This is a genomic window from Curtobacterium uvaldense, from assembly GCF_028307415.1.
GTDB lineage: Bacteria > Actinomycetota > Actinomycetes > Actinomycetales > Microbacteriaceae > Curtobacterium.
The window spans coordinates 1-49235 of sequence record NZ_JAQMHU010000025.1; the positions used below are offsets into that span (position 1 = coordinate 1).

46 protein-coding genes are annotated in these 49235 nt (G+C 73.1%); 27 read left to right on the forward strand and 19 right to left on the reverse strand.

Annotation, left to right across the window (positions count from 1 at the left end):
- Positions 1-103: 103 nt before the first annotated feature.
- Positions 104-1009, reverse strand: a complete 906-nt coding sequence (locus PIJ49_RS13235; protein WP_271826809.1) for an NAD-dependent epimerase/dehydratase family protein — start codon at positions 1007-1009, stop codon at positions 104-106.
- Positions 1010-1103: 94 nt separating this feature from the next.
- Between PIJ49_RS13235 and PIJ49_RS13240 the strand changes: the two genes are divergently transcribed.
- The 3 genes from PIJ49_RS13240 (at position 1104) to PIJ49_RS13250 (ending at position 4263) form a co-directional block, all read left to right on the forward strand.
- Positions 1104-1676 (forward strand): TetR/AcrR family transcriptional regulator, encoded by a 573-nt coding sequence (locus PIJ49_RS13240; RefSeq protein WP_271826810.1) that lies wholly within the window; start codon positions 1104-1106, stop codon positions 1674-1676.
- Between the two features lie 67 nt (positions 1677-1743).
- Positions 1744-2955 carry an acyltransferase family protein gene (locus PIJ49_RS13245; protein ID WP_271826811.1) on the forward strand — a complete coding sequence of 404 codons (1212 nt, stop codon included), beginning with the start codon at positions 1744-1746 and terminating at the stop codon, positions 2953-2955.
- Between the two features lie 126 nt (positions 2956-3081).
- Positions 3082-4263, forward strand: a complete 1182-nt coding sequence (locus PIJ49_RS13250) for an FAD-dependent oxidoreductase (RefSeq protein WP_271826812.1) — start codon at positions 3082-3084, stop codon at positions 4261-4263.
- 86 nt (positions 4264-4349) lie between these two features.
- On the opposite strand, the gene PIJ49_RS13255 is transcribed toward PIJ49_RS13250, so the two are convergent.
- Positions 4350-5216: a UbiA family prenyltransferase gene (locus PIJ49_RS13255; RefSeq protein ID WP_271826813.1), complete on the reverse strand. Its 867-nt coding sequence runs from the start codon at positions 5214-5216 to the stop codon at positions 4350-4352.
- 94 nt (positions 5217-5310) lie between these two features.
- Complete coding sequence (fdhA, locus tag PIJ49_RS13260; protein ID WP_251154445.1) at positions 5311-6531, reverse strand: formaldehyde dehydrogenase, glutathione-independent; 1221 nt, start codon at positions 6529-6531, stop codon at positions 5311-5313.
- 189 nt (positions 6532-6720) lie between these two features.
- Between fdhA and PIJ49_RS13265 the strand changes: the two genes are divergently transcribed.
- Positions 6721-7569: an aminoglycoside phosphotransferase family protein gene (locus PIJ49_RS13265; RefSeq protein ID WP_251154444.1), complete on the forward strand. Its 849-nt coding sequence runs from the start codon at positions 6721-6723 to the stop codon at positions 7567-7569.
- Between the two features lie 12 nt (positions 7570-7581).
- Here the strand turns inward: PIJ49_RS13265 and PIJ49_RS13270 are convergent, their stop codons facing one another.
- Positions 7582-8067: a GNAT family N-acetyltransferase gene (locus tag PIJ49_RS13270; protein ID WP_271826814.1), complete on the reverse strand. Its 486-nt coding sequence runs from the start codon at positions 8065-8067 to the stop codon at positions 7582-7584.
- 40 nt (positions 8068-8107) lie between these two features.
- Between PIJ49_RS13270 and PIJ49_RS13275 the strand changes: the two genes are divergently transcribed.
- A complete protein-coding gene (locus tag PIJ49_RS13275; RefSeq protein ID WP_271826815.1) occupies positions 8108-8557 on the forward strand; it encodes a bleomycin resistance protein in 450 nt (149 codons plus the stop codon).
- 217 nt (positions 8558-8774) lie between these two features.
- Here the strand turns inward: PIJ49_RS13275 and PIJ49_RS13280 are convergent, their stop codons facing one another.
- The gene (locus PIJ49_RS13280; RefSeq protein WP_271826816.1) at positions 8775-9689 is read right to left on the reverse strand and encodes a DMT family transporter; all 915 of its coding nucleotides are present in this window, start codon (positions 9687-9689) and stop codon (positions 8775-8777) included.
- 71 nt (positions 9690-9760) lie between these two features.
- Between PIJ49_RS13280 and PIJ49_RS13285 the strand changes: the two genes are divergently transcribed.
- The 12 genes from PIJ49_RS13285 to PIJ49_RS13340 all read left to right on the forward strand — a co-directional run bounded on the left by PIJ49_RS13285 (position 9761) and on the right by PIJ49_RS13340 (position 28507).
- On the forward strand, positions 9761-10609 hold the full coding sequence (locus PIJ49_RS13285) for a LysR family transcriptional regulator (protein WP_271826817.1): 849 nt from the start codon (positions 9761-9763) through the stop codon (positions 10607-10609).
- A gap of 71 nt (positions 10610-10680) precedes the next feature.
- On the forward strand, positions 10681-11880 hold the full coding sequence (locus PIJ49_RS13290; RefSeq protein ID WP_271826818.1) for a sensor histidine kinase: 1200 nt from the start codon (positions 10681-10683) through the stop codon (positions 11878-11880).
- A complete protein-coding gene (locus PIJ49_RS13295; RefSeq protein ID WP_251154440.1) occupies positions 11868-12575 on the forward strand; it encodes a response regulator transcription factor in 708 nt (235 codons plus the stop codon). The genes PIJ49_RS13290 and PIJ49_RS13295 overlap by 13 nt, the downstream gene beginning before the upstream one ends.
- Before the next feature lie 33 nt (positions 12576-12608).
- Complete coding sequence (locus PIJ49_RS13300) at positions 12609-13421, forward strand: fructosamine kinase family protein (RefSeq protein ID WP_235426369.1); 813 nt, start codon at positions 12609-12611, stop codon at positions 13419-13421.
- Positions 13422-13476: 55 nt separating this feature from the next.
- A complete protein-coding gene (locus tag PIJ49_RS13305) occupies positions 13477-14229 on the forward strand; it encodes an HAD family hydrolase (RefSeq protein ID WP_271826819.1) in 753 nt (250 codons plus the stop codon).
- Positions 14230-14285: 56 nt separating this feature from the next.
- A complete protein-coding gene (locus PIJ49_RS13310; protein WP_271826820.1) occupies positions 14286-16517 on the forward strand; it encodes an ArnT family glycosyltransferase in 2232 nt (743 codons plus the stop codon).
- A gap of 52 nt (positions 16518-16569) precedes the next feature.
- Entirely contained in the window at positions 16570-17292 is a 723-nt protein-coding gene (locus PIJ49_RS13315) for a response regulator transcription factor (RefSeq protein ID WP_066655996.1), read from the forward strand.
- Positions 17289-18908, forward strand: a complete 1620-nt coding sequence (locus PIJ49_RS13320) for a sensor histidine kinase (protein WP_271826821.1) — start codon at positions 17289-17291, stop codon at positions 18906-18908. Before PIJ49_RS13315 ends, PIJ49_RS13320 begins: the two co-directional genes overlap by 4 nt.
- A gap of 112 nt (positions 18909-19020) precedes the next feature.
- The gene (locus PIJ49_RS13325; RefSeq protein WP_271826822.1) at positions 19021-19371 is read left to right on the forward strand and encodes a hypothetical protein; all 351 of its coding nucleotides are present in this window, start codon (positions 19021-19023) and stop codon (positions 19369-19371) included.
- 76 nt (positions 19372-19447) lie between these two features.
- On the forward strand, positions 19448-20782 hold the full coding sequence (locus tag PIJ49_RS13330) for a glycosyltransferase (RefSeq protein ID WP_271826823.1): 1335 nt from the start codon (positions 19448-19450) through the stop codon (positions 20780-20782).
- 376 nt (positions 20783-21158) lie between these two features.
- The gene (locus PIJ49_RS13335; protein ID WP_271826824.1) at positions 21159-26723 is read left to right on the forward strand and encodes a glutamate synthase-related protein; all 5565 of its coding nucleotides are present in this window, start codon (positions 21159-21161) and stop codon (positions 26721-26723) included.
- Positions 26720-28507, forward strand: coding sequence for a sulfite reductase subunit alpha (locus PIJ49_RS13340; RefSeq protein ID WP_271826825.1), 1788 nt, complete (start codon positions 26720-26722; stop codon positions 28505-28507). The genes PIJ49_RS13335 and PIJ49_RS13340 overlap by 4 nt, the downstream gene beginning before the upstream one ends.
- Before the next feature lie 66 nt (positions 28508-28573).
- Here PIJ49_RS13340 and PIJ49_RS13345 read toward each other — a convergent pair whose 3' ends face one another.
- The 7 genes from PIJ49_RS13345 to mvk all read right to left on the reverse strand — a co-directional run bounded on the left by PIJ49_RS13345 (position 28574) and on the right by mvk (position 34685).
- Entirely contained in the window at positions 28574-28741 is a 168-nt protein-coding gene (locus tag PIJ49_RS13345; RefSeq protein ID WP_271826826.1) for a hypothetical protein, read from the reverse strand.
- Between the two features lie 135 nt (positions 28742-28876).
- Entirely contained in the window at positions 28877-29260 is a 384-nt protein-coding gene (locus PIJ49_RS13350) for a DUF7882 family protein (RefSeq protein WP_066656011.1), read from the reverse strand.
- 104 nt (positions 29261-29364) lie between these two features.
- Entirely contained in the window at positions 29365-30555 is a 1191-nt protein-coding gene (locus tag PIJ49_RS13355) for a hydroxymethylglutaryl-CoA synthase (protein ID WP_209685780.1), read from the reverse strand.
- Positions 30552-31616: a hydroxymethylglutaryl-coenzyme A reductase family protein gene (locus PIJ49_RS13360; RefSeq protein WP_271826827.1), complete on the reverse strand. Its 1065-nt coding sequence runs from the start codon at positions 31614-31616 to the stop codon at positions 30552-30554. The genes PIJ49_RS13355 and PIJ49_RS13360 overlap by 4 nt, the downstream gene beginning before the upstream one ends.
- Positions 31613-32692 carry a phosphomevalonate kinase gene (locus tag PIJ49_RS13365; RefSeq protein WP_209685782.1) on the reverse strand — a complete coding sequence of 360 codons (1080 nt, stop codon included), beginning with the start codon at positions 32690-32692 and terminating at the stop codon, positions 31613-31615. The genes PIJ49_RS13360 and PIJ49_RS13365 overlap by 4 nt, the downstream gene beginning before the upstream one ends.
- Positions 32689-33696, reverse strand: a complete 1008-nt coding sequence (gene mvaD / locus PIJ49_RS13370; protein WP_271826828.1) for a diphosphomevalonate decarboxylase — start codon at positions 33694-33696, stop codon at positions 32689-32691. The genes PIJ49_RS13365 and mvaD overlap by 4 nt, the downstream gene beginning before the upstream one ends.
- Positions 33696-34685, reverse strand: coding sequence for a mevalonate kinase (gene mvk, locus PIJ49_RS13375; protein ID WP_066656025.1), 990 nt, complete (start codon positions 34683-34685; stop codon positions 33696-33698). Before mvk ends, mvaD begins: the two co-directional genes overlap by 1 nt.
- 101 nt (positions 34686-34786) lie before the next feature.
- On the opposite strand from mvk, the gene PIJ49_RS13380 reads away from it, so the two are divergent.
- Genes PIJ49_RS13380 through PIJ49_RS13390 form a run of 3 tightly spaced genes read left to right on the forward strand, consistent with a single transcriptional unit; the run spans position 34787 to position 36713 of the window.
- Positions 34787-35263 carry a MarR family winged helix-turn-helix transcriptional regulator gene (locus tag PIJ49_RS13380; RefSeq protein WP_200884109.1) on the forward strand — a complete coding sequence of 159 codons (477 nt, stop codon included), beginning with the start codon at positions 34787-34789 and terminating at the stop codon, positions 35261-35263.
- Between the two features lie 25 nt (positions 35264-35288).
- The gene (locus PIJ49_RS13385) at positions 35289-35711 is read left to right on the forward strand and encodes an organic hydroperoxide resistance protein (protein WP_066656027.1); all 423 of its coding nucleotides are present in this window, start codon (positions 35289-35291) and stop codon (positions 35709-35711) included.
- Positions 35712-35738: 27 nt separating this feature from the next.
- Positions 35739-36713 (forward strand): zinc-binding dehydrogenase, encoded by a 975-nt coding sequence (locus PIJ49_RS13390; RefSeq protein ID WP_066658646.1) that lies wholly within the window; start codon positions 35739-35741, stop codon positions 36711-36713.
- A gap of 142 nt (positions 36714-36855) precedes the next feature.
- Here PIJ49_RS13390 and PIJ49_RS13395 read toward each other — a convergent pair whose 3' ends face one another.
- From PIJ49_RS13395 to PIJ49_RS13405, 3 genes are all read right to left on the reverse strand, one after another.
- Positions 36856-37560: a DUF4396 domain-containing protein gene (locus PIJ49_RS13395; RefSeq protein WP_209685788.1), complete on the reverse strand. Its 705-nt coding sequence runs from the start codon at positions 37558-37560 to the stop codon at positions 36856-36858.
- 112 nt (positions 37561-37672) lie between these two features.
- Complete coding sequence (locus PIJ49_RS13400) at positions 37673-39130, reverse strand: sugar porter family MFS transporter (RefSeq protein ID WP_271826829.1); 1458 nt, start codon at positions 39128-39130, stop codon at positions 37673-37675.
- 133 nt (positions 39131-39263) lie between these two features.
- Entirely contained in the window at positions 39264-39773 is a 510-nt protein-coding gene (locus PIJ49_RS13405) for a hypothetical protein (protein WP_271826830.1), read from the reverse strand.
- Between the two features lie 110 nt (positions 39774-39883).
- Here PIJ49_RS13405 and PIJ49_RS13410 point away from each other — a divergent pair, with 110 nt between their 5' ends.
- Entirely contained in the window at positions 39884-40789 is a 906-nt protein-coding gene (locus PIJ49_RS13410) for a LysM peptidoglycan-binding domain-containing protein (protein ID WP_271826831.1), read from the forward strand.
- Positions 40790-40977: 188 nt separating this feature from the next.
- On the opposite strand, the gene pgi is transcribed toward PIJ49_RS13410, so the two are convergent.
- Positions 40978-42687 carry a glucose-6-phosphate isomerase gene (pgi, locus tag PIJ49_RS13415; RefSeq protein WP_251154426.1) on the reverse strand — a complete coding sequence of 570 codons (1710 nt, stop codon included), beginning with the start codon at positions 42685-42687 and terminating at the stop codon, positions 40978-40980.
- Between the two features lie 234 nt (positions 42688-42921).
- On the opposite strand from pgi, the gene PIJ49_RS13420 reads away from it, so the two are divergent.
- Positions 42922-43485: a hypothetical protein gene (locus PIJ49_RS13420; RefSeq protein WP_066656053.1), complete on the forward strand. Its 564-nt coding sequence runs from the start codon at positions 42922-42924 to the stop codon at positions 43483-43485.
- Positions 43485-43679 (forward strand): hypothetical protein, encoded by a 195-nt coding sequence (locus PIJ49_RS13425; RefSeq protein ID WP_066656055.1) that lies wholly within the window; start codon positions 43485-43487, stop codon positions 43677-43679. Before PIJ49_RS13420 ends, PIJ49_RS13425 begins: the two co-directional genes overlap by 1 nt.
- Before the next feature lie 65 nt (positions 43680-43744).
- Here the strand turns inward: PIJ49_RS13425 and PIJ49_RS13430 are convergent, their stop codons facing one another.
- The 3 genes from PIJ49_RS13430 to PIJ49_RS13440 are packed head-to-tail and all read right to left on the reverse strand — an operon-like array spanning position 43745 to position 46560.
- Positions 43745-46012 carry a heavy metal translocating P-type ATPase gene (locus PIJ49_RS13430; RefSeq protein ID WP_271826832.1) on the reverse strand — a complete coding sequence of 756 codons (2268 nt, stop codon included), beginning with the start codon at positions 46010-46012 and terminating at the stop codon, positions 43745-43747.
- On the reverse strand, positions 46009-46227 hold the full coding sequence (locus PIJ49_RS13435; protein ID WP_209685798.1) for a heavy-metal-associated domain-containing protein: 219 nt from the start codon (positions 46225-46227) through the stop codon (positions 46009-46011). Before PIJ49_RS13435 ends, PIJ49_RS13430 begins: the two co-directional genes overlap by 4 nt.
- A gap of 30 nt (positions 46228-46257) precedes the next feature.
- Positions 46258-46560: a metal-sensitive transcriptional regulator gene (locus PIJ49_RS13440; RefSeq protein WP_066656058.1), complete on the reverse strand. Its 303-nt coding sequence runs from the start codon at positions 46558-46560 to the stop codon at positions 46258-46260.
- Between the two features lie 284 nt (positions 46561-46844).
- Here PIJ49_RS13440 and PIJ49_RS13445 point away from each other — a divergent pair, with 284 nt between their 5' ends.
- The 4 genes from PIJ49_RS13445 to PIJ49_RS13460 all read left to right on the forward strand — a co-directional run bounded on the left by PIJ49_RS13445 (position 46845) and on the right by PIJ49_RS13460 (position 49180).
- Entirely contained in the window at positions 46845-48038 is a 1194-nt protein-coding gene (locus tag PIJ49_RS13445; RefSeq protein WP_271826833.1) for a helix-turn-helix domain-containing protein, read from the forward strand.
- 164 nt (positions 48039-48202) lie between these two features.
- A complete protein-coding gene (locus PIJ49_RS13450) occupies positions 48203-48667 on the forward strand; it encodes an Asp23/Gls24 family envelope stress response protein (protein WP_251154422.1) in 465 nt (154 codons plus the stop codon).
- Positions 48660-48851, forward strand: coding sequence for a DUF2273 domain-containing protein (locus PIJ49_RS13455; protein WP_066656066.1), 192 nt, complete (start codon positions 48660-48662; stop codon positions 48849-48851). The genes PIJ49_RS13450 and PIJ49_RS13455 overlap by 8 nt, the downstream gene beginning before the upstream one ends.
- A complete protein-coding gene (locus PIJ49_RS13460) occupies positions 48848-49180 on the forward strand; it encodes a hypothetical protein (protein ID WP_066656068.1) in 333 nt (110 codons plus the stop codon). The genes PIJ49_RS13455 and PIJ49_RS13460 overlap by 4 nt, the downstream gene beginning before the upstream one ends.
- Positions 49181-49235 lie beyond the last annotated feature (55 nt).

A 49235-nucleotide genomic window follows, 5' to 3' on the forward strand; every position in this document is an offset into this window, starting at 1 on the left:
GCCGAGACTCGGCCATGCGGACAGATTCGCGGCGGTTGCGTCGCGAAACTGTCCGCTGTGCCGAGTCTCGCCACCGTGGTGACGAGCGCGGCGGACGCGGCCGTCAGCGCGCGGCGGCGTGTGCGTACGCCCCCGCGGCGATGTCCTCGAGCAGGGACGGCCCGACGGGCTCCCACCCGAGCAACTCCTGCGTCGCGGTCGACGACGCCGACATCTCCGCGCCGAAGAACCCGCCGATGAACCCGAAGTGCGCCGACGCGTCCGACGGGTCGATGCTCGTGACCGGCAGCCCGAGCGCGTCGCCGATCGCTGCGGCGATGTCCCGCGTGGGGATCCCCTCCTCGGCGACGGCGTGCAACCGTGCGCCCGCGGGGGCCTGCTCGAGACCGAGCCGCACCATGCGGGCGGCGTCGGTCACGTGCACGGCCGCCCAGCGGTTGCTGCCGTCACCGATGTAGCCGGACACCCCGCGCTCGAGCGCGACCCCGGCCAGGTACGCGACGAAACCGTGGTCGCCGACGCCGTGCGTCGTCGGGCTGAACCGCGCGGCGATCGTGCGGACCCCCTGGTCGACGAAGTCGAGCGCCCGGTTCTCGCTGCCGCCGCGGGGGCTGTCCACGCCGGTGAAGGGAGACGGGTCCCGCTCCTCGGCGGGACGACCCGGAGCCAGCGCCGCGACCCCGGATGCCACCACGAACGGTCGGTCCGTGCCGACGAGGGCGCTCGCGAGGGTCTCGACGGCGGCGCGCTCGGTGGCGTTCGTCGCAGCCTGGTCGGACCAGTCGTGCTTGTTCGCGAGGTGCAGGACCCCCTCGGCACCGGCCGCACCACGGGCGAGCGCCCCGAGGTCGTCGAGGTCGCCGCGCAGGACCGTGACGCCCTTCGTCTCGAGCGCCGCCGCCGCCGCGTCGGAGCGTGCGAGGCCGGTGACGTCGTGCCCAGCGGCGAGCAGGTCGTCGACGGTGTGGGAGCCGATCCATCCGGAGGCCCCGGTGACGAACACGTGCATGAGTGGTCCCTTCGTGGGTGCCCGCAGCCTGATGTCACGGACTGACATCACCGTAGCACTCGATGTCAGCGACTGTCATCAGTAGGATCGTCCCATGGCACGATGGCGATCGGGCACCCGGGAACGACTGCAGGCGACCGCGCTGCAGCGCTTCGCCGAGCACGGCTACGACGAGACGACCGTCGCCGAGATCGCCGCGGCGGCCGAGGTCACCGAACGCACCTTCTACCGGCACTTCGCCGACAAGCGCGAGGTGCTGTTCGCCGGGCAGGACGACTTCACCGGCATGTTCACCGACCCGATCGCCCAGGCGCCCGTGGGGACACCCGCCCTCGCCCTGGTCGGCCGCGCGCTCGACTCCGCGGCCGCGTTCTTCCCCGACGACCGTCGCGCGTGGTCCCGGGCACGGCAGCAGGTCATCGACGCCGTCCCCGCACTGGGCGAGCGGGAGCTCGGCAAGCTCGCGACCCTGAAGGTCCACCTGGGCGGCGCACTGCGCGCACACGGGATCGACGAGCCGGCGGCCACGATCGCCGCGGAGACGGCGGTCACGGTGTTCCACCTGTCCTTCACGCAGTGGATCACGGACGGCGAGGACCGCGACTTCGCGGCGATCGTGCACGAGCGGCTGGACGCACTGACCAGGATCCTGCACCCCGGATCTTGAGCGTCCTCTTACCCGGACAGGGCAAGCTCGTCGTCATCCGTTCGAACGATCCTCACAGGGAGGAAGCGTGGCGACGAACACCCTCGCCCCCGAGCACGCCCGCTCGGTCGACCGCAGCACACCGGTCGGCCGTGGGACCCGTGCTGCCCGGCCGACGCCGCCACCGCCGCTGACCCGCCGCGCTCCGGCCCTCGACGGGCTCCGGACGATCGCCATCGCCATGGTGATCCTGTACCACCTGCACGTGCCGCAGTTCGAGGGCGGCTTCATCGGCGTCACCGTGTTCTTCGCCCTCTCCGGGTTCCTCATCACGACGCTGCTGCTCGGTGAGCACCGGAAGACCGGACGCATCCGTCTCGGGACCTTCTGGCTGAAGCGTCTGCTCCGGCTCTACCCGGCCCTCGTCGCACTCGTCGTGGTCGGGCTGGTCCTGTGGAACTGGGTCGGTGACTACAAGGGCGCCTCGTTCAGCCCCGGCGAGGCCGCGTTCATCGCACTGACCTACACCGGCAACCTCTTCCGCTCCTTCTGGGACACCACGCAGGGCGTCTTCGCGCACACGTGGTCGCTGTCGATGGAGGAGCAGTTCTACCTGGTCTGGCCGCCCGTCCTGGTGCTGCTCTTCCTGGTCCGCTCCCGTCGACGCTGGCTCATCGTCGGGCTCGGCGCGGTGATCGTGGTGTGCTCGGTCGTCGCCGGCCTGGTCTACGCGAAGCCGAACAGCGGCGCGACGCCCGACGTCTACTTCTCCCCCGTGCTCGGGGTCGTCCCGCTGGCGACCGGGTGCCTGCTCGCACTGCTGCTCGACGACGAGCGCATCCGCACGTGGGCCGCCGGGATCGCCGGGCACGTCGCGACCTGGGCCGGGATCGTCCTGCTCGCCGGGACCATGCTGTGGATCGGCGACGACTGGGCACAGCACGCCTGGACCTTCAGCGTCGTGCTGCCGCTCACGGGTGTCGTCTCCGCGGTGCTCATCGGCGGGCTCGTGTCGGTGCGGTCGCCGCTGTCGGCCGCACTCGCCTGGTCGCCGGTCTCGTGGTTCGGTCGGCGTGTGTCGTACGCCGCGTACCTCTGGCACCCGCTCGTCATCGCGCTCCTCGACCCCTTCGCCGTCGGGCCGTGGGGCAAGGTGCTCATGATCGCGGTCGCCGTCGTCGTGGCGGTCGGCGCCGCGTACGCCGTCGAGGTCCCCGTCGAGAAGGCACAGAAGCGCTTCCGCGAGGCCCGTCGACTCGCCGCCGAGGACCGCGCCGAACGCGCACGCGTCACCACCTGACGAGGTCGGCGAGCGTCCGCCGACGTGACGCACCGTCGGACGGGAGGCCCGTGGCGCGCCCGCCACGCGCCTCCCGTCCGGCGACGCCTGGGTGGGTCGTCGTGACCGTTCCGTAGGCTCGCCTCCGTGACCACGGAACGCGTCGACGTGCTCGTCGTCGGGGGCGGGCCCGTCGGCCTGTTCGCCGCTGCACTCCTCGAGCGGCTGGGCGTCACGGTCGCCGTCTGGGAGCGGCGCGACACCGAGCCGACGGGCTCGCGCGCGATCGGGATCCACCCGCCGTCGCTCGACGCCTTCGCCGCGATCGGCCTGGACACCGCGGTGCTCGCCGAGGCGGTGCTCGTCCGCACGGGCGTGGCCCGGAGTCGCGGACGGGAACTCGGGACGCTGTCGTTCGACCGTGCCTCCGCGACGCACCCGTACGTCGCGACGCTCGACCAGCACCGCACCGAGGCGCTGCTGCGCGACCGGCTCGCGTCCGGGACGCTGCGGACGGGCACGACGGTGACCGCCCTGTCCCGCCGCGTCGGGGACGTCGTGGCGCACGGTGTCGGACCCGACGGTGCCCCGGTCGTCGTCGAGGCGGCCTTCATCGTCGGCGCGGACGGCGCCCGGAGCGCGGTGCGGGACCTGGTCGGCATCGCGACCTCGGGCCGCGACTACCGCGACCGGTACGTGATGGGCGACTTCGCCGACCCCGAACCCGAGCAGGCCCGGTCGTCAGCACTGGTCGACGTCGGACCGGAGGGCGTCGTCGAGTCGTTCCCGCTGCCGGGTGGCAGGCGGCGGTACGTCGCCCTCGTGCCGGACGACCGCACCGCACCGGCCGGTGGCGCACCGGACCCGGACGCCGCCACCCGTCTCGCCGCGATCGTCGCCGGGCGCACCGGTGCACGGCCCGACCCGGCGACGTGCACGATGACGAGCGGCTTCCGCGTGCGGCGGCGAGAGGCGTCGCGCGTCGGCGTCGGACGGGTGGTGCTCGTCGGGGACGCCGCGCACGAGATCAGTCCGATCGGCGGCCAGGGCATGAACCTCGGCTGGCTCGACGCCGCCGCGCTCGCGCCACTGCTCGCCGAAGCCGTCCGTTCCGGCACGGGCGGACCGTGGCAGGAGTCCGCGAACGGGTACGCCGTCGGGCGGCAGGCCGCGGCGCGGCGGGCTGCTCGGCAGGCGGAACTGAACATGGCGCTCGGGCGTCCCACGGGCGTGCTCGGGTCGGTGGGGCGGGAGGCGCTGCTCCGCACCGTGCTCGCGCTGCCGAGCGCCGACGGGCTCGCCGGGGTGTACGCGATGCGGTGGGCCTGAGTCAGCCGGTGCCGGTGCCAGTGCCCGTGCCGGTGCCAGTGCCCGTGCCCGTGCCAGTGCCAGTACCGGTGCCGCTTCCGGTGCCGTCAGGCGACGAGTCGGGCGCCGGCGACGCCGAGCTCGACGACGAGCACGAGCGAGGACGCGATGACGAGGCGGAACAGTGCCCGCGTCGGACGACCGGCGAACACGAGGCGGATCCCGACCACCGCGAGCACGACGACCACGAGGGCTCCGACGACCGCCAGGACCGTCCCGGCCGTGCCGACGCCTCCGCCGGCGACCTGGCCGCCGAGCACCAGCGCCGCCGCGACGACGAGCGACCCGAACGCCAGCGTCCCCGCGCCCCGGAGCCCCAGCCGGTGGGGGAACCCACGGACGCCGGTCGCCTCGTCGTCGAGCAGGTCCGGCAGCACGTTGGTGCAGTGGATCGCGACGCCGAAGACCGCTCCGGTGGCGATCGCCCACCACGCCGGCCACGAACCGTCGCCCCCGGCAGCGACGGACACGACCGGCAGCAGCCCGAACGCCACCACGAACGGCACGACGGACCAGACCGTCCGCTTCAGTCCGGCGTCGTAGGCCCAGCCGGCCGCGACGAGGACGACGTGGGCGACAGCGGCGACCGGCCCCAGGGCGAGCGACAGGAGCACGGCGACACTCGCGGTCGTGACGGCCGCGGTCCGGACGGTCCCGACGGCGATCAGTCCGCGGGCGACGGGCTTGTCACTGCGGCCGACGGCCCGGTCGCGGTCGACGTCGATCCAGTCGTTGGCGAGGCCGATCGACAGCTGCCCGGCCACGACGGCGAGCGCCACGAGCACGACGAGCCACCACGGGTGCCCGACGGCCGCGGCGATCACCGCGGCGAGGACCGTCACCGTGACCGTCGGTCCGGGGTGTGACGACGCGAACAGCAGGCGGACGGTCGAGGGCCGGCGGGTGTCGCTCACACCGGCGAGCGTACGGACCGGTGGCTGCGCGAGTGCGACGACGGCCACGGTCCGCGCCGCACCGGGTGTCGATGCGACGCGGACCGTGCGGTGGTCAGGCCGCCGGGATCAGGCCGTTCGGGTTCAGCACGTACTTCGTCGCGGCACCCTTGTCGAACTCCTCGTACCCGCGAGGGGCCTCGTCGAGTCCGATCGGCTTCGCGTTGACGTTCTTCGCGATGCTCGTGCGGTCGTGCAGGATCGCCATCATCAGCTGCCGGTTGTACTTCATGACCGGGCACTGCCCCGTCGTGAAGGACAGCGACTTGGCCCACCCGGTGCCGAGGCTGAGCGACAGGGCGCCCTTCTTCGCGGCCTCGTCGACGCCGCCCGGGTCACCCGTGACGTAGAGCCCGGGGATGCCGAGTGCGCCGCCGGCGGCCGTGACGTCCATCAGGGAGTTGAGCACGGTGGCCGGGGCCTCGTGTCCGGCACCGGAGCCGTGCCCCTTCGCCTCGAAGCCCACGGCGTCGATGCCGCAGTCCACGAGGGGTTCACCGAGGATCTGGTCGATCTGGTCGGCCGGGTCGCCCTTCGTCAGGTCGACCGTCTCGCACCCGAAGCTGCGCGCCTGCGCCAGCCGGTCGGCGTTCATGTCCCCGACGATCACCACGCTCGCACCGAGCAGGAACGCGCCCGTCGCGGCGGCGAGACCCACCGGCCCGGCGCCGGCGACGTAGACCGTCGAGCCGACCTCGACCCCGGCGGTCACCGCACCGTGGAAGCCGGTCGGGAAGATGTCGGAGAGCATCGCGAGGTCGAGGACCTTCTCGAGGGCCTGGTCGCGGTCCGGGAACTTCAGCAGGTTCCAGTCGGCGTAGGGCACGAGCACGTACTCGGCCTGGCCGCCGACCCAGCCGCCCATGTCGACGTAGCCGTAGGCGCTGCCCGGGCGGTCCGGGTTCACGTTGAGGCAGATGCCGGTCTTCCGCTCCTTGCAGTTCCGGCACCGCCCGCAGGCGATGTTGAACGGCACGGAGACGATGTCCCCCACCTTGATGAACTCGACGTCCGGACCGACCTCGACGACCTCGCCGGTGATCTCGTGCCCGAGCACGAGGTCCGTCGGAGCGGTCGTGCGGCCGCGGACCATGTGCTGGTCGCTGCCGCAGATGTTCGTCGCCACGGTGCGCAGGATCGCGCCGTGGTTCACCTTGCGTCCGACGTTCGCCGGGTTCACCCCGGGTCCGTCCTTGAGCTCGAACGTCGGGTAGTCGGTGTCGATGACCTCGACCTTCCCGGGTCCCTTGTACGCGACTGCGTGGTTGCTCGCCATGTGATCCTCCTCGACCGGTCGGCGGCGGCACGTGCGGGGAGCGCGCAGCACTGCGGTGCGCTCCTCGTCCCGTCGAGGGGCCGTCTCCGTCGACGGGTGATCCGGACTGTACCGCCCGTGTCCGAGGGCGACAAGGACGGTGCGCGACTACCGGATGACCACTCGTCGCGCACGTGCCAGGATGGCGCCGTGGGGTGGGACGACAGCGGGCTGAGCCCGGCGCAGGCGGCGTTCGTCGCGCAGGTGCTCCCCGGGGCGTCGATGGTGGCGGACGAGTCGTGGGGCCTCCTCGACACCCGGGTGCTCCACGTCCGGAACGGTGCCGGGGAGCACACCGTGAAGGCGTCCGGACCGGAGAACACGCACTTCCCACGGGAGCTGACGGCGCACCGGCAGTGGACCGGGGCGCTCCTCCGTGGTGACGACACGGGCCGTCTGGTCGCCGCGGACGCCGAGAGCCGTGTGCTCGTGCTGGAGCGGGTCCCCGGGCACCTCGCGCTCGGGACCCCCGACGAGACCGCTGCGACCGTGCACCGACAGGCAGGCACGATCCTCCGACGGCTCCACGACCAGGCGGCCCGCACCGATGCGGAGTACCTGACGGCCGAGACCGCGAAGGCACTCCGCTCCCTCGACGCCCCGCACCGCATCGATCCGCAGCTCGAGGACCGCGCGCGGACGCTGCTCCGGTCGTCGACCCCGCACGCCGCGACCCTGGTGCCGACGCACGGCGACTGGCACCCCCGGAACTGGATCGTGCAGGACGGCCGACTGCGTGCGATCGACTTCGGTCGCTTCGGGTTCCGCCCGGCCGCAGCGGACCTCACCCGCCTGGCGGTCCTGCACTGGGAGGACTCCCCCGAGCTCGAGCACGCGTTCTTCGCGGGCTACGGGTCCGATCCTCGTGACACCGACGACTGGCGCTGGCTCCAGCTGCGTGAGGCGGTCGGGACGGCCGTGTGGGCCTTCGCGGTGCACGACGAGCGCTTCGAACGACAGGGGCACCGGATGCTCGAGAACGCCCTCGCCGCCTTCTGACCCGCCGGAGGTTCAGGCGGACGTTCCAGCGAGGCACCTCCGGTACCAGCGGTCGGAGTACGGCTCGTCGTTGAACGGCTCGACCCGTTGGTAGCCGAGCCGCTCGTACAACGCGCAGGCCTCGGCGAGCTCCCCGCGGGTGTCGAGCTGGACCGTGTCGACGCCCCGCTCCGCGCACACCCGCTCGACGGCGCGGACCATGAGTCTCCCGACGCCCCGTCCGCGGGCCTCGCCCAGGGTGAACACCTTGGTCAGTTCGGCGACGTCCCCGCGGAAGCGCGCGCCGGCACACGCGACCGGTACCCCGTCGTCGAGGGCGACGAGGAGCACGCCGGTCGTGCCCGTGAGGTCGTCGGAGGGCTCGTCGTGGAGTGCCTGGTCGACCTCGTCCTCCGTCGCGGGCCGGCCGTACCACCGCGAGGCGACCTCGGACGTGTACCGGCGGAGGATGCTCGCGGCGGCGGGCGCACCGGGGAGCACGGTCTCGATCGTCAGCACGGGGCGAGCGTACTGCCGCGGACGGTGCCACGATGGTCCCGTGCCGGACACCCTCGACCCTGCCCTCGTCCCGGAGCTGCTGGTCGAGGACCTCGACCGGAGTCTCGCCTTCTGGTGCGGAGCGTGCGGGTTTACCGTCGCCTACGACCGTCCCGACGAGCGCTTCGCCTACCTCGTGCTCGGGTCTGCGCACGTGATGCTCGAACAGGTCGGGATCGGCCGCAACTGGGTGACGGGTCCGCTCGATCGACCGTTCGGCCGGGGCATCAACCTCCAGGTCACCGTGCCCGACAGTGCTGCGATCGCCGACCGCCTCGACGCCGCCGGCGTCCGGCTCTTCATGCGGCCCGAGACGAAGTGGTACGACCTCGGCGCCGAGGAGGCGGGGGTCCAGCAGTTCCTCGTGCAGGACCCGGACGGCTACCTGCTGCGCTTCCAGTCCTCGGTCGGCAGACGCCCGACCGCACGCCGCTCGGACCGGAACAGCTGAGCGAGCCCGGGGCTGATCGGTCCTGGTGCGCCTGGCCGTTCTGGGCGTACCTGGTCGATCCGGGCGTACCCGGCCGTTCCGGGCGTACCTGGTCGATCCGGGCGTACCTGGTCGTCCGTTCCCACCAGGTACGCCCGGTTCCACCTTCCATCGCAGCCGCTTTGGGAAAGAACGGGCAGCGCCCCGCCCCGCCCCGCCCCGCCCCGCCCGAGCGACGTCAGGCGGCGGCTGCAGCCCGCGGGGCGCTCCGCCGCCGCCCGCGCAGCACCCCGGACGCCAACGCGATCCCGAGCAGCACCACCACCCCACCCACGGGCTCGTTCCACCGCAGCGGCTCCCCGAGCACGAGGACCCCGAGCGCCACCCCGACCACCGGCGTCAGGTAGGTCACGGTCGAGGCACGCCCCGCGCCCCACGCGCCGACCAGGCGCGTGTTCCACGCGTAGGCCAGCCCCGTGCCCACCGCACCGAGCGCCACCATCGCGGCCACGATCCTCCAGTCCAGGTCCACCGGCCCGGTCGCGATGACCGGCGCGACGAGCAGCATGAGCAGCGCCGCCAGGGTGAGCTGCACCGTCGCGACCGTCGTCGGGTCCTGCCCGCTGCCGACGCCGAAGCGCCGGAGCCACGCCAGTCCGATGCCGTAGGACGCGGTCATGCCGAGCAGTGCGACCTGGCCGGGGACGGTGGCGAGCACGGCGGGGTCGCCGACCAGGTCCCACGGACCGACGAGCACGAGGACACCCACGATCCCCAGCACGACGCCGCCGAGCTGGCGGCGGCTGAGCCGTTCGGACGGCACCAGCACCGCGAGTGCGAGGAGCGTCATGATCGGAGTCGTGGCGTTGTAGATGCTCGCCAGACCCGACGGCACGGTCTGCTCGGCCCACGCCATGAGCGAGGACGGGACGGCGTTGAGGAACACCGCGACGACGAACAGGTGCCCCCAGACGCGCCGCTCGCGCGGCCACCGTCGACGGGTCGCGAGCAGCACCACGACGAGCGTGAGGGCTCCGAGGACCGTGCGGACGGTGGCGACCTGCTGCGGGGCGAGCCCCTCGAGCCCGATCTTCGCGAAGAAGAAGCTCGAGCCCCAGGTGAGGGCGACCAGGACGTAGAGGAGGGCGTTCACGAGCGCTAGCATCGGCCTTGAACGGCACATGTGTCGAACGACTGACCTGCATGACGGCATGAAGGACACGCATGACCCTCTCGATCCCGCAGCTCCGCGCCTTCGTCGCCACCGTGGACGCCGGCTCCTTCACGGGCGCGGCCACCACCCTCGGCGTCGGCCAGTCCGCCGTCTCGCACGCCGTCGCAGGGCTCGAACGCGAGGTCGGCGGGCCCGTGGTCCGGCGCGGCGGCGCAGCGGTCGCCACCCCGCTCGGCGACCGCATGCTGGCCCACGCCCGCAGCGTGCTCGCCTCGGTCGACGCCCTGGAGGCCGTGGTGCGGCCCGCCACGATCCGCGGCACCGTGCGCCTCGCCGCCGTCCCGACCGTCTGCCAGGGCCTGCTACCGCGGCTCCGCGAGCTGTGGGCAGTGACGCTGCCGGACGTCGACGTGCAGGTCTACGAGGGTGACGACGACGAGATGGCCGAGTGGCTCGAGGGCGGCACCGTGGACGCCGCCGTGCTCGTCGACCCGGTGCCGGCACCCGACGGGAGCGTGGTCGTCGCGCGGGACGAGATGGGCGCGGTCGTCCGGCGCGACCACCCGCTCGCGTCGAGTACTGCGCTGACGCTCGACGACCTGCACGAGGACGGGCTGGTCGCCGGCGGCGGAGGCTGCGAGCACCAGATCCAGCGGATGCACGAGCTCGCCGGGCAACCGTTCCGCTGGGCACACCGCGTGCGGGAGATGAGCACGATGTTCGGGATGATCCAGCGGGGCGAGGGGGTGTCGATCGTCCCGACGCTCGGGCGGGTGATGCTGCCGGACGACCTGGTGATGCTGCCCGTGGAGCCGCGGTACGTGCGGACACTCGTGCTCAGCGGACCGGACTCGCGGCCGTGGCACCCGTTGGCCCGGGCCCTCGTCGACGCGGTGTGACCCCGGCCGCCGCCGTTTCTCCGACCTTCGGCCGATCCCGCGCGGGTGCCGGGGTTCCTAGGCTCGGAGCCGTGACCTCGACCGTGCTCCGTCCCGTGCCCCTCGGCCGACGCGTGTGGGCGCAGTCGTGGCGACTCGTGCTCGCGGCACTCGTCGGGCTCACCGCGTTCAGCGCGATCTGGTCGACCCTCGACACCACACGGTGGAGCGAGGCCCGGCTCGGTGCGGCGTTGCTCGTCGACCTCGCGGTCGGGCTCACCGCGCTCGTCCTGGTCCCCTTCCGGCACCGGGCGCCACTGCTCGTCGGCGTGCTCGTCATCGCCGGCAGCACCGTGTCCACCTTCGCGGTCGGCGCGGCCGTCCTCGCGCTGGTCTCGCTCGTCACCCGGCGGCGCCCGGCCGAGATCGCGATCGGGAGTGCGGCGTTCGTGGCCGCCTCGATGTTCAGTGAGGGGCTGTACCCGGTCGAGGACGCCACGCCACTGTGGCAGGTGCTCGTCGCGGCCGTCGTGCTCACCGCCCTGCTCGTCGCGATCGGCATCGCGATCGGGCAGCGGCGGGCCCTGCTCGACGGGTTGCGCGAACGGGCCACCCTGCTCGAACGCGACCAGCAGCTCCGCGAGGACCGCGCCCGGGAGCAGGAGCGGGCGCACCTGGCCCGCGAGATGCACGACGTGCTCGGACACCGGTTGTCGCTCGTCGCCCTGCACGCCGGGGCGCTCGAGTACCGCGGCCGATCGCTGTCACCCGACGAGACGGTCGAGGCCGCCGGGGTCGTCCGGGCCGAGGCGCACGCCGCACTCACCGAGCTCCGCGACGTGCTCGGCGTGCTGCGGGAACCCGGGGACACCGCCGCGCTCGCCGGAGCCGCTCCTCCGCAGCCGACCCTGCGCGACCTCCCCGCGCTGCTCGACGAGGCGCGGTCCTCGGGCGCCGTGGTGTCGGCGACCGTCGACGAGGCCGTCACCGCCGCGCCGGACACCGTCGGGCGGCACGCCTACCGGGTGGTGCAGGAGGCGCTGACGAACGCCCGCCGACACGCTCCGGGGCAGCCCGTCACCGTCACGGTCGACGTGCTCCACGGCCCGGCGCTGCGCGTGCTGGTGGGCAACCCGGCGGTGGGACCCGCGAGCACCGGCGACGGCGCTCCCGGCGGTCACGGCCTGCGGGGCCTGGCGGAACGGGCCCGGCTCGTCGGTGGGACCTTCACGGCCGGTCGCGACGACGACGGCACCCACGTGGTCGAGGCGGTGCTCCCGTGGACGGCGTGAGCGCACCGATCCGGGTCGTCCTCGTCGACGACGACCACCTCGTCCGGGCCGGGCTCCGACTGCTCCTGAGCGGCGACGACGGCATCGAGGTCGTCGGCGAGGCCGGCGACGGACTCGAGGCCGAGGGCGTGATCGCCTCCGCAGCACCCGACGTCGTGCTCATGGACATCCGGATGCCCCGCTGCGACGGCCTCGTCGCCACCGAACGGGAGCTCCGGAAGCAGCCGGAGCTGGCCGTGCTCGTCCTGACCACCTTCCAGGACGACGACCTCGTGCTCGGAGCGCTGCAGCGGGGCGCCCGGGGCTTCCTGCTCAAGGACACCCCGCCGCACGACCTCGTCCACGCGGTCCGGACGGTCGCCGCCGGGCGGTCGATCCTGTCGCCGTCGGTGCTCGACCGCGTCATCGCCGTCGCGGCGAGCGCCTCGACCGGGACGGAAGGTGGGACGGCCGCCGTCGCGACCGCCGCGGCCGACGGGGCCACCGAGCGCGCGCTCCTGGCCACCCTGACCGACCGCGAGACCGAGGTCGCCCTCGCCGTGGCCGCCGGAGCCTCGAACGCACAGATCGCCGCGGACCTGTTCGTGAGCCTGGCCACCGTGAAGACCCACGTGGGGCACGTGTACGAGAAGTTCGGCGTCGACAACCGGGTGCAGCTCGCCCTGGTCGTGCACGCCGCCCGCCGCGGAGCCTGAACACCCGTCGGGCACCGTCGGCAGGATGGACCGGTGCCCGAGATCCACGTGAAGACGTTCCGCGACCCCGACGAGGCGACCGCCGAGGCCGCCGGACTGGCCTGGCTCGCCGAGGCCGAGGAGACCGGCGGCACCCGGATCGCCCGCGTGCTCGACCACCCGGAGCCGACCGTGCTCCACCTCGAGCAGATCCGCGACGGCAGCCCGACGCGTGCACAGGCCGAGCGCTTCGGTCGCTCGCTCGCACGCACCCACGCCGCCGGTGCCGACCACTGGGGTGCACCCTCGCCCGGGTTCCCGACCCGCGGCGGCCTGCGGATGGGTCGGTCGCGGACGCCGTTCACGAGCGCCGCCGACGCGCCGGCCACCTGGGGCGCGTTCTTCGCCGAGTACCGCATCCGGGACTTCGTGCAGCGCATCGTCGACCGCGGTGGCTTCGACGCTGCCGAGGCCGCGGTGTTCGAGCGCGTGGCCGACCGGCTCGAGGACGGCACGCTCGGCTCCCCGCAGCCCCGGCTCGTCGGCGACGCTCCGGCGCGCATCCACGGCGACCTCTGGGCGGGGAACGTCCTGTGGCACACGGACTCCTCGGAACCGACCGGTGCGGTGCTCATCGACGCAACGCCGCACGGCGGGCACGCGGAGACCGACCTGGCACTGCTGGCGCTGTTCGGACTCCCCCGGCTCGAGTCGGTGCTCGCCGGGTACGACGCCGAGTCCCGCTTGGCGGACGGCTGGCAGGAGCGTGTCGAGCTCCACCAGCTCGCGCCGCTGCTCCTGCACGTGTACCTGTTCGGCGGCTCGTACACCGACCACGCCCTGCGCGCCGCCCGCCGCTACGCCTGACGCCGCGGGGCGTCCACAGCGGCGGGGACGCAGGTGTGTCACCTACGCTGGCGCGATGGCGGTGGAGCAGACGGGTGGCCCGGTCCTCGCGTTGTTCGACGTGGACAACACGCTCGTGCACGGCGCGAGCGCCTTCCACCTGGTCCGTGGCCTCCGGGCCGCCGGACTGATCACCCTGCGCGACATCGTCAGCGCCGGGTGGAAGCACGCGCGGTTCAAGGTGCGCGGGGAGGACGACCGGCACCTCGCCGCGGCGCAGACCCGCGGGCTCGAGGTCATCACCGGCATCACCGTCACCGACATGGCCCGGTTGGCCGACGACGTGTGGGAGCGCCACACGGAACCGAGCGTCTGGCCGGAGACCGCCGCGCTCGCGCGGGAGCACCTCGCGAAGGGCCACCAGGTCTGGCTCGTCACCGCGACGCCGACGTTCCTCGCCGACGTGATCGCGCGGAGCCTCGGCCTGACCGGTGCCCTGGGCAGCGTGTTCGAGGTGCAGGACGGCGTGTACACGGGCCGCCTCGACGGCGCGTTCCTGCACGGCGAGCAGAAGGCCGTCGCCGCCCGGGCGCTCCTGGCGAGGACCGGTGCCGACCCCGCGATCTGCTGGGCCTACTCGGACTCGCGGCACGACATCCCGCTCCTCTCGCTCGTCGGGAACCCCGTCGTGGTGAACCCGGACCAACAGCTCGCGACACACGCGCGCACCGCTGGGTGGCCGTCGATGCGGCTGCAGCGCGCGAGCATCCGCCAGGCCCGCCGACGGGTCCGCCGCGAGGCCGCCTCCGGCACCGTGCAGCGCTCTTAGGGAGCACCGAGGGAACACATCGGATCGGCCGACCCGGACCGGCGATCGTCGTCGACATGACCACCTACCCGACCCCCGCGACCGACCGTCCGGGCCGCGCCCACCCCGGTGGGAGCACCGCCGCCCGGGTCCGTCGACGCCAGCCCCTCGTCCGCCTGTTCGCCGGCGAGCGCGAGGACGCCCGCTGGCTCCGCCCGGCGTTCTGGGCGCTCCTCGTCCTGACCGCCGTCGTGTACCTGTGGGACCTCAGGATCTCCGGGTACGCGAACAGCTTCTACGCCGCCGCCGTGCAGGCCGGCACGAAGTCCTGGGAGGCGTTCTTCTTCGGCTCCCTCGACTCGTCGAACTTCATCACCGTCGACAAGCCCCCGGCCTCGCTGTGGGTGATGGTGCTGTCCGCCCGGGTGTTCGGCTTCTCGTCGACCAGCCTGCTGCTCCCCCAGGCGCTCATGGCCGTCGGCTCCGTCGCCCTGGTGTGGGGCACGGTCCGGCGGACCCTCGCCCGCCTCGGTGCGACGACCGCGAACGTCGGTGCGCTGCTCGCCGGCTTCGTCGTCGCCGCGACCCCGGCCGCCGCGCTGATGTTCCGCTTCGACAACCCGGACGCGCTCCTCGTCCTGCTCATGACCGCGGGCGCGTACTGCACCGTCCGGGCGCTCCCGAGGGGCAGCTGGCGGTGGATCGCCCTCGCCGGTGTCGCCCTCGGCTTCGCGTTCCTGACGAAGATGCTGCAGGGCCTGCTCGTCCTGCCGGCGTTCGGCCTCGTGTACCTGTTCGCCGCACGCACGAGCTGGGGCCGGCGCGCGATCGGCCTCGGCATCGCTGCGGTCTCGCTCGTCGTGTCCGCGGGGTGGTGGGTGGTCGCCGTGGCGCTGTGGCCCGCGGAGTCGCGCCCGTACATCGGTGGGTCGACGGACAACACGGTCCTCGACCTGGTGTTCGGCTACAACGGCCTCGGTCGCATCTTCGGCGGCTCGGGCAACGGCGGCGGCGGGGGCGGCACGGGCGGAGGCGGCACCGCGGGCTCGTCGTTCGGCGGTGCGACCGGGTTGGACCGCCTGTTCTCGTCCGAGATGGGCCTCGAGATCTCCTGGCTCCTGCCCGCCGCGCTCGTCGCGCTCGTCCTCGGCCTGGTGGTCGTCGGTCGTCGGCACCTCGCCGATCCGGCACGCGCCGGTCTGGTGCTGTGGGGCGGCTGGCTGATCGTCACCGGTCTGGTCTTCTCGTTCATGTCCGGCACGATCCACCCGTACTACACGGTCGCGCTCGCCCCGGCGATCGCCGGCCTGGTCGGCACCGGTGGTGCGCTCCTCTGGCACGCCCGCGAGCGTGTCACCGGTCGCCTCGGCCTCGCCGCGATGGTCGGCGGGACGGCGTTCTGGAGCTGGTGCCTGCTGAACGAGGACCCGACCTGGCTGCCCTGGCTCCGATGGGTGGTGCTCGCCGGGGGGCTCCTGTCCGCCGCGGCGATCGTCGTCGGCAGCGTGCCCACCCTCCGGAAGGCCGTCACCGTCGGCGTCCTCGCCGGCACCCTGTTCGGGCTGACCGGCACGACCGCGTACGCGCTCGCCACGACGACCGTCGCGCACTCCGGGTCCATCCCGAGCGTCGGCCCGGCGGGCAGCGGCTCCGGTGGGACGGGCGGCGCAGCAGGATTCCCGGGCGGCGGTGGCGGTGGACAGCCGGGAGGCGCGGGAGGCCCCGGCGGGTCGACTGACGGCACGCAGACGGACGGCTCGCAGGACGGTGGCGGCCCGGGCGGGCAGGGCACGCAGCAGGACGGGACGGACGGCTCCCGGCAGGGCCCGGACAGCGGCGGGCAAGCGCCGACCGGCTCGGCTCCTGCGGGGACGGGCGACGGCGTCCCGACGACGCCGGGCAGTTCCGGCTCCGGCGACGCGATCTCGGAGGACGGTGCCCCGACCGGCGGCGGGATGGGCGGTGGCGGCGCGTCGACGTCGTCGGCACTGACGAAGCTGCTCGCCGCCTCGGACGCGAAGTGGTCGGCCGCGGTGAACGGCTCGCAGTCGGCCGCGCAGCTCGAGCTCGACACCGACACCGCCGTGATGGCCATCGGCGGCTGGTCGAGCGACCCCGCGCCGACCCTGGCCGAGTTCCAGGCCTGGGTCGCGGCCGGTGACGTCGGCTACTACGTGTCCTCGGGCTCCGGCGGCGGGATGGGTGGCGGCTCGTCGACCGCGAGCGCGATCCAGGAGTGGGTCGCCGCGCACTACGAGGCGACCACGGTCGGCGGCCAGACCGTCTACGACCTGAGCGCGTCGAAGTGACGGCATCGACGTGACCGACGACGAGGACACGGCGGTGGCTAGGCTCCGGTGCATGGCGGACCGACCACTCCGACGCACCGACGGCAGCCCCGTCCGGGTCCTCGTCGTCGACGACGAGCACGCCTTGGCCGATGCCGTCGCCCTCGCGTTCGAGGGCGACGGCTGGGCCGTACGGGCGGTGCACCGCGGACGGGACGTGCTCTTCGCGGCGCGGGAGTTCCTGCCCGACGTGGTCGTGCTCGACGTGATGCTGCCGGACATCGACGGCTTCGAGGTGCTCGAGCGGCTCCGGGACGCCCGGGACCCCGTGCGGGTGCTGTTCCTCACCGCCCGGGACGCCCCCGAGGACCGGCTCGCCGGACTCACCGGCGGCGGCGACGACTACCTGACGAAGCCCTTCGGCATCGACGAGCTGCTCGTCCGTGCCCGCATCCTGGCCCGGACCGCACCGCAGGTGGTCGCGGCACCGGGGTCGTCCGCGGTCGTGGTCGGCGACCTCCGGCTCGACGAGGAGGACCGCTCGGTGCTGCGCGACGGCGAGCCGATCGAGCTCACGCCGACCGAGTACGAGCTCCTCCGCCACCTCGCCCGGAACGCGAACCGGGTGCTGTCCCGCGAGCAGATCCTGGCGAGCGTGTGGGGCATGGACTTCGGCACGTCGTCGAACCTCGTCGACATGTACGTCTCGTACCTGCGGCGGAAGCTCGACGCCGGACGCGAGCCGATGCTGCAGACGGTCCGGGGCGCCGGCTACGTGCTGCGGCCGACGCCGTGAGCCGTCCCGACGGGGCGGGGCGTGCCTCCCGACCGGTGCGCACCCCGTCGCTGCGCTGGCGGATCGTCGGAGCCGTGGCGCTGCTGCTCGTCGCGACGAACGTCGTCGTCGGCGCGGTGACCGTGATCGCGTACCGCGAGTACCTGGTCGGACGGCTCGACGCGGAGCTGGCGACGGCGGCGGGCCGGACCCCGGGCGGGCAGCCGCCGTCCGGACCGCCCCCGGAGTCCTCCGGCGGTCAGCAGGACCCGGACAACCGGTTCATCGGGGCGCCGGGGCAGGCGGCCGACACCGTCGTGGCGGTCCTGCGCGACGGTGACGCCGTGCTCGCCGGGTACACGGACGGTGCCGGCGAGCAGCACGGTCTCAGCCGAGCGCAGGAGACCGTGCTCGCGGACGTCGCACCGGATGCGACCCCCACGACGGTCTCGCTGGGGTCGCTCGGGGCGTACCGGGCGCAGGCGGTCACCCGCGGCGGCGACGTCTTCGTGACGGCGCTGCCCCTCGGGGACCTGCGCGCGTCGGTCGTCCGACTCGTCGTCGTCATCGGGAGCACCACGCTGCTCGCACTCCTCGTCGCGGCGTGGGCGCTGACCCTGGCCGTCCGACGATCGCTGCGGCCGCTCGAGCGGGTCGCCTCCGTCGCGTCGAGCGTCACCGCGCTGGACCTCGAACGCGGCGACGCCGACATCGCCGCCCGGGTGCCCTCCGCGGACCTCGTGGTCAGCCGCGAGGTCGGACAGGTCGGCACCGCGCTCAACCGGCTGCTCGGCCACGTCGGCCGCGCGCTGACCGTCCGACGGGACGCCGAGCGGGGCATGCGCACCTTCGTCGCCGACGCCTCGCACGAGCTGCGCACGCCGATCGCGACCGTCCGCGCCTACGCCGAGCTGTCGGCCGGTTCGCAGGACGTCGCAGCGCTGCAGCGGAACGCCGAACGGATCGGCCGCGAGGCGGTGCGGATGGGCGACCTGGTCGAGGAGCTCCTGCTGCTCGCCCGGCTCGACGCCGCGACACACGACGGCGCGGCACCCGACGCGGCGACACACGACGGCGCGGCGCCCGACGGCCCGGTGCCCGACGCCGCGGCCCTCGCCGCCCGGCCCGGGACGGTGCACGAGGAGGTCGACCTCACCGCCACGGTGGTCGAGGCCGTGATGGACGCACGAGCCACCGCACCCGACCACCGGTGGATGCTGCAGCTCGCCGACGACCACCCGCTGACGGTGTCCGGCGACCCGGGGCAGCTGCGGCGCGCCGTCACGAACCTGCTCGCGAACGCGCGGACGCACACCCCGGCGGGGACGACCGTCGTGGTGTCGCTGCAACGGGTCCCGCGCACCGGGGGCGACGAGGCCGCGACGGGTGGGCTCGCACGGCTGGTCGTGGCGAACGACGGACCCCCGATCGACGCCGAGGTCCTGCCGGTGCTGTTCGACCGCTTCACCCGAGGCTCGTCGTCCCGCTCGCGGGAGCACGGGACGAGCGGCCTCGGACTGGCGATCGTCCGCGCGGTCGTGACCGCACACGGTGGGAGCGTCCGGGTCGTGTCGGAGCCGGGACGGACCGCGTTCACGGTCGGCCTGCCGGAGGTCGGCAACCGATCCGACGCCTGACGATCCCGGTGCACGATCACCGCGGACCGCGAACCAGGATCGTCACGCGTACCCGCTCCCGCTTCCTCGTCTGCCACGGGTACGCTGCGGGCACCGGCGGAAGGGGAACGCGATGGACCAGCGACACGGCGACCTGCGGGACGGCGACCTGCGCAGCGGCGACCTGCGGGACGGTGACCCGGGCGGGACGGACCAGCGGTTCACCCGCCTGCCGGAGCGTGCCCGACCCGAGGACCTGGTCGTCGAGGTCCCGGCGTTCGAGGACGACCGACCCCAGCCCGAACCCGAGCCGCCGGCCGCCGCCCCCGAGCTCGTCGCCGCGACCCGCTTCGCGCAGACCTCGCACGCGATGCCGACGATCCGGCGGACGCAGACGCGCGCGGGGCTCTGGATCGCGGGCGTGCCGATCGCGGCGCTCGCCGTCGTCGCGATCGTGCAGATCGTGCTCGGCGTCACCGGCTGAGCCCTCCGACCGCTTCTTAGGGGCACCACAGGGTGCTGCTGCGGTCCGCATCGACGCGCTGCCGAGCCTGGGCGGCATGACGGAAGCAGCCACCCCCCACGACAGCAGCACCCCGCTCGACAGCAGCACCGCGCTCGACATCGACATCGTCGTGCCCTGCCACGACGAGCAGGGCACGCTCGCCGCCCACGTCCGACGTCTGCACCACTTCTGCCGGACGTCGTTGCCGCACACCTGGCGCATCACGATCGCCGACAACGCCTCGACCGACGACACCGGGCGCATCGCCGACGACCTCGCCGCGATGCTGCCCGAGGTGCACGCCGTCCACCTGCCGCTCAAGGGTCGCGGCCGCGCCCTCAAGGCGGTCTGGGCAGCATCCCCGGCCGCCGTGCTCGTCTACGTGGACGAGGACCTGTCGACCGACCTCGCGGCGCTCGAACCGCTCGTCGCACCGCTGCTCTCCGGCCACTCCGACGTGGCGATCGGCACGCGGCTCGCGGGGTCCTCCCGGGTCGTGCGCGGCGGCAAGCGCGAGTTCATCTCCCGCTCGTACAACCTGCTCCTCCGCAGCACGATGGGCGTGTCGTTCTCCGACGCCCAGTGCGGGTTCAAGGCGATCACCCGCCAGGCCGCCGACCACCTGCTGCCCCTCTGCGAGGACGACGCGTGGTTCTTCGACACCGAGCTCCTGGTGCTCGCCGAGCACGCGGGGCTGCGCGTCCACGAGGTCCCGGTCGACTGGGTCGACGACGTGGACTCCTCGGTGCACATCGCGTCGACCGCAGCCGAGGACCTCAAGGGCATGTGGCGGGTCTCCCGGGGGCTCGCGACCGGGCGCATCCCGATCGACCCGGTGTACGACGCCATCGGCCGGCAGCCCTTCACGACACCGCACGTGGGGATCGTCGGTCAGCTCCTGCGCTTCGGGACCATCGGCGTGCTGTCCACGGTCGCCTTCGCGCTGCTCTACGCACTGTTCCGGCCCGCGATCGGTGCGCAGACGGCGGACTTCCTCGCGCTGCTCCTCACCGCGATCGGCAACACCGCTCTGAACCGCCGCTTCACCTTCGGAGTCCGAGGGCGGGCGGGGGCCGGCGTCCACCACGTGCAGGGACTTGTCGTGTTCGGCATCGCCTGGGCGATCACCGCCGGGTCGCTCGTCCTGCTGCACACGACCGTGCCCGGGGCGTCGCACGGCGCCGAGGTCCTGGTGCTCACCGGCGCGAACCTCGTCGCGACCCTGGTGCGCTTCGTCCTCTTCAAGGCGTGGGTGTTCCGTACGAGGCGGCGTCCCGTGCTCGTGCGCCCCGGCGGCCCCACGGCAGCCGTCGCCGACGCTGCCGGCCCGATCGCGACGACGGCGACCGCCGCGGCGGCGGCCCGGCGGGTCGACGAGCCGGCGGCCTGAGCCGCCGCAGCAGGCGGCGCGGCGCTCGCGGCACGGCGCTCGCGGCACAACCGGAAGCACCTCGCGCCACGGGTTCCCGTGGCGCGAGGTGCTTCCGGTTGTGCGCAAGCAGACGGAACCGCGGGAGCAGAACGACACCGGCACCGGCACCGGCACCGGAACCGGCCGCGCACCGGACGGGAGGCGCGTGGCCGGACCGCCCCGCGCCTCCCGTCCGGCCGGTCTGTTGCACCCGCGGTATACCAAGCCGTAGCATCGGCTCACCGCACCACCCCCACACAGGGCCACGACCGCCACCACCGGTCCGCCCGCGGCGAGCGCTCCACCGATGCAGCCCTGGCCGTCCGCTGCCGGCTGAGCCCCACTGGACCCGCACGTGAACCCCTCCCCCTTCGGTCTGTACGACCCTGCCCGCGAGTCGAGCGACTGCGGCGTCGGCTTCATCACCCGCCTCGACGGGGTGCCGACCCACGACGTCATCGTCCGCGGTGACGAAGCGCTCTGCTCGATCCCGCACCGGGGCGGCAAGTCCGCCGAGGGCGTCGGTGACGGCGCCGGCGTGAGCATCGACCTGTCGGTGGAGTTCTTCAGCGCGATCACCGGCGAGGAGCTCGTCGCCGGGCACTTCGGCGTCGCGAACTGCTTCGTGCCGGCCGACCCCGACGAGCGTGCCGCCGCCGTGCAGACCGTGACCGACTCGATCGAGCACGAGGGCTTCGCGCTGCTGCTCGTCCGCGACGTCCCCGTCGACCACTCGGTCGCCCGTCCCGAGGCCGAGCAGTACCAGCTGCCGATCGTGCAGTGGGTGTTCCGCGCGCCCGAGGGGTGGTCCCGCACCGACGTCGACGCCGCGGCGAACCGCGCCCTGCTCGCCGTCGAGCGCGTGTCCTACACGCAGGCGGCCGAGGCCCGTGCCCCGCACGCCGCGCTCTACCCGCTGTCGCTCAGTGCCCGCACGCAGATCCTCAAGGGCCGACTGAACTCGGGCGAGGTGATCTCGTACTTCCGCGACCTCACGGACCCGCGGCACTCGGTGCGCACGCTCTACTTCCACACGCGGTTCTCGACGAACACCGAGCCGCACCCGACCATGGCGCAGCCGTTCCGGTTGATGGCGCACAACGGTGAGCTCAACACCGACCGGAAGAACCGGCTGTCGGACGAGGCACTCGCCGCCGCCCGCACGCGCAGCATCGTCCGGCCTCCCGGACAGTCGGACTCGAGCCGGCTCGACCAGACCCTGCAGAGCCGCGTGTTCGACGACGGGCTCGAGATCGTCGAGGCCGTCGTCACGCTCATGCCGCCGGCGTGGGAGAACGACCGCACCCTGACGGCCGACGTCCGGGACATGCTCGAGTACTTCTCGCTGTACGAGGAGAAGAACGACGGCCCGGCTGCCGTGATCTTCAGCGACGGCGACGTCGTCGGCGCGCGGCTCGACCGACTGGGGCTCCGTCCTCTGCGGACCGTGCAGACGGACGAGTACCTCATGGTGGCGTCCGAGTCCGGCCAGGTGACGTTCCCGGCCGACGAGGTCGTGCACCGCGGTCGCATCGAGGCCGGCGGCATGCTCGTCGTCGACCACCGCACCGGGTCGGTGATGCGCACGGACGAGGTCCTGCGGATGCTCGCCGCCCGTCGCGACTACGGGACGCTGCTCGACGCCGCCCGCGTGCACCTCGACGACCTGCCGGCGCCGGCCTACGACCGCGGCACCAGCACGCTGGGCTACGACGGCGACCTGTCGCTCGCGGGCCGCTACGTGGCGTACTCGCTGAACCAGGAGAGCTTCCGGTTCATGCTCGACCCGATGCTCGCCACCGGCTCGGAGCGCATCTCGGCGATGGGCTACGGCAACGCCATCAACGCGCTGAGCGACACCGAGGGCGGCATGGCGAAGTACTTCTCGCAGCGCTTCGCCCAGGTGACGAACCCGCCGCTCGACTCGATCCGCGAGGCCGACGGCATGTCGATGCGGGTCGCCCTCGGCAGCAAGCCGGACGGTACGGGCAGCGCGTCCGGCACGTCGAGCCGGCAGATCGTCGTGGACTCCCCCGTCCTCGGGCACCTCGACATGGTCCGCCTGCGCGACCAGACGATCGTGCCGCTCGAACGGTTCGACATGCTCTACGTGCCGGTCGTCGACGACGAGCAGGCGAACGCGGACGCCGTGCGTACCGCGACCGAACGGCTCGCCGGTGCCGTCGTGGCCTTCGCCGAGCGCCAGGGCGGGATCGCGGTCCTGACCGACCGCTCGGTGTCGTCGACGCACGCACCCCTCCCCGTGATCCTCGCCGTCGCCGCCGTCAACCAGCGGCTCATCGAGACCGGTCTGCGCCTGCGGGTGTCCGTGGTCGCCGAGTCCGGCCAGCTGCCGTCCTCGCACCACGTGGCCACCGCCCTGGGCTTCGGGGCCTCGGCCGTGTACAGCCTGTCCGCCCGGCTCCGCGCGGAGGAGAAGTACCCCGCCGCCCCCGCACCCGCCGGCCAGCTCACCGAGACGGATGCCGCCCTCAAGCGCTTCCGCAAGGCGGCCGAGAAGGCGCTGGCGAAGACGATGGGCCGCGTCGGCCTGTGCACCGCCGAGAGCTACATCGGCGGCGAGTTCTTCGAGCCGAACTACCTCGACACCGGCGACGACCTGTTCGCCCGGGTCTTCCCGCACATGGCCGCTCCGGTCGGCGGTGTCGGCTTCGCCCGCATCGCCCAGGCGTCCACCGAGTGGCACGAGCGCGCGCGCTCGGTCGCCACCGAGGGCCAGGTCCCCCTGCTCGGCCTGTTCAAGGAGCGGTCGGACGGCGCCGGACACTCGTTCGGCGTCGCGAGCGTCCGCGGCTTCGGCGGCATGACCGAGGAGCGCCCGGCCTTCGAGCGCTCCGGTGACTCCGACGCGCTGCGGCTGCTCACGCTCCGGCAGCTCGACGACTCGTTCGGCATCTCGGACACGGCGTACCGGAACACCGGCTACGACCGGCTGAGCGACGCCGAGATCGACGCGCACCGCATCACGCCGGGCTACGTCACGTTCCTGCAGACCACGCACGACGAGCGTTCCCGCCGCCCGGCGGCCCTGCGCGACGTGCTCGCCCTGCCCGCGGACGTCACCGGCATCGACGAGGCGTCGGACTTCGCGCGCGAGCTCGGCCGCTTCTCGACCACCGGGAACGCGAGCATCACGGTGCGCGGGCTGTCCGGCTCGCGGTCTTCCTCGGAGGACGCCCTGCCGGGAGGCACGACCCGCTTCACCCTTCGGCTCACCTCGACGGGGCCCACGGGCGCACTGCGCCACCGGGCCCTCGCGGACGGGCTCGCCCTGCTGCACCCCGGCACGGTCGACGTCGACGTCGTCGCCGACGACCGGGTGACGCTGCGCGCCACCGGTGCGGCCGCCGACCTGCTCGGCCTGCTGCAGCAGGCACCGGCGAGCGTCGACGTGGCCGAGGTCCAGCCCGCGCACGAGATCACCCGGACCCTGGCGTCCGGTGCGATGAGCCACGGCGCCCTCGTCGCGACCGCGCACGAGGCCGTCGCCCACGGCACGAACATGGTCGGCGGCATGTCGAACTCGGGCGAGGGCGGCGAGCACCACTCCCGCTACGGCACGATCCGCGGCTCGCGCATCAAGCAGTTCGCGTCGGGTCGGTTCGGCATCTGGGCGGGCTACCTGGCCGACCCGATGCTCGAGGAGCTCGAGATCAAGATCGGCCAGGGCGCCAAGCCCGGCGAGGGCGGACAGCTCCCCGCGTCCAAGGTCACGGTGGACATCGCCGCGGCCCGGGGTGGGACGCCCGGCGTCGAGCTCATCTCGCCGCCGCCGCACCACGACACGTACTCGATCGAGGACCTCGCGCAGCTCATCCACGACTGCAAGGCCGCCCGGGTCCGCGTGGTCGTGAAGCTCGTGTCCTCCGAGGGCATCGGCACGATCGCGGTCGGCGTCGCGAAGGCCGGCGCGGACGTCATCAACGTCGCGGGCAACACCGGCGGCACCGGCGCCGCGGCCGTCACGAGCCTGAAGTACGCCGGACGCTCCGCGGAGATCGGCGTGGCCGAGGTGCACCAGGCCCTCGTCGCGAACGGCCTGCGCCAGAAGGTCACGCTCCGCTGCTCCGGTGCGCACCAGACCGGCTCGGACGTCGTCACGAGCGCGCTGCTCGGCGGGGACTCGTTCGAGTTCGGCACGACCGCGCTCATGATGCTCGGTTGCGTGATGGCGAAGAACTGCAACGTGAAGTGCCCGGCGGGCCTGACCACGAACGCCGAGGCCTTCGAGGGCGACCCCCGTGCGCTCGCGCAGTACCTGCTCAACATCGCGCACGACGTCCGGCAGATCCTCGCGCGACTCGGCCTGCAGTCCCTCCGCGAGGCCCGGGGTCGCACCGACCTGCTGCAGCTCCTCGACCACCCGGCGTCCGTCGGCCGGCTGGACGTGCGGAACCTGCTCGCGCAGGTGCCCGAGAAGGTCGTCACCGACCCCGAGTACCTCGAGAAGGACTACCGCACCGACGACGCCCTGATCGACCAGGTGCGGGCCGCGCTCGTCGACGGGCACGAGCACGCCCTGACCGTGGACGGCATCGGCCTGGGCAACGCCGACAAGTCGGTCGGCGGGCAGCTCGGGATCGACGTCGAGCGCCTCCTCAACCACGAGCTGCGGGACGTCGACCTGTCGGGCCACCCGGCGGTCACCACCGACGACCGCGGTCGCCGTCGCCTGGTCGACGGCGCGGTGACGGTCCGCACCCACGGCGCTGCCGGGCAGTCGTACGGCGTCTTCACGAACGACGGCACGACGCTCGAGCACACCGGCACGGCGAACGACGGTGTCGGCAAGAGCCAGTCCGGCGGACGCATCGTCGTCCGTGCCCCGGGCGGCGGGAGCGCCGAGCGCGGCGGCAACGTCCTCGTCGGCAACTTCGCGCTGTTCGGCGCCACCGGCGGACGCACGTTCGTCGAGGGCGAGGCCGGCGACCGGTTCGCCGTCCGGAACTCGGGCGCGACGGCGGTGGTGGAGGGCCTCGGCGACTTCGGCTGCGAGTACATGACCGGCGGCGCCGTGCTCAACCTCGGCGGCCACGGCAAGGGCCTCGGCAACGGCATGTCCGGCGGGTTCCTGTACCAGTACGACCCGTCGGGAGCGGTGGCCGAGCGCGCGAGCACCGACTCGCTCCTCGTCTTCCCCGTCACGGAGACCGAGCGCGGTGCGTTCCACGAGGCCGCGGCGAAGCTGCTGCTCGAGTGGCACCTCGAGGCCACCGGGTCCGCCCTCGCCGAGCGGCTGCTCGCGGACTGGGCGACCACTCGCGAGCACGTGTTCGTCGGGATGCCGCGCGCGCTCCTGCTCAGCCAGGACGCCGACGAGATCCTCGCCGCCGCGACGCGGAACGAGCTCCTCGACGAGCTCGCGACCTCGGTGGCGACGGACAAGCTCCGGGCGTTCAAGGTGGACTACCGCGACCAGCGGACGGTGCTCGACGGCCGCGCTCCGGCGCTGGGTGACCAGGGCGAGGACACGTTCTCGCTGCTGTCGTCGTACACGGTGCTCGGGGTGGCGCAGGACGTCGCGCAGGAACGTGTGCCCGGTGCCGCGCCGAGCGACCCCCGGGTGACCGAGGCGGTGCGGAACCTCGTCCTGACCGAGGACTTCCAGGTGAAGCAGCGCGTCGTGAAGTACCTCCGCGGCACGTTCGACCGGTTCGCCGACGACGAGCTCGCGACCCTCATCGCCGTCAAGCGGCTCGACGACGCCAAGCGTGCCCTCGCACAGCGGAACAACCGCAGCGCGGACATGCCCGGTACCACGGGGTGGATCATGCACCAGAACGCCAAGAACGCCGGCCGTGTCCGCGCCGCCCGCTTCGACGAGCTGCTCGCGACCGCGGCGCTCGAGGACATCGCCGCCCGCGCCCCGCAGGCCCCCGTCGAGGCGGTGTCGGCATGAGCACGCTTCCCCCCACCGGGCAGCTGATCCCGGTCGACGCCCCGTTCTCGGCAGCGCAGGAGTCGTGGCTCGCCGGGTTCATCGCCGGCATCGCGGCCGCGGGCAAGCGTGCCACCGGCGGTGCCCCGACCACGACGGTGGACGTGCTCTTCGGGACGCAGACCGGCAACGCCGAGTTCCTCGCCGACGAGCTCGTCGCCGGCGCGAAGGCGCGCGGGCTCGGCGGACGGGCGACACCGCTCGACGCCGTGACGCCGGAGCAGCTCGCCGGCATGTCGCACGTGCTCGTCGTCACCTCGACGTACGGCGAGGGCGAGATGCCCGACAACGCCGGCCTGTTCTGGGACGCGGTCCAGGCCTCGACGGTCCCCCGGCTCGAGGGGCTGCAGTACGCGGTGCTCGGGCTCGGCGACACGAGCTACGACGAGTTCTGCCAGGCCGGGAAGCTCCTGGACCTGCGGTTCGAGCAGCTCGGCGCGACCCGCATCCACGACCGCGTCGACTGCGACGTCGACTTCGAGGACCCCGCGGCGCTCTGGAGCGCGGCGGTCCTCGACCGGCTGGCGGCCGAGGCCGGAGCGCAGCCCGGGGCGGACGGCCCCGCCGCAGCCGCGTCCACGTCGTCCGCCGCAGCGGGCGCGTCGGAGGCGAGCCGCGCCTCCCGGCCGGGGTCGCAGTGGAACAAGCGCAACCCGTACCGAGCCCCGCTCGTCGTGAACCGGCTGCTCTCCTCGCCGCGCAGCGCGAAGGAGATCCGGCACGTCGAGTTCGACCTCGGCACCTCGGGCATCGAGTACCGCGCGGGCGACGCCCTCGCGGTGGTGCCGCACAACGACCCCGCGCTCGTCGGCCAGCTGCTCGAGCACCTCGGGGCCGACGGGGCCGCCGTGTTCGACGGACGGCCGCTCGCCGAGGTCCTGCGCACCGAGCGTGAGATCCGGACGCCGTCGAAGGACCTCGTGGCCGACCTCGTGCAGCGTGCACCGGCGTCGGAGCTCGCGGCGGTCGTGTCGCACGGGGACAAGCACGAGCTCGACCGGTGGCTCTGGGGCCGCGACGTCCTCGACCTGCTCCGGGACGCCGGTACCGCGGCGCCGTCGATGGAGGAGCTGCTCCCGAACCTCCGCGGGCTGCAGGCGCGGCAGTACTCGATCTCGTCGAGCCCGCTGGCGCACCCGGACCGCATCCACCTGACGATCGCGTCCGTCCGCTACGGCGACGCGCACCGGTCCCACGCCGGCGTCGCGTCGACGTACCTGGCCGACCGGGTGCAGGCCGACGGTGAGGTCGACGTGTACCTCCAGCCGAACGCCGCGTTCGGGGTCCCCGGCGACGGCGACGCCCCGATGGTGATGATCGGCCCCGGCACCGGCATCGCCCCGTTCCGCGGGTTCCTGCACGAGCGGGCAGCGGCCGGTGCGACCGGGCGGAACTGGCTGTTCTTCGGCGACCAGCACCGCGAGACCGACTTCGTGTACGAGGACGAGCTCACCGAGATGCAGGCGTCGGGCGTGCTCACCCGGCTCGACCTGGCGTTCTCGCGCGACCAGGCCGAGAAGGTCTACGTGCAGACGCGGATGCGCGAGCAGGCGGCGGAGCTCTTCCGGTGGCTCGAGGACGGGGCGCACGTGTACGTGTGCGGCGATGCCTCGCGCATGGCGAAGGACGTCGAGCAGGCGCTCCTGGAGGTCATCGCGACCGGTCGGGGCCGCGGGGACGACGACGCGCAGGCGTACCTGGCGGACCTGCGGCGCGCGAAGCGCTACGTCCGCGACGTGTACTGAGCGGCGCGGGCGCCGAGGCGTGCCCCGGCCGCCGAGGGACCGACGGCCGGGGCACCCGAGGGACGGTCACCCGGTGACGGCGACCGACTCCGCATCCCGCTCGACGAAGAAGTCCGAGTACAGCGTGCACCCGTCCGGCTCGACCAGGAGACCCCTGATCCAGATCTCGTGTCGACGCTCCACCTCGACGACCGTCCCGGCGCGGTCGTCGACCGTGTCCTCCGTCGCGGACATGCGGTTCCCTCCGTCCGCGGTCGCAGCCGGCCGGCTCCCTGACACCGGCCGTGGGGACTGTGCGTCCAGCGGCACCCGTACCCTACGGAGGCGCCCGCGACGGCCGGAACCCGTTGACCCGGCTCGGCCGCTGTGCTACTCCGTGTCGCCGGCGGACGCGGACTCCGCCGCCCCCGGGACGACCGCGCGGGACCACGCGGAGTCCGCCGCGGTGCTCGTGTCCGGTGGCTCGGGCACGAGCACGAGCCCGGCGCCGGAGGTCGCCGCCGCGTACAGCTCCTCGAGCCAGCTGCGGTTGATCGCGGGCACCCGGCTGCCCGCGAAGGTGAACCGCAGGCTGACGTTCGGGTGCAGCCAGACGGAGCTGCGCCCGTCGCCGTGGAGCACGTCGTCCTTCCACGAGAACACGAAGCGGTGGTCGCGCCGCAGCATGTTCACGATGACGATCTGCAGGTGCGTGAGCGCGCGGTCGTCGACCCGCAGGTCGAGCACCTCACCGTCGTAGACGATCTGACCCATGAGGATCCTTCTACACCGTGCGGGCGAGCGAGGGACGGGTGCGGGGACGGACGGGAGGCGCGGTGCCGGCCGGCACCGCGCCTCCCGTCCGTCGTGGGGTCGCGTCAGTCCTGCGCGGTCGCCTCGTAGTGCCGCGCACCGCCGCGCACACCCGCGAAGCGGTACGGCGCAGCCGTGACGCGGGGCCGTTCGACGTCCTCGCTCGTGGCGGCACCGGCAGCGTGCAGCTCCCGGTACGCGTCGACCGTCAGCGGGGTGCGCGCCGCGAGCAGTGCGCGGACCCGGCCCTCGCGGCGGTGGGAGCGGTAGTCGGGCCGGACGATCCCGGTGATGAGCTCCCCGACGCTGCCCGAGCCGTAGCTGAACAGGGCGATCCGCTCGCCGCCCAGGTCGTCGTCGAGGTCGAGCAGCGCCGCGAGGCCGATCCAGAGCGACGCCGTGTAGGTGTTGCCGGTCTGCTTGTTGTAGGTGAAGCCGATCGCGAGCTCGGACTCGTCGAAGGGCACCCCGACGTGCTGCGTGAGCTTCCGGTGCGCCTTGAGCGCCATCTTCGTGAACGGCTGGTGGTGGACGAAGCGCACGATGTCCTCGTACGCCGGGCCGCCCTGCGACGCCAGGTCGTCCCACGCCCCGACGAACGCGTCGACGTACGCGCTGACCGACAGCCGGCCGTCGACGAGCGCCGTCGAGCGGTCGTTCGGTCGCCAGAAGTCGTCGACGTCGGCGGTGAAGACGCCCGCGGCGGGCTCGATCTCGATGAGGTCGGGGTCCGCGGACACCAGGATCGCCGCGGCCCCGGCGCCCTGGGTGGGCTCGGCGGCGGTGTCGACGTCGTACCGGGCGACGTCGGCGGCGATGACGAGGACCCGCTCGTGGGGTGCGCGCGCGATGATGCCCAGGGCGAGCTGCACGGCCGCGGTCCCGCCGTAGCAGGCCTGCTTCAGCTCGACCACGCGGACGTTCTGCGGGAGGCCGAGGAGCCCGTGCACGTAGACACCGGCGGCCTTGGACTGGTCGACGCCCGACTCGGTCGCGAACAGCACCGTGCGGATGCCCTCGACGCCGTGGCGGTCGATGACCTCCTTCGCGGCGGCGGCACCCATGGTGACGATGTCCTCGTCGGGCGCGGGCACGCTGAACGCGTCCTGCCCGATGCCGACGTGGTACTTCGCCGGGTCGACGCCGAGCCGTTCGGCCAGGTCGTCGAGCTCGAGCACGTGGTGGCCGGTCGCGATCGCGATGTCGTGGATGCCGACGGACAGCGGTTGCCGTGCGTCGCGCTGCTGGGCGCTCATGCTGCACCTCCTGCGGGCTTCGACCCGCGACGTTCCATGGCGACGTGCGCCGCCATCAGCTCGCCCGGGTTGGTCTGGGCGGCGAGCAGGGACAGCTCACCGCAGAGCACCGTCGCCGCGCACAGGGCGGCCAGGCGGCGGGCGTTGGCACCGGGCTCCCGGTCCTCGCGGCAGCCGAGGCGCACCAGGGCGTCCTCGACGACGGGCAGGTCCCCGCCCTTGCCGTTGCCGACCGTGCCGACGATGAGGTGCGGCAGCGCCGTGGAGAAGTAGAGGTCGTCACCGCGGGCCTCGGCGTAGGTGATGCCCTGCGAGCCCTCGACGATGTTGGCGGCGTCCTGCCCGGTGGCCAGGTAGAAGCCGAGGAGCATGTTCGCGTAGTGCGCGTTCGCGGAGCGCAGGGCCCCGGCGATGGTCGAGCCGACCAGGTTCTTCGCCACGTTGAGCTCCGCGATCCGCGCAGCGCTCGACCGCAGCCGCTTCTCGACGATCTCCCCCGGGATCACGATCTCGGCGATCGTGTTCCGGCCGCGACCGCGGATGCCGTTCACCGCGGTGGCCTTCTTGTCCGTGCAGAAGTTGCCCGAGACGCTGACGTAGCGCAGGCCCGGCTCCCACGCGAGGATCGCGGGCAGCAGCTTGTCCGCCGCCTGCGTCACCATGTTGTGGCCGGAGGCGTCACCCGTGGTGAACGCGAAGCGCAGGAACAGCAGGTCGCCGACGATCTCGGGGTGCACCTCGATGAGCTTCGCGAAGCGGCTCTGCCCGGCGACGATCTGCTCGAGTTCGTCCTGGCGCGCGAGGATGCGGCCCGCCGCGATGTTCGCAGCGGCGGCGCTGTCCGCCTTCACGACGACCGAGCGGGTCATGCGCTCGTCGACGACGGTCGCGACGATGCCGCCCTCGACCATGCGCGAGATGCGGGCACCGCGACCGACGGACGGCCACAGCGGCGACTCGTACGTGGCGAGGGGCACCTCGTGCTCGCCCTCGACGGCGTTGCCGCTCACGCGGATCGGCCCCACCCACTTCGTGGGGATCGGGGTCAGCAGGTCGGTCATTCGACGCTCCCTTCGGGCGCTTGCACCGCGACGCTGAGGTGTCTGATGTCGTGCGCCTCCCAGGCGCGGTGGATGCCGGCGAGGTCGGTGTCCGCCGGGACGAGCGCGATGCCGCAGTCGCCGCCGCCGGCACCGGACGGCTTCGCCGCCCCGCCGGCCGACTCGACGACGTCGCACAGGGTCGCGAGCCGCTCGGTCTCGATCTGCGAGCCGACGGACGCGCCGAGGCGCTGCATGAGCACGCGGGCGCGCCGCAGGGCGTCGAGCGTCATCGCGGCGTCGCCGGTCCGGAGGCCCGTGGTCAGGTCGTCGACGCAGGCGCGGCTGTCGTCGAGGAACGCCTGGTACCCGCCGTTGCGGTGCTTCCGGACCACGCTGACGAGCTTCGTCGTCGACGCCGGCGAGCCCGTCCAGCCGACCAGGAGTTCGAGGTCCGCCGGCGCGGGCAGGCGCTGCACGTCGAAGCCGGTCCAGGCGTCGGTGTCGTCGAGGATCGCGGTCACGGAGCGGCGGTCGAGCATGGCCACCAGGCGCTCGCGGTCCGGTGCGCTGTAGCGGAGCCAGCCGCCGAACGTGCTCGCGGCGAGGTCGCCGCCGGACGCGCGCGGGTTGACCCGGACGGTCGCGAGCAGCGCGACCCGGAAGCGGTCCCGCTGCGAGAGCCCGATGCCGTAGAACCGGTCGAGTGCGCCGACCGTGGCGACGGTGACCGCGGCCGAGGATCCGAGTCCGAACTTCCGACCGCTGGCGTCGTCGAGCTGGCTCTCGATGCGGAGGTCGTGGAACCGCGGTGCGATCCCACGCTCGGCCCGGAGCTTCTCGACCAGGTCGATCGTCGCCATGACGTAGTCGTAGGGGTGGTGCTCGCGGTCCAGCGCCAGGCCGTCCTCGTCGCGGGTCCACGTCAGCGGGAGGTGCCCGTACTCCTCGGAGTGCACGCTCCCGGAACCGTGGCCCTCGCGCACCCGGGCGGTGATGGCCCGGTCGAGGGCGATGAGCACGGATGGCTGCCCGGGCTCGACGACGGCGTACTCGCCCGCGACGAACAGCTTGCCGTGGGCGCGGAACTCGATCACTCGGCGGTCTCCTCCGGTCGGACGGCACCCACTCCGGGTGCCTCCGTCCCTTCGGAGCGGACGACCCGTGCGCCTGGTCCGGTGCCCGACTCGATGACGTCTCCCAGACCGGCGAGCGCCGTGGCGACGGCACCGCGGTCCTCGGGCTTCGTGAGCACCACGACGTTCGGGCCGGCGTCGGCGGTCGCGTACGCCTCGGTCCCGGCGGCACGGAGCTCGGCGACGGCATCGAACACGGCGACGCTGCGGGCGTTCAGGTACCGGATGGGCGGGAAGGCGCCCTCGATCGTCGCGTGCATGCGGAGCGCGTTGCTCTCGGTGAGCTCCCCGATCCGGGTGAAGTCACCGGCGGCGCAGGCGTCGAGCATCTCCCCCACGGTCTCGGTCGTCGACGTCACCCACGCCGGGTAGAACGGCGAGGTCGCGATCGTCCGGCGCATCGCCTCACGCGAGCCGATCGCCTTCTCGCCGGCGGAGATCGTCACCACGACCATGGCCATCGGCGGGGCGGGGACGCGCTCGGCGTAGGAGCCCTGGTCGTCGCCGGCGTGCCAGACCGCGACACCGCCGGGGATCGAGCGCGTGGCGGACCCCGAACCGCGTCGGGCGAGCCGGGAGAGGTCGCGCTCGGACAGGTCGAGCCCGTAGGCCGCCGACGCCGCGGTCGCGAGGGCCGCGAAGCCGGACGCGCTGGAGGCCAGCCCGGCGCCGGTCGGCACGGTGTTCTCGGAGACGACGGCCGCACGGTCGGACGACCCGGCGAGCGCCCGCACGAGGTCGAGGAACTGCTGCACGCGGAGCAGCGCACCCTCGGGGGCCGCGCCGCCGTTGAGCACGAGCGAGTCGGCCTCCGCCGCGGCGTCGAGCGTCACGGTCGTCGTGGTCGGGAAGACGTCGAGGCCCATCGACACGCTGCCGGTGGCGGGCAGGGCGAGCTGCGCGTCGGCCTTGCCCCAGTACTTCACGAGCGCGATGTTGGGGTGCGCGACGGCGGTGGCGGTCATCAAGCGCGGGCTCCGATCGTGGTGGTCCAGGTCTCCGTCGCGCCCGCGGCACGGAGTGCGGCGGACACGCGGTCGGCGTGCTCCCCGTCCGCGACGAGCGCGAGGACGCATCCGCCGCGCCCACCGCCGGTGAGCTTCGCGCCGAGGGCGTCCGCACGGCGTGCGGCGTCGACGAGCCGGTCGAGGTCCGCGCTCGACACGTCGAGTTCGGTGAGCAGTTCGTGCGCGGCGTCCATCGTGGCACCGAGGGCCTGGGCATCGCCATCCTCGAGTGTCCCCCGTGCGCGTCGCGCGAGGGCTCCGATGGCGTCGACGACGCCGTCGACCGTGGCGGGGTCGGCGTCGTGCCGTTCCCGGACGGCCGCGACCGCCTCGCGCGTGTGCCCCGGGACACCGGTGTCCGCGACGACGAAGGTGAACACCGCGCCGAGCGGGACGGGCTCGACCACGCCGCCCTCGAACCACACGGGCACCTCGGCGACGACCCCTCGGGCATCGAGTCCGGAGGGGCGGCCGTGGGCGACGCGCTCGCACTCCTGCACGAGTTCGTGGTGCTCCTCGGGGTCGAGGGTCCGACCGAAGACGTCGGCCACGGCGGCGGTCACGGCGGCGGCGACGGCGGCGCTCGAACCCATGCCCCGGGCGGTCGGCACGGCACTGTCGACCCGGACGTGCACGTGCTGCTCCTCGGCGCCGAGGTGCCGGAGCGTCGCGGTCACGGCGGTCACCGTCGGCAGCACGGCCGCCGGTGCGGTGTCGAGGGGGCCGGTGTGCACGGTCGACTCGAGCCGGCTGCCGTCGCCGGGCGCCACCGGGGTCACCGCCGCGGTCACCCGCACGTCGAGCACGGGGAGCACGAGCGCGGGTACGCCGTACACCACGGCGTGCTCGCCGATCAGGATCGTCTTGCCGTGGGACGACGCTGACCCGGTGCGGAGGCTGGGTCCTGCTCCCGGGGTCGCGGTGCTGTCGGTGTCGTTGCTGGTCATCGTGGCTCAGGTCAGCCTAACCGGCCGTGCGCGCGACCGCCCGTGCCCACCTGTGAACAACCTGGTTGTGCACAACTGAGTTGCGTGCCACACTGGTGGGCATGCCGGTGACCGACGAGATGGTGTGCTTCTCGCTCTACGCGGCGTCCCGGGCGACCACCCAGGCGTACCGCGCACTGCTGGAGCCCTGGGGACTGACGTACCCCCAGTACCTCGTCCTCGTGACCCTGTGGATCGAGGGCGACCAGACCGTCTCCACGCTCGGCGAGCACCTGCAGCTCGACTCGGGCACCCTGTCGCCGCTGCTCCGGCGCATGGAGCGGGCCGACCTGGTCCGCCGCGAGCGCCGCAGCACCGACGAGCGCGTCGTGACCGTCACGCTCGGCGACCGCGGTCGCTCGATCCGCCCCGAGCTCGCCCACGTCCCCGCGCGCATCGCCGCGGGCATGGGCCTGTCCGACGAGCAGGCCGCCCTCGAGCTCATCGCGACGCTCCAGCGCCTGACGGCGACCATGCACGCCGCGGCCGACGACACCGCCACCACGACCACCGACGCCCCCACAGCGTCGGACGACTGACCCCACGAAGGAAGGAAGGACCCCCATGGACGTCCTCTACACCGCCGAGGCGCTCGCCACCGGCGAGGGCCGCAACGGCCACGTCGCCACCAGCGACGGCCGCGTCGAGCACGACCTCGCCATCCCGAAGGAGATGGGTGGCTCCGGCAACGGCGCCAACCCCGAGCAGCTCTTCGCAGCCGGCTACGCCGCGTGCTTCCACTCCGCGCTGCAGGGCGTCGCCCGCGCGCAGAAGGTGAAGATCACCGACTCGACCGTCGGTGGCCGCGTCTCCATCGGCCCGAACGGCCAGGGCGGCTACCAGCTCGCCGTCATGCTCGAGGTCGTCATCCCCGGCCTGGAGCACGACCAGGCCCAGGCCCTCGCGGACGCCGCGCACCAGGTCTGCCCGTACTCGAACGCCACCCGCGGCAACATCGACGTCACCATCGTCGTCTCGGAGGACTGACCCATGACCGACACCACCCCCACCACCATGCGTGCCGTCGTCCACGAGACCTTCGGCGAGCCGGCCGACGTCCTGACCGTCGCCGAGCGCCCCGTCCCGCAGCCCGGCCCCGGCCAGGTGCTCGTCCGCACGGTGCTCTCCCCCATCCACAACCACGACCTGTGGACGATCCGCGGCACCTACGGGTTCAAGCCCGAGCTCCCCGCGGCCAGCGGCACCGAGGCGCTCGGCGTCGTCGAGGCCCTGGGCGAGGGCGTCGACCGCCTGCAGGTCGGCCAGCGCGTCGCGGGCGGCACCTTCGGCGTCTGGGCCGAGTACTACGTCGCCGACGCCGCCGGGCTCGTCCCCGTGCCGGACGCCATGCCCGACGAGTCCGCCGCGCAGCTCGTCTCGATGCCGTTCAGCGCGATCAGCCTGCTGCACTCGCTCGACCTGCACGAGGGCGACTGGATCATCCAGAACGCCGCGAACGGCGCCGTCGGCCGCATGGTCGCGCAGCTCGGCAAGGCCCGCGGCATCAACGTGATCGGTCTGGTCCGTCGCGCCGAGGGCGTCGAGGAACTGCGGGAGCAGGGCATCGACCGCATCGTCGCCACGGACTCCGAGGGCTGGCAGGACCAGGTCCGCGAGCTCACCGGCGGTGCCCCGATCATCGCGGGCGTCGAGTCCGTCGGCGGGAAGGCCGCGGGCGACATCGCCTCGGTCATGGGCGAGAACGGCACGCTCGTCGTCTTCGGCGCCATGGCGTCGCCGACGCTCGAGATCCCGTCCGGCAAGGTCATCTTCGGCCAGCTCACCGTCAAGGGGTTCTGGGGCGCCGTCGTCAGCAAGACCATGCCGGCCGAGCTCAAGGGCCAGCTCTTCGGCGAGCTCATCACCCGCGTGCTCGACGGATCGCTGACGCTCCCCGTCTCCGAGACCTTCGTCTTCGAGGACGCCCGCGACGCGGCGCGTGCCAGCGACACCGCCGGCCGTGTCGGCAAGGTGCTGCTGCGCCCGTAGCGGTCCAGCACCCCGGGACGGACGGGCGCGCCCCGCTCAGCGGCAACGCGAAGCGTTGCGCGGGGCGCGCCGACCGAGCCCGCGAGGGAGGACGGTGCCAGCTGGCACCGCGCCTCCCGTCCGTCGCGGCGTGCGCCGGAGGTCACATCGCCTCCTTCAGCCCCTTCCGCACCAGGAGCGCGTTCATCGGGTACGAGCAGACGAACCCGGCGACCATCGCGACCTGCATCGCGACCCAGAACTCGGGTGTGAGCACGCCGACGCGGCCACCGAGCACTGCCGGCAGCAGCGCGAACTGCAGCACCGCCATCGCGCCGTACATGCCGACCTGCCACGCGGTGATGCTGAGGGTGTCGGCCTTCAGCGCGGCGACGAGTCCGTCGCGCCACCCGAGTCCGCGCATGGGCGCGATCGCCGCGTACTGGAACGCGATGCCGACGACGAACGCGATGACGAAGTCGATGATCCACCCGGCGAACATGCGGTCCTGGTAGAGCGTGCCGAGCCCGACGAGGGTGCCGAGGGCCGGGAAGGCGACGAGCCCGAACTCGCCGACGAGGTCACCGAGCGCACACCCGGCGCCGCAGTGGCTCGTGTCGATCGCGGTGCCCGCCCACCGGCCGTGACCGCCCACCGTCGCACGGCCCCGGCGGAGGTAGAAGACCAGCCACACCACGCTGCCGAAGAGCATCGTCAGCGGCCAGACGAGCGCCATCACCCGCATGTGCGGTGGGTGCCGGACGACGTCGACCGCGACGACGAGCGCGCAGCCGACCGCCACCACGAGGAGCACCGCGCAGACCGCGGTCAGCGTCGTCGGCAGGTCGCCCACCTGCAGTTCGGTCATCGCGTGCGCCTCCCGTGATCGTTGTCGCCCGACAACGGTGCACCGTACACACCCGTGCCGGAGCCCCGGTCGAGCAGGCGTCCCCCGGCATCGGTCCGCGTGGCAGCGCGGGCTACCGCTGCGCCTGCTCCGTGGCGACGGCGGAGACGTCACGGGTGGGGAGCCCCTGCTCGACCTCCTCCAGGGTGCGGCCCCGGCTCTCGGGCACGAACCTCCGGATGAAGAGCAGGGCCAGGACGCCGACCACGGCGAACCCGAAGAAGGTGCCGGTGATGCCGGTCGCCGCGACGATCGTGGGGAAGGTCAGCCCGAGGAACGCGTTCGCGGTCCAGAGGCAGAACACGGCGATGCCCATGCCGAGCGCGCGGATCTGCGTGGGGAAGATCTCCGACAGGATCACCCACGTCGCGATGTTGAGGAACGTCTGCATCGAGCCGACGAACGCGACGACGAGGACCAGGATCACCCAGGGTCGAGCGGGGTTGCCCTCGACCAGGGTCATCGACGCGATGCCGATCAGGAAGTGGCACACCGTCGTCAGCGAGTACCCGATGACGAGCGTCGTGCGTCGGTCGATGCGCTCCATGTTGGTGAGGGCGACCACCCCGCCGACCACCGCGATGACCCCGGGAGCGATGTTCGCGATGAGGGCCGCCGACTCCTGGAAGCCGGACTCGACCAGGACGGTCTGCCCGTAGTACATGATCGAGTTGATGCCGGTGAGCTGCTGCGCGACACCGATGCCGGACCCGACGAGCACGGTCCGGACCAGCCACCCGCTGCCGAGCAGCGTGCGCCACCCGCCGCCGTGCCGCAGCTCCGCCTCGCGCTCGTTCGCGCGCTCGATCTCCTCGAGTTCGGCCGTGGCGCGCTCCTCGGAGCGGACCTGCACGAGCACCGCACGGGCCTCCCCGTACCGGCCCTTCGACGCGAGCCACCGCGGCGACTCCGGCACGCGCAGCATGCCGACGAAGAGCGCCACCGCAGGCAGGGCGCAGACGGCGAGCATGACGCGCCAGACGCCGTCGCCCTCGCCCCAGAGGGTGCCGATGACGGCGTTCACCACGAAGGCGGCGAGCTGGCCGATCACGATCATGAGCTCGTTGCGGCCCGACAGCGATCCACGGATCTCGTACGGTGCGAGCTCGGCGAGGAAGACGGGCACGACGGTCGACGCCCCACCGACCGCGAGCCCGAGCAGGACCCGGCCGACGACCATGACCCCGAACGTCGGGGCGAGGACGCAGGTCAGCGTGCCGACGAAGAAGGCCACGGCGAGCAGGACGATCGTCCTCCGACGTCCCCAGCCGTCCGCGATCCGACCGCCGAGCACCGCACCGACCGCAGCGCCGAAGAGCAGCGAGCTCGTGACGACGCCCACGGTCAGGTCCGTCAGGCCGAGCTCCTGCTGCATCGGGAGCAGCGCCCCGTTGATCACACCGGTGTCGTAGCCGAAGAGGAGGCCGCCGAGGGTCGCGACGAGGGCCAGGACACCGAGACGGCGGCGGTGGGGGCCCTCCCCCACCGGGGGGAGAGCGACCTTCGGTGCTGTCGGCGCGGTGTCGACCATTGCGTGGCTCCTTCGTCGGGGGACCTCGCGACGGTGCGCGCGGCGATCGTGTCCCGTTCCGTGTCCCGTCGACCGGACCGCTCACCCGTGCGGCCGGCCGATCCTCCGACCGGTCGGCGGAGGCCGGTGCTGCTCAGTCGGAGTCGGCCGGACCGTCGCCGAGCACGTCGCCGAGCGAAGCCATGCCGGCCCCGTGGTCGGTGTAGCGGCGGACGGTCCGTCGGGCCGCTGCACTCGCGGCCCCGCCGAGCGCCGGGTTGCGCCGAGCCGCGTCCGCCACCCGACCCGCGTGCCCGGCGGTGGACAGCAGGACGTTCGCCAGTGCGCGTGCGGCGCCGGACTCCGGGACCCCGGTGACCGTCCAGGCGCTCCGGAGCTGCTCGTCCGGTGTGACCCCGCGACGGGTGCCCATCCGGTGCCAGTCGGAGAGGGCGCCCTCGGTGCGCTCAGCGGCCCGCTCGACCTCTCCTGCACGCCGGCGCTGGACCGCGCGGACGGCCTCGGCCGAAGCATCGTCCGTCCCGTGCTCGCGCCCCTCGACGGCGGCGGCACGCTGCCGGGCGGCCGTGTCGTCACCGCCCGCCTCGGCGATGCGAGCGGCGTGGGCGGCGGCTGCGGCGGCGAGGATGTCGTGGCGGTCCATGCCTCGACGGTAGCCGCTCGCGCCGACAGCTACGTCCCTCGACACATCCGCTCGCCGCCGCTCCCTGCCGCGCCGGGTCCGCCGGTAGCATCTCGAACCGAGGGGGAATCATGAACCGAACCGTTGCGACCGGTGCCACCGCTCTGGTCGTCGCCGTCGCGCTGTCCGGTTGCTCGCTGCTCGGCGGGTCCGACGGAGCGCTCCCGGCGCCCTCGGCCCTGCCGACGGCGAGCCGGACGTCCACCCCGTCGCCGACGGCGACCGAGGACCCGGACGCCGCCCGGCTCGAGGCCTCGGCGACCCCGCGCGCGCCCAGCCCGGTCGCGTCCGAGGCCGCCGTCCCCGACCCCGTGCTCACCCCGATCCCGGCCGGGACGGTGCTGGCCGAGGGCGACGTCGCCTCACCGAAGGGCAGCATCCACTTCCACTACCGCGTCGTGGCGGACGGCGACGACACCTTCACCGCACAGTTCAGCGGCGTGACCTCGTCGCTGCCCGTCCCGATCGGGGCCGGGTTCTTCGAACGCGAGCGGACGGTGGGCGACGGCCTGACCTACCCCGGCGTGGGCGACACCGTGCTCGGCGGTCCGACCCCCGCGCCGGTCGCGAAGGACGTGCCGCTCGACGGCTCGGGTGTCGACCCGTCGGGGCTCGTGACGCTCGTGGTGTCCTCGGCGGCCGACCCCGGCCAGGCCGACCTGCCGATCGAGATCGCGGCCGGCAAGGTGCTCGCGGTCGCGCCGGTGCGTTGGTCGGTGCCCGAGCGGCAGACGAACGTGCACCCGGTCGACAGCGGAGCACGGTCGAACGCCTCCGGTCCGGTCACGGCGACGACGGCGTCCGGTGCGCCGCGCTCCTACACGGTCGCGCCGGACGACCTGATCGGCGACGTCGCGGCACGCTTCGGCATCAGCGTGAAGGCGCTCGTCTGGTTGAACGCCGACGTGCAGGTGTTCGGCGACGACCAGTACCTGTACGAGGGGACGACCCTCAACCTCGACCCGCTCGCGCGCTGACGCCGGCTGGTCGCACGCCCGCCGAGTCTCGCGCAGGCGGACGTGTTCGCGGCCCGCGAGCCGCGAAGGTGTCCGCGGGGCCGAGTCTCGGGGCCGAGGCCGCCCCGCGGCAAGCGCGACCACGCACCGGACGGGAGGCGCGGTGCCAGCTGGCACCGCGCCTCCCGTCCGTCCGTCAGGTGCGTGGGCTACTCGCCGCGCAGCTCCAGGTACTTGGCGATGAGCGCCTTCGTCGAGGAGTCCTGCGACGCGAGCGCGTCCTGGTCGCCGTCGACCGCCGGGGCGATCTGCAGCGCGAGCTGCTTGCCGAGCTCGACACCCCACTGGTCGAACGAGTCGATGCCCCAGATGGTGCCCTCGGTGAACACGATGTGCTCGTAGAGGGCGATGAGCTGACCGAGCACGCTCGGGGTGAGCTCCGGCGCGAGGATCGACGTCGACGGCTTGTTGCCCGTGAAGGTGCGGGCCGCGACGATCCCCTCGTCGGTGGTGCCCTCGGCGCGGACCTCGTCGGCGGTCTTGCCGAACGCGAGCGCCTTGGTCTGCGCGAAGAAGTTCGCCAGGAACAGCGCGTGGACGTCCTGGCCCGGCTGCACGGCCTTGCCGTCGCCGGACTCGTCCTTGAGCGGACGCGCCGGCTTCGCGACGGTGATGAAGTCCGCCGGGATCAGGCGGGTGCCCTGGTGGATGAGCTGGTAGAACGCGTGCTGGCCGTTGGTGCCCGGCTCGCCCCAGAAGACCTCGCCGGTGTCCGTCGTGACGGGCGAGCCGTCCCAGCGGACGCGCTTGCCGTTCGACTCCATCGTGAGCTGCTGCAGGTACGCGGCGAAGCGGTGCAGGTACTGCGTGTACGGCAGGACCGCGTGGCTCTGCGCACCGAGGAAGTTCGTGTACCAGACGTTGAGCAGACCCATGAGGACGGGGACGTTCTGCTCGAGCGGCGTGGTGCGGACGTGCTCGTCGACGGCGTGGAACCCGGCGAGGAACTGCTCCCAGTTCTCCTTGCCGATCGCGATGACCACCGAGGTGCCGATGGCCGAGTCGACCGAGTAGCGGCCGCCCACCCAGTCCCAGAAGCCGAAGGCGTTCTCGGGGTCGATGCCGAACGCGGCGACCTTGTCGAGCGCGGTCGAGACGGCGACGAAGTGCTTGGCGACAGCGTTCGACTTCTCGTCGTCCGACGCGTCGGTCAGGCCGAGGCGCTCCCACAGCCACTGGCGGGCGAGACGGGCGTTGGTCAGGGTCTCGAGCGTGCCGAAGGTCTTCGACGCGACGATGAAGAGCGTGGTCTCCGGGTCGAGGTCGACGGTCTTCTCGTAGATGTCGGCGGGGTCGATGTTCGAGACGAAGCGCGCCTCGAGGCCCTCCTGCACGTACGGCTTGAGCGCCTCGTAGACCATGACCGGGCCGAGGTCGGAGCCGCCGATGCCGATGTTGACGACGGTCTCGATGCGCTTGCCGGTGACACCGGTCCACGAGCCGTCGCGCACCTGCTCGGCGAAGGCGTAGACCTTGTCGAGCGTGGCGTGCACGTCGGCGTCGACGTCCTGGCCGTCGACCACGAGCGCCGGCTCGATGCCCCGCGGACGGCGGAGCGCCGTGTGCAGGACGGCGCGGTCCTCGGTCACGTTGATGTGCTCGCCGGCGAGCATCGCCTCGAAGCGCTCGGCGACGCCGGTGTCCTTCGCGACCTGGAGCAGGGCGGCGAGGATCTCGTCGTCGACGAGGCCCTTCGACAGGTCGACGGTCAGGTCGGCGGCCTGGAACGTGTAGCGATCGGCGCGACCGGGGTCGCTGTCGAACCAACCGCGCAGGTCGGGGGTGAATCCGTCGGCGATGCCGGCGAGCTTCTTCCAGCCGTCGGTCGATGTGGGGTCGACGGGAGCGGATTCGGTCACTTCGGTCCTCCTGGGTACCTTCTGGACGTACTGGACCGCGGGTCACCGCAGCGCTGCGTCGCGGACCACGTCCGAGCGTAGTGCCGCAGCAGTGCGGTTGCGCACAGCTCGGTGGGGCGAAGCGGCGTAACAACTCGTCGTACTGAGATTTCACACTTCAGAATCGACGTTCCGACCCCTACGGTCAGGAGTCCGGGGAGCACTCAGCTCTCGGACCCCAGAGGAAGGAATCGCATGTCGAAGGTCAGGACGTCGCTCGCCATCAGCGCGACCAGCGTCGCACTCGTCGCCGCAGGGCTGATCGCTGCCCCTGCAGCCAACGCCGCAGACACCACCGCGGGCGCGCAGGGCGCTGCTGCCAGCGCCGACGCGTTGCAGCACTTCACACCCGCTCAGATCGACGATGCGATCGAAGAAGCCCGAGCTGGCGGCTACGTCGAGCGGCAGACGGTCGACGACGACGGGAGCATCCGCACGACCCTGGACCTCGGGCAGGGAATGACCTTCGATCTCATCCAGGAGGGTCCGACATCGCGTCTGAGCGCCGGTCGGGACAGCAGGGGCACGTACGTGGCGTTCAACAGCACCGACCAGAACCTGATCATCAGCGGAGCAGCATTCGGGCTCGGTGCCGGACTCTGCGCCATCAGTGCGGGAACGTTCTGCGTCGTCGCCGGCGCGATCCTGACCGCCGCGGCCGTTGCGATCACCTCGAACGGAGGAGTGCGGTGCAGCGGCGGCAAGGCTCTCCGGGTCTACCCGTTCGCTGGCGGCAAGGTCAAGCCGCGCTGCGCCTGATGAGCAAGCGCGTAGTCTGCGGGGTTGCCTCGAGCGTCCCGTTCGCCGTCGCCGTCAGTCTCGTCCTCGTGGGCGTCGGGTCCGTACTCGCCAGCTCCGACTCCTGGCTCGGGAAGCTCGCCCTGGGGGCCGCTCTCTTCGTCGGGATCGTCCTCACCGGGTTCGCGGTGCGGAAGCACCAGCGACGCAGATGACCGACGGACCACCGTGATCGGCTGTCCCCGCGCCCCCGGAAGGGCGCGGGGACACTCGTCGGGCGTCAGCCGAGGGCCCGGAAGCGACGCAGGCGCAGGCTGTTCGTCACCACGAAGACGGACGAGAACGCCATCGCCGCACCCGCGAGCACCGGGTTCAGCAGGCCCGCCATCGCGAGCGGGATCGCCGCGACGTTGTAGGCGAAGGCCCAGAACAGGTTGCCGCGGATCGTGCGGAGCGTCGCCCGGGACAGCCGGACCGCGTCCGCCACGACGGTGAGCCGACCGCTCACGACGGTGATGTCGCTCGCGGCGATCGCCGCGTCGGTGCCGGCCCCCATCGCGATGCCGAGGTCCGCCGCCGCGAGCGCCGCCGCGTCGTTGACCCCGTCGCCGACCATCGCGACCGTCCGCCCCTCGGCCTGCAGTCGCCGGACGGTCTCGAGCTTCGAGGCCGGGGTCGCACGGGCGTGCACCTCGTCGATGCCGACGCGCGCCGCGACGGCGCGCGCGGCGCCCTCGTTGTCCCCGGTGAGCAGCACCGGGCGCAGGCCGAGCGCGACGAACCGCCGGACGGCCTCCGGCGCCTCGGGCTTCACCGTGTCGCCGACGACGACGGCGCCGAGCACCGAGCCGCCCCGGCCGACGAGGACCGCGGTCCCGCCGTCCGACTCGGCAGCGGCGACCCGCGCGGCCAGCGCCTCGTCCACCGGCAGTGCCCAGGCCTCCGCCAGCCACCGGGCGGTGCCGACGACGACCACCTCGCCGTCGACCACGGCCTGCACGCCCGCGCCCGGCGTCGCGGCGAACTGCTCCGCGACCGGGACGTCGAGTGCGCGGTCCCGCGCGGCCCGGACGACCGCACGCGCCACCGGGTGCTCGGAACCGTCCTCGACCGCCGCCGCCACCGCGAGCAGCGGTCCGTCGGCGTCCGGTGCGCCGTCGACCGGCAGGATCGCCGTCAGGCGCATCTCCCCGGTCGTCACGGTGCCGGTCTTGTCGAGCACGATCGTGTCCACGGCGCGGGTGCGTTCGAGCGCCTGGGGGCCGCCGATCAGGATGCCGAGCTGCGAGCCACGACCCGTGCCGACGAGCAGCGCGGTGGGCGTCGCGAGCCCGAGGGCGCACGGGCAGGCGATGACGAGCGTCGCGACCGCGGCGGTGACGGCAGCGGTCAGGGACCCGCCGGCGACGAGCCACCCGACGAACGCGACCACGGCGAGGCCGATCACGACGGGTACGAACACGGCGGAGACCCGGTCGGCGAGTCGCTGCACCGCGGCCTTGCCGGTCTGGGCGTCCTCGACGAGGCGTCCCATCCGGGCGAGCTCGGTGTCGGCACCGACGGCGGTGACCTCGACCACGAGCCGACCACCGACGTCGATGGTCGCGCCGGTCACGCGGTCGCCGGGTCGCGCCTCGACCGGGACCGACTCGCCGGTGAGCATGCTGAGGTCGACGGCCGACGAGCCCTCGCGCACGATGCCGTCGGTCGGGATCCGCTCCCCCGGTCGGACGACGACGACGTCACCGACGACGAGCGACGCGGCGGGCACACGGGTCTCGACGGGACCGGACGGCTCGTCGCGGAGCACCGACGCGTCCTTCGCGCCGAGCTCGAGCAGCGCGCGCAGCGCCGCCCCGGACCGCTGCTTCGCCCGGGCCTCCATGTACCGGCCGGCCAGGATGAAGACCGTCACGGCCGCGGCCACCTCGAGGTAGAGGTCGCTCGCCTCAGGGTCCGTGGCGAACCACGAGAAGGTCATGTGCATGCCGGGGGCACCGGCGTCGCCGAGGAACAGTGCGTACAGCGACCAGCCGAACGCGGCGACGACGCCGAGGCTGACCAGGGTGTCCATGGTCGCGGCGCCGTGTCGGGCGTTGACCCACGCGGCACGGTGGAACGGCAGCGCTCCCCAGACGGCGACCGGTGCCGCCAGTGCCAGGGCAGCCCACTGCCAGTTCGGGAACTGCAGGACCGGCACCATCGAGAGCAGGACCACGGGCAGCGCCAGGACGGCGGAGACGACGAGCCGCTGCCGCAGGGGCGCGGTCGCGGCGTCGGGACCGGTGGCGTCGTCGACGTCGTCGGCAGAGCCCGGAGTCGGCTGCCGCACGTGGACGGTCGCCCCGTACCCGGCGGCCTCGACCGCCGCGACGAGCGCCGCGGTGTCGACCGTGTCCGGGTCGGTCACCGACACCTGCGCCTGCTCGGTCGCGTAGTTCACGGTCGCGGAGACGCCCGGCAGCTTGCCGAGCTTCCGCTCGACGCGGTTCGCGCACGAGGCGCAGGTCATCCCCGTGATGTCGAGCTCGACGACGCCCTCGCTCACCGGGACACGACCTCGTACCCCGCCTCCGCGATCGCGCCGCGGAGGGCCTGGTCGTCGATCCGGTGGTCGGACGTGACGGTGACGGACGACGACCCGCCGGGCACGAGGTCCACGGCGACGTCGGTCACGCCGGCGAGCTCGGAGACCTCCTCGGTCACGCTCGCCACGCAGTGCTCGCAGGTCATCCCGGTCACGGCGACGGTCTCGGTGGTCATGGGTCCTCCTCGGTGTGTGGTGCGGTGGGGTCAGGAACGGACGAGTCGGGCGATGGCGTCGCTCGCCTCGCGGACCTTCGCGTCGGCAGCGTCGCCGCCCTCGGCCACGGCCTCGGCGACGCAGTGGCGCAGGTGGTCCTCGAGCAACGACAGGGCGACCCGTTCGAGCGCCCGGTTCGCCGCGGAGATCTGGGTCAGCACGTCGATGCAGTACGTCTCGTCCTCGACCATGCGCGCGATCCCGCGGACCTGCCCCTCCGCGCGGCGCAGCCGCTTGAGCAGGTCGTCCTTGTCCTCGATGTACCCGACGTGTGCGTGCGGTGCTGCTGGCATCCTGACCTCCGTCCTCCCCAACAGGGTACCCCCCTGGGGTATTTCGTGCTCGTCGATCCCTCGGGAGGCGCAGAGTTGTCTGAGAATTCGTCATTGAGGGGCGGGATCGCTCGTCGCTGCGGGCGAGGGTCGGCGTGCGCCGACGGATCCCCGCCGTGGCGCGGATCGAACCGGTCCCCACCGGACGGGAGGCGCGTGTCGCGGCCGCCACGGGCCTCCCGTCCGGCAGCGCCCACCCGGGACGCGGAAGCGCGCATCCCGGACAGTGCTGGCATGATGCGCGGGTGAGCACCTCGTCGACGAACGGTTACCGCCGCCTGCGGTTCACCGAGAGCGACGGCACCGACTACGGCCGGATCTTCTCGGCCGAGTACAACGGCCGCGACCTCGGTACCGAGACCTACGTCGCCGAGGGCACCCGGTACGAGTACACGATCGTCGGCGACGACGACGTCACGCTCCGCACCATGCGCGCCGAGGGTGGACGGCGCGGTGGCGTGATCGGCCCGCGCAACGACCACGTCGTGTTCTGGCTCACCCGCGGACGCCTCGAGATGCACTTCGCGGACCGGACGCGGGTGATCGAACCGGGGAGCCCCTACATCGCCTCGGCGTCCGAGGCGTACCGGTTCGAATCCGCCGACACCGTCTACAACGGCCTGCACGTGTCGGACCCGTTCCTCCGGTCGGTCGGCGCGGAGCTCGGCTACCGTCTGCCGGACGGCCCCCTGCTGTTCGACCAGCAGGACGAGGCGATCGCCCGGCGCGAGCCGCTCCGCCGCCTGGTGCAGGACCTCGCGCCGGCGCTGCTCGACGACCGCGTGGTCGGTCCGATGCGCACGGCCCTGAACCGGCGGCTCGCGGTGGTCGTCCTCGACACCTTCCCGATCCGCAACCGGGGCCACGACGTCCCGGTCGCGAACCGGCTGCGCGACGCGGTCCGCCACATCGAGGCACACGCACAGGACCGACCGTCCGTCCCCGAGATCGCGGCCGCGTGCGGACTGAGCCAGCGCGGCCTGCAGGACGTCTTCGCGCGGACGCTCGGCACCACACCGAACCGGTTCATGCGCGACCACCGGCTCGACTGCGTCCGTCGTGAACTGCTGCGCGCCGCCGGCGACGAGGGCGTGACACCGGTCGCCCGACGATGGGGCTTCACCAACCCCGGCCGTTTCGCCGCGGCCTACCGGGAGCGCTTCGGTGAGGACCCCGCGGCGACCCTGCGCGGCTCACGGGCCGCGCGACCCGACTCCGGCCGGACGTCCTGGCGGGTCCGACGTGCCGTCGCGCACATCGTCGAGCACGCCGACGGCGACCTGACCGTCGACGAGATCGCGGACGCTGCGGGGGTGCGTCCCCGCCGGTTGCAGCAGCTCTTCCGACAGGAGTGCGGACTGTCGCCCATGGCGTACGTGCGCTCCGTGCGGGACGCTGCGTCGCGCAACACCGGGGCCGGTATCGGCGGCACCGGCTGACCCTCCGCCGTCGGGGTACACAGAGAACCGGCGTTCTGGCGCTTTCCCTGAAGGAGCGCTGAATCCCACCGGACCCGTGTGACGAATCTCGGTGTCAGCCCGTCTCATCCGTGAACAGCAACCGCTGGGAACGAGTCCCGGCGGGTCCTCGAAGGGAGACACCAATGGCTGACACCACCACCACCTCGACCACTCCGGCGACCGCTTCGGCGGCGTCGCGCTCGGCCGTCCAGAACGGTTCGGGTACTGCGGGCAAGACCACGATCGACGACACCGTCGTGTCGAAGGTCGCCGGCATCGCCGCTCGTGAGGTCAACGGCGTGCACTCGCTGGGCGGCGGCGCTGCCCGTGCGATCGGCGCGATCCGCGACGCGATCGGGCAGCGTGACCACGGTCAGGGCGTCAAGGTCGAGGTCGGCGAGAAGCAGGTCGCCGCGGACGTCGTGATCGTCGCGGAGTACCCGGTGTCGCTGCAGCAGGTCGCTGACGGTGTCCGTTCGTCGGTCGCCCGTGCCCTGGAGCAGATCGTCGGCATGGAGGTCGCCGAGGTGAACGTCACCGTCCAGGACGTCTACATCCCGGGGGATGACGACGACAACGACGACAAGAAGGAGTCCCGCGTTGAGTAACACACTCGTCGGCGCGCTGATCGGCGCCATCCTCGCCGTCGTGGCACTGCAGTTCGGGTTCTGGGGCTTCGTCCTGGTGATCGTGTTCGGTCTGGTCGGTGCACTCGTGGCCGCCATCACGACCGGGAAGATCGACCGCGGCGCCCTGACCGACGTGCTGACCGGACGCCGGAGCTCCCGGTGAGCGCCGGCCCGGGGAGCCTCCCGGCGAGCGCGGTCCCGGGCCGGGTCGAGATCACCGCCCGGGCGCTGACGGCGCTGGCCCGGGCCGTCGCAGCGGAGCGTCTGGGCGCTCCCGCGAAGCGGCTCCGGGTCGGGTTGGACGACCACGACGGCGCGCTCGCGCTGGAGGTCACCGGCCCGATCGCCGCCGGCGGGGACGTCGTCTCCGCGGCGTCGTCGGCTGCTGACACGATCCGCTCCCGCGTCGGGGAACTCTCCGGCCGGCGGGTGGGTCGGACCCACATCGAACTGACCGGGATCGTGCGTGAGCACGAGGGCCGGGTCCGGTAGGAGACAGAGCACATGAGCACCGAACAGCTCGAGAAGCGGCTGCGTCGTCGCAGCA

Bases quoted from the DNA above. Each gene is read 5' to 3' on its own strand.
- PIJ49_RS13235 (WP_271826809.1), bottom strand. From the start codon at position 1,009: ATGCACGTGTTCGTCACCGGGGCCTCCGGATGGATCGGCTCCCACACC.
- PIJ49_RS13240 (WP_271826810.1), top strand. From the start codon at position 1,104: ATGGCACGATGGCGATCGGGCACCCGGGAACGACTGCAGGCGACCGCG.
- fdhA (WP_251154445.1), bottom strand. From the start codon at position 6,531: ATGGCGAGCAACCACGCAGTCGCGTACAAGGGACCCGGGAAGGTCGAG.
- PIJ49_RS13285 (WP_271826817.1), top strand. From the start codon at position 9,761: ATGACCCTCTCGATCCCGCAGCTCCGCGCCTTCGTCGCCACCGTGGAC.
- PIJ49_RS13305 (WP_271826819.1), top strand. From the start codon at position 13,477: ATGGCGGTGGAGCAGACGGGTGGCCCGGTCCTCGCGTTGTTCGACGTG.
- PIJ49_RS13310 (WP_271826820.1), top strand. From the start codon at position 14,286: ATGACCACCTACCCGACCCCCGCGACCGACCGTCCGGGCCGCGCCCAC.
- PIJ49_RS13315 (WP_066655996.1), top strand. From the start codon at position 16,570: ATGGCGGACCGACCACTCCGACGCACCGACGGCAGCCCCGTCCGGGTC.
- PIJ49_RS13325 (WP_271826822.1), top strand. From the start codon at position 19,021: ATGGACCAGCGACACGGCGACCTGCGGGACGGCGACCTGCGCAGCGGC.
- PIJ49_RS13330 (WP_271826823.1), top strand. From the start codon at position 19,448: ATGACGGAAGCAGCCACCCCCCACGACAGCAGCACCCCGCTCGACAGC.
- PIJ49_RS13340 (WP_271826825.1), top strand. From the start codon at position 26,720: ATGAGCACGCTTCCCCCCACCGGGCAGCTGATCCCGGTCGACGCCCCG.
- PIJ49_RS13345 (WP_271826826.1), bottom strand. From the start codon at position 28,741: ATGTCCGCGACGGAGGACACGGTCGACGACCGCGCCGGGACGGTCGTC.
- PIJ49_RS13350 (WP_066656011.1), bottom strand. From the start codon at position 29,260: ATGGGTCAGATCGTCTACGACGGTGAGGTGCTCGACCTGCGGGTCGAC.
- PIJ49_RS13355 (WP_209685780.1), bottom strand. From the start codon at position 30,555: ATGAGCGCCCAGCAGCGCGACGCACGGCAACCGCTGTCCGTCGGCATC.
- PIJ49_RS13360 (WP_271826827.1), bottom strand. From the start codon at position 31,616: ATGACCGACCTGCTGACCCCGATCCCCACGAAGTGGGTGGGGCCGATC.
- mvaD (WP_271826828.1), bottom strand. From the start codon at position 33,696: ATGACCGCCACCGCCGTCGCGCACCCCAACATCGCGCTCGTGAAGTAC.
- mvk (WP_066656025.1), bottom strand. From the start codon at position 34,685: ATGACCAGCAACGACACCGACAGCACCGCGACCCCGGGAGCAGGACCC.
- PIJ49_RS13380 (WP_200884109.1), top strand. From the start codon at position 34,787: ATGCCGGTGACCGACGAGATGGTGTGCTTCTCGCTCTACGCGGCGTCC.
- PIJ49_RS13385 (WP_066656027.1), top strand. From the start codon at position 35,289: ATGGACGTCCTCTACACCGCCGAGGCGCTCGCCACCGGCGAGGGCCGC.
- PIJ49_RS13390 (WP_066658646.1), top strand. From the start codon at position 35,739: ATGCGTGCCGTCGTCCACGAGACCTTCGGCGAGCCGGCCGACGTCCTG.
- PIJ49_RS13395 (WP_209685788.1), bottom strand. From the start codon at position 37,560: ATGACCGAACTGCAGGTGGGCGACCTGCCGACGACGCTGACCGCGGTC.
- PIJ49_RS13400 (WP_271826829.1), bottom strand. From the start codon at position 39,130: ATGGTCGACACCGCGCCGACAGCACCGAAGGTCGCTCTCCCCCCGGTG.
- PIJ49_RS13405 (WP_271826830.1), bottom strand. From the start codon at position 39,773: ATGGACCGCCACGACATCCTCGCCGCCGCAGCCGCCGCCCACGCCGCT.
- PIJ49_RS13410 (WP_271826831.1), top strand. From the start codon at position 39,884: ATGAACCGAACCGTTGCGACCGGTGCCACCGCTCTGGTCGTCGCCGTC.
- PIJ49_RS13420 (WP_066656053.1), top strand. From the start codon at position 42,922: ATGTCGAAGGTCAGGACGTCGCTCGCCATCAGCGCGACCAGCGTCGCA.
- PIJ49_RS13425 (WP_066656055.1), top strand. From the start codon at position 43,485: ATGAGCAAGCGCGTAGTCTGCGGGGTTGCCTCGAGCGTCCCGTTCGCC.
- PIJ49_RS13435 (WP_209685798.1), bottom strand. From the start codon at position 46,227: ATGACCACCGAGACCGTCGCCGTGACCGGGATGACCTGCGAGCACTGC.
- PIJ49_RS13440 (WP_066656058.1), bottom strand. From the start codon at position 46,560: ATGCCAGCAGCACCGCACGCACACGTCGGGTACATCGAGGACAAGGAC.
- PIJ49_RS13450 (WP_251154422.1), top strand. From the start codon at position 48,203: ATGGCTGACACCACCACCACCTCGACCACTCCGGCGACCGCTTCGGCG.